Below are 53,792 nucleotides of genomic sequence, written 5' to 3'. Positions count from 1 at the left end.
GCCACGCGGTGATCAAGGTCTTCGCCGGATTCGCCGCCATCGCGGCCGTGTCGCCCATCTCCGTGCTCGCGATCACCGCGATGTACGGGCTCGAGATCCTCGTGGCCTTCATCCAGGCCTACGTGTTCACGATCCTGACCTGCGTCTATCTCAAGGACGCGCTGCATCCGCACCATTGAGGGCGGTGGGTTTCCGACCCACCAAACCCACCGACCAACCCGAAAAATCAACTTCCAATCGTAAGGAGACATCACAATGGAAGGCGATCTCGCACATATCGGCGCAGGCCTGGCAGCAATCGGTTCCGGCGCAGCCGCAATCGGTGTGGGCAACGTGGCCGGCAACTTCCTGGCCGGCGCCCTGCGCAACCCCTCGGCCGCGGCCTCGCAGACCGCAACCCTCTTCATCGGCATCGCATTCGCGGAAGCGCTGGGCATCTTCGCCTTCCTCGTCTCGCTGCTGCTGATGTTCGCCGTCTAAGTTCGGACGACCCGATCCTTACGCGCGGGCGGTGCGCATGACGCACCGCCCGATGTAACGACATCGTTCCGACGGAGGACACCATGGCGACCGAAACGACCGCCGCCGAAACCGTCAGCGCCTGCGTCGATGCCGGCGGCTCTGCCGTGGGCATGCCGCAGCTCTGCGGTGACTGGATCGGCAACCAGGTCTTCTGGCTCATCATCACCCTCGTGGTGATCTACTTCGTGCTCTCGCGCATCGCGCTGCCGCGGATCGCCTCGGTTCTGGCGGAACGGCAGGGCACGATCACGAATGACATCGCCGCCGCCGAAGAGCTGAAGCGCAAGGCCGAAGAGGCCGAGGCCGCTTACCAGAAATCGCTGGCCGATGCCCGGGCCGAGGCCCAGACCATCGCCCAGAAGGCACGCGACGACATCAAGGCCGAGCTCGACGACGCAATGGCCAAGGCCGACGCCGAGATCGCCGCCAAGACGGCGGAATCCGAGCAGGCGATTTCCGAGATCCGCGCCTCGGCGCTGGAGCACGTGGAGGTCGTGGCCAAGGACACCGCCGCCGCCATCGTGCAGGCCCTGGGCGCTCAGCCCGACGAGGCGCGCATCGCCGCGGCCGTCGACAACCGGATGAAAGGGTAAGGCCATGCGCACGCTGTCACTCGCGGCCCTTGCCGCCACCCTGACCGCCAGCCCGGCACTGGCCGCCTCCGGCCCGTTCTTCTCGCTGGCCAATACCGATTTCGTGGTGCTGCTGGGCTTCCTGCTCTTCATCGCCGTGCTGATCTATTTCAACGTGCCCTCGCTTCTGGCGGGCATGCTGGACAAGCGCGCCGAGGGCATCCGCGATGAGCTGGACGAGGCGCGCAAGCTGCGCGAGGAGGCCCAGAGCCTGCTGGCCAGCTACGAGCGCAAGCAGCGCGAGGTGCAGGACCAGGCGGACCGCATCATCTCGCATGCCCGGCAAGAGGCCGAACTGGCCGCCGAGCAGGCCAAGGAAGACATGAAATCCTCGATCCAGCGTCGCCTGCAAGCCGCTGAATCGCAGATCGCCTCGGCCGAGGCCGCCGCGGTGCGCGAGGTCAAGGACAAGGCCGCGGCCGTGGCCATTGCCGCCGCCCGCGACGTCGTGGCCGACCAGATGGGCCCCGAAGACAAGGGCCGCATGATCGACAACGCGATCTCCGAGGTCGGTGCCCGGCTGCACTGAGCCGGCATCGCAGTTCAGGATGACAGGGGCCCGGCCATGTGCCGGGCCTTCTGCCGTCCGGCCTGCGGCATCGCTGCCACGATTGGGGACGCGGAGGCTTCAGCCTCTTTCCCTGCGCAGCGCCACAAGATACTGTCTGCGATGACCAACCCACCACACAGATGTGGGGCGACCGAGGGGCAGAACCGTGGCACATATCATCGTCGTCGGGAACGAGAAGGGCGGGGCGGGCAAGTCCACCGTCTCCATGCATGTGGCCACCGCGCTCTCGCGCATGGGCCATCGCACCGGCACGCTGGATCTCGACCTGCGCCAGAAAAGCCTCGGCCGCTATATCGAGAACCGCCGCAAGTATCTCGACAAGACCGGGATCGACCTGCCCTCGCCGCTCTACCAGGACCTGCCCGAGATCGAGGCCGACACGCTGGCCCCCGGCGAGAACGCCTATGACCACCGGCTCAGCCAGGCCGTGGCCGAGCTCGAGACCAGCGCCGATTTCATAGTGATCGACTGCCCGGGCTCGCATACGCGGCTCGCCCAGGTAGCGCATTCGCTGGCCGACACGCTGGTCACGCCGCTCAATGACAGTTTCGTCGATTTTGACCTCTTGGCGCGGATCGACAATGACGGCGAGAAGATCCTCGGCCCCTCGGTCTATTCCGAGATGGTCTGGTCCGCCCGCCAGCTCCGCGCGCAGGCCGGCCTGCCGCCCATCGACTGGATCGTGCTGCGCAACCGGCTTGGCGCGCAGCAGATGGTCAACAAGATGAAAATGGAAAAGGCGATCGAGCGGCTGGCAAAGCGCATCGGGTTCCGAGTCGCCCCCGGCTTCTCCGAACGGGTTGTCTTCCGCGAGCTTTTCCCCCGCGGTCTGACCCTGCTCGACCTGCGCGACATGGGCGTGAAACAGCTCAACATCTCCAACGTGGCCGCACGGCAGGAGCTGCGCGACCTGTTCAAGGCGCTCAAGCTGCCGGATGTCGAGATCAAGTTCTGAGACCGGGGTCATTCATCTTTCCTGAAATACTCCGGGGGTTCGGGGGCTGGCCCCCGATGAGGCCCACCAGACGCGACAGGGCCGGATCCGAAGACCCGGCCCTTTCACGATGACAGGCTGTGTTGCGCCTCACTCCGCCGGCACGACCACGGGCGTACGCGCCGTGAAATGCTGCCGGTTCAGGCGCAGGACCAGCGCGATGGCCACGAGCTGGAAGGCGATGGCGACGCCGGTGACAGCCCAGTACCCGATACCGAACTTCTCCACGACCTCGGCCGCGACCAACCCCTTGTTGGTGAAGAAATGCAGCATCACGGCGAAGGCCACGAAGGGGCAGACCAGCGCGTAGGAGCCCGGCGAGGTCTTGGGGCCCAGGACGAAATCCGCGAAATAGCCCTGCGCGCGCAGCACCACGGCCCCGAGGCCAAGGAAGGCCAGCTGGATCGCCACGAGACGGCTGAGGAAGACCAGCGTCTCGCCATCATTGCCATGCGCGGCAAAGGTCGTGTGCAGCCCGTGATCCTGGCGAAGGAACATGATGCCCAGCACGGTCACGATCGGCACGATGATCATCAGCGTCGGCCCGGCCTCGCGCGCCGTGCCATGCTGCAGCATCGATCCCAGTGCGGTCACGGCGGCGAAACCCGTGTAGAGGATGGCCACGGTGCCGAGGATTGTCGAGAGGACGAGACTGGCGGCCACGGTGGTCAGGTTGGTCGCCATCGCGGCCGGCGCGGCAAAGCCCACCGCGATCATCGACACGGCAAAGGCCGGGGTCAGCTGCGCAAAGGAATTGTGCGCGGTCACGTCGAACACGCCCCCCTTGGACAGCACGCGGCCCAGGAAGGCCCCGATCTGGCGGAAAGCCAGTACGGCGATCAGGCCGAAGGCCACCATGGCCAGCCGGAACAGGTATTCCACGATGCTCCAGAGCTGCGGGACAAAGACCAGCCCCACGATGAACAGCGCGTTGACGCTCATCGCCATGGCCAGCGGCATGGCCAGCAGGGTGGATTCCGCGTTGGACCGGCGCAACTCGGCATAGGCTTCGGACTTGCGGAAGGCCGCGAAGGCCGAAAGGTTCCAGATCAGCGCGCGGATGTTGAGCGTGGCGAAATAGGCGATGCCCAGCACCGCCACTCCGATCGCGGCCTGCATCGCGGGCCCGCCGGTCAGAAAGGCGGCCGAGATATCCTCGAAGATCGGCACCGGGCGGCCGGGATGCGGCACCCAGAACATCAGGAACATGAAGAAGGTCACGGCAATGCCGCCGGCCCCCAGCGAGGCAAGGAAGTAGAGCGGCGAATAGGTATCCGCGGGTCTGTGTTGGGTCTGTGCCATGCGACTCTCCCGAAAAGAATTCCAAAACTGGAATGTAATATGCATGCGGAAAAATGAATGTAAAGGAGGGCCGCGCGACCTACCCTGCGTTAAGCCTTTCGCAACCATTGTGTCGCAGGGTGTGGACATGCGTTTCTCTCCGCAGGTCCTGGTCCTCGGCCTCGCCGCCTGTTCGGCGGCGGGGCCGGGGTTTCAAGGCGCCGATCCCGTCATCCGCGAGGTCGAGGGCAGCCGCTTCACCCTCCGCTTCCGCGGCGGCATTGCCGAGGCGATCCGCACCAACCCCGAATGGATGCCCCGCTTTCCCGACATCGCGCGCAAGGCCGCTCTGGCCGCGCAGGCGGAAACCGCCTGCCGCGCCGCCTGGGTCGAGGGGGACCCGGCGATGATGTGGATCGGCCTGTCCTGCAACGGTGCGCGGGCCCCGAAGATGCCGCGCCGCAAACGCACGCTCTATTGCGATCTGGAGGATCTGCAGGCGCGCGGCGACCTGGCCCGCGGCGCGCTGACCTGTTCCAAGCGCTAGGCAGGTCTATGCGCGCCCGCAATATCTTGTGGAGAACTGGCACACCTTTGCCAAATGCGCCCCGAGCGCCGTTGACACTGCCCCCGCACCAAAGCCACTCTGCGGGTCAGGCCGAAAAAGGCAGGACAGGTGCGTTTTACCAAGCTCAGACTCACGGGCTTCAAGAGCTTCGTGGACCCGACCGATCTGGTGATCTCGGACGGGCTGACCGGCGTGGTCGGCCCGAATGGCTGTGGCAAGTCCAACCTGCTGGAAGCGCTGCGCTGGGTCATGGGCGAGACGCGCGCCAAGGCGATGCGCGGCGGCGGGATGGAGGACGTGATCTTTGCCGGCGCCGCGACCCGCCCGGCCCGCAACTATGCCGAGGTCAGTCTGACCATCGACAATGGCGACCGCCTGGCGCCGGCGGGGTTCAACGACAGCGACCAGCTGGACATCGTGCGGCGGATCACCCGCGATGTGGGCTCGGCCTACAAGGTCAATGCCAAGGACACCCGTGCCCGCGACGTCCAGATGCTGTTCGCCGATGCCGCCACCGGCGCGCATTCCCCCGCGCTTGTCCGGCAGGGCCAGATCTCGGAGCTGATCAACGCCAAGCCGAAGAACCGCCGCAAGGTGCTGGAGGATGCTGCCGGGATCGGCGGGCTCTACCAGCGCCGCCACGAGGCCGAGCTGAAGCTGAAGAACACCGAGGCCAACCTGCTGCGCGTCGATGACGTGATCGAGCAGCTGGCCGCGCAGCTGGCGCAGCTGGCCCGGCAGGCCAAGCAGGCCGCGCGCTACCGTGCCATCGGCGAGAACCTGCGCCAGGCCGAGGGGATGCTGCTCTATCGCCGCTGGCGCGAGGCCGATGACACCCGCGCCCGCGCCGAGGAGGAGTTGCGCGCCGCGCTCACCGCCGCCGCCCGGGCCGAGATCGCGCCGCGCGCCGCCGCCGCCGCCCGGGGCGGTGCCGAGGAGGCGCTGCCGCCCCTGCGCGAGGAAGACGCCATCGCCGCGGCCGTGCTGCAGCGGCTGCAAGTCGAGCGTGACGCGCTCACCGACCAGGAGAAGCGCGCCGCCGAAACCATCGCCACGCTGCGCAAGCGCATCGTCCAGCTCAGCCAGGACATGGAGCGCGAGACCGGGCTCAACCGCGACGCGGGCGAGACGATCGAGCGTCTGGAATGGGAGGCGCGCGAGCTGGAGAAGGCCGCCGAGGGCCATGACGACCGGCTGGCCGAGGCCAAGGATGCCGCGACCGAGGCGGCCAGCGTGCTGCAGGACCGCGAGGCCGATCTGGCCCAGCAGACCGAGGACGTGGCCCGGCTGGCCGCGCGCCACCAGTCCGCGCAGCGCTTTCTCGACGAATCCCGCAAATCCGCCGCGCGCCACGAGGCCGAGGCCACCCGCGCCCGCGACACCGTGGCCAGCGCCGAAGAGTCCCTGCGCGCCGGCCATGCCGCCGCCGAGGAGGCGCAGGAGCGCCGCGAGGCCGCGCAGGAGATGGTCGAACGGGCCGAGGCCGTGCTGGCCGATGCCGAGGAGGCCCGGCACGAGACCCAGTCGCGCGAGGCAGAGGCCCGTGGCGAACGCTCCGAGGCCGAGGGCGAGATGAACGCGCTGCGCGCCGAGGTCACCGCGCTGGCCCGGCTGCTGGAGCGCGACACTGCCGAGGGCGGGCAGATTCTCGACCGGCTGCAGGTCGAGCAGGGCTTCGAAAAGGCGCTGGGGGCGGCGCTGGCCGATGACCTGCGTGCGCCCGAGGTGGCCGCGGACGGGCCCACCGGCTGGGCCGTGCTGCCGGCCTATGACGTCGATCAGCCTTTGCCCGAGGGCGTGACCGCGCTGACGCATCATGTCTCGGTGCCCGACGTGCTGGCGCGGCGGATGTCGCAGATCGGGTTGGTCGAGGCCGAGGACGGCCAGCGCCTGCAGCCGCTCTTGCGGCCCGGCCAGCGGCTGGTCAGCCCCGAAGGTGACCTGTGGCGCTGGGACGGCTACCGCGCCTGGGCCGAGGACCAGCCAAGTGCCGCCGCGCTGCGGCTGGAACAGCTCAACCGGCTGGAAGGGCTCAAGCAGGAAATGGCGGAAGCCTCGGCGCGGCTCGACGGGATGTCCGCCGCGCACGAGGCGTTGGTCGCCCGGCTGGCCGAGCTGACGCAGGCCGACAAGCAGGCCCGCGAGGCGCGGCGCGAGGCCGACCAGGCCCTGACCCAGGCCAGCCGCGCCGAATCGCGCGCCGAGACCGAGCGCGACATGGCCGAGGGCAAGCTCGAGACCGCGCGCATGGCCGTGAAGCGCCACGAGGACGAGGCCGGCACTGCCCGCGGCCAGCTGCTCGAGGCCGAGCGCGCGATGGCCGCGCTGGACGATCTCGACGCGGCGCGCGCCAAGGCCGAGGACATCAAGATGACGGTCGAGGCCGCACGCATGACAATGATGGCGCGGCGTTCCGCCTATGAGGAGCTGCGCCGCGAGGGCGAGGCCCGAACCTCCAGGGCGCAGCGCGTCGCCAAGGACCTCTCGGGCTGGCGTCACCGGCTTGAGACGGCCGAGCAGCGCGCGAGCGAGCTGGCCGAGCGCCGCGCCGCCACCGAGGACGAGCTGCAGGACGCCGTCGCGGTGCCCGAGGAGCTGGCCGAGCGCCGGGCCGAGCTCTCAGAGAGCATCGAAGAGGCCGAAGAGCGCAAGTCGGCCGCCGCCGATGCGCTGGCGCAGGCCGAGGCGACCCTGCGCGAGGCCGTGACGACCGAGCGCGAGACCGAGCGCCGCGCCGGCGAGGCGCGCGAGGCCCGCGCCCGCAGCGAGGCCCGCACCGAGGCGGCGCGCGAAACGGTGCAGGCCGCCGCCGACCGCATTGCCGAAGAGCTCGAGACCACGCCGCAGGCCCTGTTGGACCGGCTCGATACCGATCCCGACCAGATGCCCGCGGCCGATGCGGTCGAGGCCGAGGTCGGCCGGCTCAAGCGCCAGCGCGACGCCTTGGGCGCGGTGAACCTGCGCGCCGAGGAAGACGCCCGCGCCGTGCAGGAAGAGCATGACGAGCTGGTCTCGGAGAAATCCGATCTCGAGGACGCGGTGCGCACGCTGCGCGGCGGCATCGCCAGCCTGAACCGCGAGGGGCGCGAACGGCTGCTGACCGCCTTCGAGCAGGTAAACAGCAATTTCTCGATGCTCTTCACCCATCTCTTCGGCGGCGGCGAGGCGAACCTCGTGATGGTCGAGAGCGACGACCCGCTGGAGGCCGGGCTCGAGATCATGTGCCAGCCGCCGGGCAAGAAGCTGTCGACCCTGTCGCTGCTCTCGGGGGGCGAGCAGACGCTGACCGCGCTGGCGCTGATCTTCGCGGTCTTTCTGGCCAACCCCTCGCCGATCTGCGTGCTCGACGAGGTGGACGCCCCGCTGGACGATGCCAATGTCACGCGCTTCTGCGACATGCTGGACGAGATGTGCCGGCGGACCGACACGCGCTTCCTGATCATCACCCACCATGCCGTGACCATGGCGCGCATGGACCGGCTGTTCGGGGTGACGATGCAGGAACAGGGCGTCAGCCAGCTGGTCTCGGTCGATCTCAAGCGGGCCGAGAAGATGGTCGCCTGAGCCCATGGCGCCCGCGTCGCGCAAACGTGACCCCCGGGAGACGCGCGCCGGGATAGGCTCATCTCATGTGGATTGCCTGCCTCCTCGCCCTGCTGATCGCCGGGCCCGCTTTCGCCCAGGGCTTTGACCTGCGCGCCGGCGATGCGCCCCTGACCGGCGAGGCGCTGCGCGAGCGGCTGACCGGGCGGACCGTGACCTTCTATGATGACGGGCAGTCCGAATATTACCCCGATGGCCGCTATACCTACACCTATGCCGGGCAGGGCGGCACGGCCTACGGCTATTGGCGCATCGACGCAGAGGGCGCGGTCTGCATCGATTTCGTGAACGGCTTTGCGCGCTGTGACCTCTACGTCCGCAATGCCGGGCGGCTGGTGCTGCTGGACGCGGCGGGCGAGCGGTTCCCGGCACGGCCCGAATAGCGGTTTCCCCCGGACGCGTCGCGGAGTAGATCCGCGCCATGCGCCTGTTCCTGCTGACCGCCCTGACCATGGCCGCTTTCGCGGCCAATTCGCTTCTGAACCGCGCCGCGCTCAGCGGCGGCGGCATCGACGCCGTCAGCTTCGGCACGCTGCGGCTCTGGTCCGGGGCTGTGGTGCTGCTGGCGCTGGTCTGGTGGCGTCGCGGCGGTATCACGCTGGGCGGGCCGGGGCGCGTCGCCGGGGTGGCGGGGCTCTTGCTCTACATCTACGGGTTTTCGCTAGCCTATACCGCGCTTGATGCCGGCCTGGGGGCGCTGCTGCTGTTCGGCATGGTGCAGGTGACCATGTTCGCGGGCAGCCTTGCCGGGGGCGAGCGGCCGCCCGCACGGCGCTGGCTGGGCGCGGCGCTGGCCATGGGCGGGCTGGCCTGGCTGTTCTGGCCGGGCGCAGCCGCGCCGACCCCGTTGATCCAGGGCGCGCTGATGGCGCTGGCCGGGCTGGGCTGGGGCATCTACTCGCTGGTCGGGCGCCGCGCGACCGATGCGCTGGCCGCCACGGGGGCCAATTTTGCCTTGGCCGCCCCGCTGGGTATCGCGCTGGCCTGGCTGGTGCCGGCCACCGGGCCGGCCATGCTGTCGGGCCCGGGCGTGGCACTTGCGGTCATCTCGGGCGCGGTGACCTCGGGGCTGGGCTATGCGCTGTGGTACGCGCTGCTGCCCTCGCTGGGCGGCACCGTGGCGGCCGTGGCCCAGCTGACCGTGCCGATCCTGGCCATGGCCGGCGGCATGGCGTTCCTGGGCGAGCCGTTGACGGCGCGGTTCGTGGGCGCCGCGGTGCTGGTCCTGGGCGGTGTGGGCCTGTCCCTGCTGCCGCAGAGGCGCTGAGGCGGGGGTATACCCGACCCAGAAATCCCTTGCCATGCGGTCCGCTCTGCGCCAGCCTGAAGGCATCCAAGGCGTATTGCACAGATTTCAGACACCCGATTTCACGCAGGGGAGAGGTCCGATGTTCCGAAAGGCGACCTTCGCGATGGCCGCGGGGCTTGTGCTTGCGGGGCCTGCCTTGCGCCCTGCGCATGCCGACACGCAGCCCTATATCGGCGACATCATCATGGTCGGGTTCAACTTCTGCCCGCGCGACTGGGCGCCGTTGACCGGGCAGCTGCTGCCGATCGCGCAGCATCGCGCGCTCTACGCGCTGCTGGGCACGGCCTATGGCGGCGACGGGCAAACGAGCTTTGCCTTGCCGGACATGCGCGGCCGCGCGCCGGCTCATATGGGCGCGGGCGTGGGCACCAGCCCGCGCGCGCAGGGCGAGAAATTCGGCTATCTCGACATGCAGCCGGACGAGACGCACCTGCCGTCTCATATCCACGACGCCCAAAGCCGCGCGGAGTCCGCGCTGGTGGCCAGTGCCGCGCCGGTGGACAGCGCCAGCCCCGCCGAGGCCCGGTTCGGCCTCTGGCCCGAACCCACCGCGCCCGAGGCCGCGGATTTCGAGCCCATGCCCGCCCCGGACGGCGCCGCGCGCGAGCTTGCCCCGATCCGCACCCCCGAGGCGGATGGCCCCGAGGGCGAGGTGGTCGCCGTGCCCGGCTCCGGCCCGGGCGAAGAGGCCGACCCCCTTTTGCATGAACGGCTGGAACCTGCTGCCGACGCTCAGCCGCGCGAGGGTGCCAGCGACGCGCTGTCCCCCGTCACCACGCAGGCCGATCCTGCCGACGACACGGTCACCGCGCAGGCCGATCCCGCCAAGGCCCCCGAGACCGCGGCGCCCGAGGCGGATGACGATACGGTCACGGCGCAGGCCGACCCGGTGCCCGGGCCGTACTTCCCCGACGAGGCGCCCGATGCGGCCGACCCCACGCCGGACGCGGATGTCGCCGCCCCGGCAGAGACCGCGCCTGCCAGCGCCGCCTACGTGTCTGGCGAGGCGCCGCGCGCGGCCGCGCTGGCCGATGGCAGCGTGGTCACCTCGGCCTCGACCATCCTTGCGACGGCCGGCGCCTCGCAGCCTTTCGCGGTCAGCCAGCCCTCGGTCGGGATGATCTACTGCATCGCGCTCTACGGGGCCTTCCCGCCGCGCGACTAGGGCCGGCGCGTGCCGGAACCCGATTTCGAAACTCTGGGAGACAGAGATGTTTGAGACACAGACCCCGATCCTTCGCGCCGCAGCCGCGCTGGTGCTGGTGACCGCGCCGCTGCAGGCCAGCGCCGGGCCGCAGGCCTTCCTGGGCGAGATCATCCCGACCGCGGGCAGCTATTGCCCGCGCGGCACGGCCGAGGCCAATGGCCAGCTGCTCTCCATCGCCGACCATTCGACGCTCTATTCATTGCTGGGCACGACCTATGGCGGTGACGGGCAGACGACCTTTGCGCTGCCCGACCTGCGTGGCCGCGTCGCGGTGGGTGAGGGCACGGGGCCGGGGCTGAGCACGGTGCGGCAGGGGCAGGCCTATGGTGCGGAGACCCACGCGCTGAGCTATAACGAGATGCCCGAGCACACGCATGGCGCCAACAGCACCGCGACCTCGAAGCTGATGGCCAGCAGCGAGACCGCCGATCTGCGCGATCCCAACGGCGCGGTGCTGGCGCAATTCCCCGAGGCGCAGGGCTATTCCAAGGGCGGGCGGCTGGACACGGCCATGGCGCAGGGCACGGTCGAGACGCGGGTCGAGACAGAGGTGACCGCGGCGGGCGCCGGCGCGCCCTTCCCGCTGGCCCAGCCGACGCTGGTGCTGCGCTACTGCGTGGCGATTACCGGGGTCTACCCCTCGCGCAACTAGGCCTCAGCGCAGGATCGGCTCCAGCGGGTCATAGCCCAGCCCCTCGGACCAGGCGATGGCAGGCAGGCTGTCGGGCTTCAGCCGGATCCCGGCCAGCTCGGCGCGGGAAAAGAACTGGCGGCGGTGCACGATGCCCTCGGGGTCGCGCCAGTCCGGGCTCAGCCGGCCGGACAGGATCTCGCAGCGAAAGAACAGCTCGACCTGGTGGAAGCTGCCGGCGGGATCGTGGAACTCGTTGATCAGGCAGGGCGCGCCGACGGCGATCTGCAGCCCGGTTTCCTCGTGCACTTCGCGGGCGAGGTTGTCGGGCAGGCTGGCGCCCCGCTCCACCCCGCCGCCCGGGGCGCACCACAGGGTCGACTGGTTGCCGGGCCAGGCATTGACCAAGAGCAGGCGGTCGTCCTGCAGGATCACGGCGCGGGCGGCGAGGCGGGGCGCGGGCATGGCGTGCCTTTCGGTCTTCTCAGCGGGCAGGTGTCAGGCTATCCCGGCGCAGCGGAAAAGGGGAGCCGGCAGATGCCGTTGCGGATGACTTTGCAGGGCGCGCGGGTGATGCGGCCCGGCGGATGGGAGGACGGCCCGCTGGCCATGGCCGAGGGGGTGCTGTGCGATGCGCCCACTGGCCGCCATGTCGACCTGCAGGGGTTCGACATCCTGCCGGGCATCGTCGACGCGCATGGCGACGGGTTCGAGCGGCACGTGGCGCCCCGTCGCGGCGCCCTGCGCGAGCCCGAGGCCGGCGTGCTGGCCTGCGCGCACGAGATGGCCGCGGCCGGTATCACCACTGCCGTTCTGGCGCAGTTCTGGTCCTGGGAAGGCGGGCTGCGCGGGCCCGATTTCGCCGAGGACGTGTTCGACGCGGTTGCGCGGGTGGCGCCCACGGTGCCGATGGACCTGCGCATGCAGCTGCGGCTGGAGACGCATCTGCTCGACACGTTCGACAGGGTGGCCGAAGTGGTGGCGCGCTGCGGCATCGACTACGTCGTCTTCAACGACCACCTGCCGCATGACCGGCTGGCCGAGGGGCGGCGCCCGCCGCGGCTGACCGGTCAGGCGCTGAAATCCGGCCGCAACCCCGAGGCGCATTTCCGGATGCTGCTGGAGTTGCACGCACGCGGGCCCGAGGTGCCGGGCGCGCTGGACGAAATTTGCGCGCGATTGCAGGGGCTTGGCGTGACGCTGGGCAGCCATGACGACCGCGATGCGGAGAGCCGTGCGGCGTGGCGGGCGCGCGGGGCGCGGCTGGCGGAGTTCCCCGAGACCCGCGCCGCGGCCGAGGCGGCGCGACAGGGTGGGGACGGGATCGTGCTGGGCGCGCCCAACGTAGTGCGCGGGGCGAGCCACAAGGGCAATGCCTCGGCGCTGGAGCTGATCGAGGCGGGGCTTTGCGATGCGCTGGCCTCGGATTACCATTACCCCTCGCCCGCGCGGGCGGCGCGGCGCTGCGTCGAGCTGGGCGTGCTGGACGAGGTCGTGGCGTGGCGGCTGGTCTCGGAAGGACCGGCACGGCTGCTGGGCCTGTCCGATCGCGGGCGGCTGGCGCCGGGGTTGCGCGCCGACCTGGTGATCCGCGAGCGTGCCACCGGGCGCCTGGCCGCGACGCTCTGCGGTGGCGCGGTGGCCTTCATGAGCGGGGCGGTGGCGGCGCGTTTTCTGGGGTGAGGTCCGGGCCGCTCTCTGCCGGCGCGCCCCACGGGGCGCACAGGTCGGTTCGCGTTCAGGCCACGCAGGCCTTGGGGGATGCCCCCCAAACCCCCAGTGTTCAGGGCCGGGCCACGCGGTTGACATGGCCCATCTTGCGGCCGGGCTTGGTGTCGCGCTTGCCATAGAGATGCAGCGCGCAGGCCGGGTCGCGGGCCAGTTCGGCCGTGCGGTCGATCTCGTCCCCGATCAGGTTCTCCATCGTGACATCGGCAAAGCGCGTGCCGTCGCCCAGCGGCCAGCCGGCAATCGCGCGGATGTGCTGTTCGAACTGGTCCACGGTGCAGCCATTCTGGGTCCAGTGGCCGGAATTGTGCACGCGCGGCGCGATCTCGTTCACGATCAGCCCTTGCGGCGTCACGAAGAGCTCGACTCCCAGAACGCCGACATAATCGAGCGCGTTCAGGATGTTGGCGGCGATCAGCACGGCGTCGGTCACGCCGCGCTTGGGCAGGGTCGCGGGCACCTTGGTGGTGCGCAGGATGCCGTCGCGATGCGTGTTCTCGCCCGGATCGAAAGCGGCGACCTGGCCGTCGGCCCCGCGCGCGGCGATCACCGAGATCTCGGCGGTGAAGGGCACGAAGCCTTCGAGGATGGCGGGCGCGCCCTGCAGTTCTTCGAGCGCGGCGGCCGCCTGGTCGGGCCGGTCGATGCGCACCTGCCCCTTGCCGTCATAGCCGAAGCGCCGTGTCTTGAGGATGGCCGGCGTGCCCATGTCCTGCAGCGCCGCTGTCAGCGAGGGCAGGTCGGTGATTTCGGCGAAGGGGGCGGTCTTCAGCCCGAGCCCGGTCAGCCAGGTCTTTTCCGTCAGCCGGTCCTGGCTGACGCGCAGCGCCTCGCGCCCGGGGCGGATGGGGCAGAGCGCCTCGATCCGGTCGAGCGCGGCGGTGGGGATGTTCTCGAACTCGTAGGTGACGATATCGACCTGGCGGGCAAAGGCCTCGAGCGCGGGGCCGTCGTCATAGCCGGCGGTGGTCGTGGCGGCGGCAACATCGCCCGCGGGGGGCTGGGCGCCTGGCTCGAAGATGTGGCAGCGCAGGCCGAGCCGGCTGGCCGCGACGGCGAGCATGCGGCCGAGTTGGCCGCCGCCGAGGATGCCGATGGTCGATCCGGGGGGAAGCGGGGCGGTCATGGGGCGGCTCCTCGTGGCTGGTGTTTGTCCGTTTCGTACGTTTTGGACGGTGCTTCCGCCAGAGTGTCCGGAATGTCCAGCCCCAGACCCCTCCTCACCCGTCGCGCGCGGGCGTCTCGGGGATCGAGGCCGAGAGCGCGGCGCGCCAGGCGTCGAGCCGGTCGGCCAGCGCGGCGTCCTGTAGTGCCAGGATGCCGGCCGCCATCAGCCCGGCATTGCGCGCACCGGCGGCGCCGATCGCCATGGTGGCCACGGGAAAGCCGCGCGGCATCTGGAGGATGGAATAGAGGCTGTCCACCCCATTCAGGGCGCGGGTCTGGACCGGCACGCCGATCACCGGCACCCGCGTCTTCGAGGCCATCATGCCGGGCAGATGGGCCGCCCCGCCGGCGCCGGCGATGATCACCTGCAGCCCGCGCTCGACCGCGGTCTTGCCGTACTCCCAGAGCCGGTCGGGTGTGCGGTGGGCCGAGACGATGCGGACCTCGTGCTCGACCTGCAGCTCGTCGAGGATCTCGGCCGCCTCCTGCATGGTGGGCCAGTCCGACTGGCTGCCCATGATGATGCCGACCCTGATCCCGCTCATGCCACCCTCCGGCGCTGTTGAGCCTGCAGGCTAACCCGGTGCGGGGCCGGGGCACAAGTGCGGCTCAGGCGATGATGTCGGGCAGCAGCCGGTCCTCGATCAGGGCGATCTTGTCCTTCAACGCCAGCTTCTTCTTCTTGAGCCGCTGCAGCGTGATCTGGTCGGCCGTGCCGGTGCCCTGCATGGCGCGGATCGCCTCGTCGAGGTCGCGATGTTCGCGTCGGAACACCTCGAGCTCCACGCGCAGCACCTCGTCCGTCTTCATCGAAATATCCGTCGGCGCATTCATGGCAAGCCACCCCTGTGAGTTGGAGAGACCTGAAATATAGCGAAACTCGGGGCTTGCGCAAAGGGACTTGCGCCAATGCATGGCAAATCCCATATCTTTCGGGCGCGGCCGCCATAACGGGACCGTGCCTCTGACGGTCGCTTATGAACAGGACGTGTCGATGACAAAACTGACCTTGGCTTCCTATCCCCACATGCTGGGATTCGAACAGCTGGAGCAGCTGCTGGAGCGCACCGCGAAATCCAGCGAAGGCTATCCGCCCTTCAATATCGAGCAGACCTCGGAATGTTCCTACCGGATCACGCTGGCCGTGGCCGGGTTCCGCGAAGAGGATCTGTCGATCACCGTCGAGGATCGCCAGCTGGTGATCCGCGGACGCCAGAAGGATGACGGCGCCGAACGGGTGTTCCTGCATCGCGGCATTGCCGCGCGGCAATTTCAACGTAGCTTTGTCCTGGCGGACGGGGTCGAGGTTGGCGAGGCCGTGATGGAGAACGGCCTGCTGCATGTCGACCTCAAGATGAGCCGCCCGGAGACGGTGGTGCAGACGATCCAGATCAGGAAAGGGTGAGCACGATGTATACCAAGCACAGCTTCGACAAGGTGGATGACGGGCGTCTGGTCTACGTGCGCCCGGTCAAGGCCGAGGATCTTCCCGACGACGTGCGCGAGCAGGTCGGCGGCATGGACACGCTCTACGCGGTGCACCGCGCCGATGGCGAGCGCCTGGCGCTGGTCAAGAACCGCTCGCTGGCCTTCATGCTGGCGCGGCAGAACGACCTGGCGCCGGTGACCGTGCACTGAGCAGCGGAGGGCGACGCACCGGCGTCGTCCCGGTCCGATGCGCGGGGCAGGTGGTGCCTCGCGCGGGGGCGCCGATGGGTCGGCTCAGTTCGAGAGCGGCGGCCAGATCCCGTAGCGCGCATGCAGTTCGGCCGCACAGCGCTCATTCGCCTGCGCGCGAGAGAGCCCGTCAATCTCGGCATCCTGCAGATCGTGGTCCAATGTGCGCGGCTCGCAGAGCGCACGCGCGTCGCGGGAGAGCGTAATCGGGATGCGCGCCCGGGCGAGATGGCCCGAGATCCAGATGTCATCGACGGCCTGCGCGGCAGGCGGCAAATCGAAGAGCGCGGCATCGAACAGGTGCGCGCTGACACGCACCCCCGAGAATCCTTGCGCCACGTCGACCTGTGGCGCGTCGACGCCCTGCCGGCGCAAGCGGCGCACGGACCAGCCCGAGGCGGCGGTAACACGGTCCTCCGGCCCTGCCAGCGCGTCCAGCCAGCCGGCACCATAGATCACGTCATCGTCGCAATAGGTGATCTCGGCTTGTGGATAGGCCCGCAGGGCGGGCAGCAGCTTGGTCGCGGGGCCGAAATCGGTGTCGGACCACAGCAGCGTCACGCCGCCGGGCAGCGGCGGGGGCTTCATCGGCCCGGGAAAGCGCCGGTAGTGCCGGGGCAAGGCCAGCACGACGCGGTCGGCGCCTTGCGCCAGAAGGCTTTCCAGCGTCGGTCCGATGGCGGAAAACCGCGGCGGAATCGAGGTGAGGGAAATCACGCGCATGCCGCCCCCTGTGGCACGGGGGCGGCCGCGTCAAGCCGGCTTACACGACCTTGGTCGTGACCGAGATATTGCCCTTGGTGGCATGGCTGTAGGGGCAGATCTCGTGGCCCGCATCGGCGGTCTTCTGCACCTCGGCCGTATCGACACCGGGGAAATGCACTTCCAGCTCGACCGTCAGGCCGAACCCCTTGTCCGAGCGCGGGCCGATCCCGACCTTGGCGGTCACGGTGGCATCGTCCGGCACCTTGGCGAGGCTGTCATCCTGCGAGGTCGCGAATTTCATCGCACCCAGGTAGCAGGCCGCATAGCCCGAGGCGAAGAGCTGTTCGGGATTGTGCCCGGTGCCCGAGCCCCCCAGCGCCTTGGGCGGGGTCAGGTCGAGGTCGATGGCGCCGTCCTCGGTCTTGACGTGGCCCTCGCGGCCGCCGGTCGCGGTGGCGGCGATGGTGTATTTCACGTCGATGCTCATGACAGTGTCCTCCTTTATATCGTGGACGATATGATCGTGTATATGGTGGCGCCCGAGGTTGCGACAAGATCGGGCGCGACCTATTTCACGGCCATGTCGCAAACGCCTGCCTCTCCCGACACGTTCCTCTGTTTCAGCCTCGCCTCGGCGGCGCGGGCGATGAACCGGGTCTACGCGCCGCTGCTGGAGCCGCTGGGCCTGACCTATCCGCAATACATGGTGCTGGTGGCGCTCTGGGCGCGCGATGCCCAGCCTGTGGGCGCCATCGGGGCGCAGCTGGCGCTGGAGACGAACACGCTGACGCCGCTGCTCAAGCGCATGTCCGAGGCCGGGCTGGTCACCCGCACGCGCAGTGCGGCGGATGAACGGCAGGTGATCGTCACCCTGACCGGGCGCGGCCGTGCCCTGCAGGAGGCTGCTGCCCACATCCCCGACGCGATCCTCGCGGCAACGGGCCTGCCCGCCGATGAGGCCGCCGCCCTGACCCGGCAGGTCAACGCGCTGCGCGACCGGTTGGCGGCCGTCGACACGGACGCGTAACGCGGACGTGACCGGTCGTGGCCCTGCGTGACCGGCTCGGCTGCTACCGTGAGAGGGCGGCGCGCAAGGTGCCGCGTTTTCACAGGGAGGACGATCATGACAAGAGCGACAAGTACACTGGCCGCATTGGCCATGGGCGCGGCCGTCATGGCCAGTGCCCAGGAGGCGCCGTTTGGCGCCGAGGACGATATCGACTATGCCGCACAGCTCTGGGAGGCCATGGCCGATGCCGGTCTGGTTGGTGACGGCGCCGTGCTGGCCGCGCCCTACGAGGGGGTGGAGCCGCACGGGCTGATGCTGGAGACCTTCTACACCACGACCGAGATCGACGGTCACGAGGGCGCGCTGGTGGTCAAGCGCAACTATGGTCCTGCCGGTGTCACTGCGGACGAGGTGCTGGCCGACCCGGCCGGTCACCTTGCGGCGGTCACCGTGATGTTCCAGCGTGAAGAAGGGTATGACGCGGAAACCCGCGACTGGTTCTACGCCAAGTACCTGCCCGACGGGACGCTCGACCGAAACCCCAAGGACATGGCATTGGCCGGTCTCGTGGGCAAGAATGCGGATGCGGGCTGCATCGCCTGCCATGCGGGCGCGGCGCCGGATTACCTGTTCACGACGGATGCCATGTTGCCCGGCATGCGCTAGGCCGCGGCAATCTGGCGGACGATTCGGCGCTTCGCCGCGCTATACTGGGCGCAGCCTTGACCGAGGATGCCGCCATGACCGACCGCCCGGAACGCTACGCCCCCGCCCAGATTGCCCTGCACTGGGGCATCCTCGTGCTGTTCGCGCTCAACGTGCTGATCGGGGACGGCATGGAAGAGGCGCTGCGGCTGCGCCTCGACGGGGCCCTGCCGGCGGGGCTGTCGGCGCGGGTGCATCCGCCGGTGGGCGTGGTGGTGCTGCTGCTGACGCTGATCCGGATCGGGCTGCGTTGGCAGAACGGGGCGCCGGCGCTGCCCGAAACCGTGCCTCCGCTGATGGCCCGGGCCTCGCACTGGATGCACATGGCGCTCTACGCCCTGCTGATCGCGATCCCGTTGACCGGCATGATGGCCTGGGGCGGCGGCCTCCGCGCTGCCGGCGAGGTGCACGAGGCCCTGATCACCGCGACCCTGATCCTTGTCGCCGGCCACGCCGCGGCGGCGCTGGTGCATCACTTCGTCTTGAAGGACGGCCTGCTGCGCCGGATGAGCCCGCGGGGGTGAGGCCCGAAGCGCCTCATCATTTCATCGGATAGCGCTTGCCATTGACCGAGGTGCCGCTCTTGTAGATCAGCGCCGGCTTTGCATCCTGCGGGCGTTTGTCGAAATAGAAGACGATCTTCTTTCCGGTGCGCGTGTCGAGTATTTCGACATTGCCATTGGAAAAGACCCGAAAGGTGCCTTTTTCCGAGCTGGAGCGATGCTTGAATTCGAAGGTGCCATCGCTCCGGAAAATGCCGACGCTGCCTGCCTCGAAGGCAATCGGGCCTTGTGACAGCAGCGTGGCCACCTGTTGACCCCCGAGTTTTTCGGCATGGGCGGCTGTCGCGCCGATGAGCAGGGTGACGGTCAAAAGAAATTTCCGCATTTGAACACTCCATTCGATCTGAATGGCTCGGAGATTTAACCGCAGCCGCGAAACGCGCAACGGAAAAAGGCCGGGGACGATCCCCCGGCCTTTCCTTTGGTCCTATGCTGCTCAGTTGCCGCTCAGTGGCCGGCGATCAGGCCCATGGATTCGAGCTTGAGTATCACCTGGTGGGCGCAGTTGTCGACATCGACATTCTCGGTGTCGACGCGCAGCTCGGGGCTTTCGGGCTCTTCATAGGGGTCCGAGATGCCCGTGAACTCCTTGATCTTGCCTTCGCGGGCCAGCTTGTAGAGCCCCTTGCGGTCGCGGCGCTCGCATTCCTCGAGCGAGGTCGAGACATGCACCTCGGCAAAGGCGCCGTATTGCTCGATCATCTCGCGCACGGCGCGGCGGGTCGCGGTATAGGGCGCGATGGGCGCGCAGATCGCGATGCCGCCGTTCTTGGTGATCTCGGAGGCCACGTAGCCGATGCGCTTGATGTTCAGGTCGCGGTGCTCTTTCGAGAAGCCCAGCTCCGACGACAGGTGCTTGCGGACCACGTCGCCGTCGAGCAGCGTCACCGGGCGGCCGCCCATCTCCATCAGCTTGACCATGAGCGCGTTGGCGATGGTCGACTTGCCCGAGCCGGACAGGCCGGTGAAGAACACGGTGAAGCCCTGCTTGGCGCGCGGCGGCTTGGTCTTGCGCAGCTCGTTGACCACCTCGGGGAAGGAGAACCAGTCGGGGATTTCCAGCCCCTCGGACAGGCGGCGGCGCAGCTCGGTGCCCGAGATGTTCAGGATGGTGACGTTCTCGCGGTCGGCGATCTCGTCGGCGGGCTCGTACTGGGCGCGCTCCTGCACGTAGACCATGTGCTTGAAATCGACCATCTCGACGCCGATCTCGGACTGGTACTCGCGGAACATGTCCTGCGCGTCATAGGGGCCGTAGAAATCCTCGCCCTGGCTGTTCTTGCCGGGGCCGGCATGGTCGCGGCCGACGATGAAGTGGGTGCAGCCATGGTTGGCGCGGATCAGCCCGTGCCAGACGGCCTCGCGCGGGCCGGCCATGCGCATCGCCAGCGGCAGCAGCGACATGGTGGTGGTCGATTGCGGGTACTTGTCCAGCACCGCCTCGTAGCAGCGCACGCGGGTGAAATGGTCGACATCGCCCGGCTTGGTCATGCCCACGACGGGGTGGATCAGCAGGTTGGCCTGGGCCTCTTTCGCGGCGCGGAAGGTCAGTTCCTGGTGCGCGCGGTGCAGCGGGTTGCGGGTCTGGAAGGCGACGACCTTGCGCCAGCCCAGCTTGCGGAAATAGGCGCGCAGCTCGTTCGGCGTGTCGCGGCGGCTGCGGAAGTCATAGTGCACGGGTTGCTGGATGCCGGTGACCGGTCCGCCCAGATAGACCTCGCCCGCGGTGTTGTGCAGGTAATAGACCGCCGGGTGCGCCTGGTCGTCGGCGCCAAAGACCTTCTCGGCTTCGCGCGACTTGTTCGGCACCCATTTGTCGGTGACCGTCATGGTGGCGAGGATCACGCCCTCGGCATCGCGCAGCGCGATGTCCTGGCCCAGCTCGATCTTGTCGGCGAAGGCCTGGCTGACATCCAGCGTGATCGGCATCGGCCAGAGCGACCCGTCCGACAGACGCATGTCGGAAACGACGCTGTCATAGTCCTTTTCGCTCAGGAAGCCCTTGAGCGGGTTGAAGCCGCCATTCATCAGCAGCTCCAGGTCGCAGACCTGGCGCGGGGTCAGGTCATGGCTGGTCAGCTCGCCGGCCTCGACCTTCAGTTTCTGCGCGCTGTCATACGAGACATAGAGCTCGGGAATGGGCGCCAGGTTGTTCTGCATGAATTTACTCCTGTACTTCAAAGGGACAAGACCGCTGCCCACGCCGGTCAGCTCGGCATGCAGCGCGTCGTATTCTGCGAGTTTGCGGGCCAGGAACCGGTCGATGAGCCGGTTCTTCGTGACGGCGCCGCGGGCGGTCAGCGCATAGCCGTAGCGCTGCCGCCGGTCGGGGCCGTCCCGTTCGGTGACCTTGACGAAGCCGTGATCCGCGGCGGTGCGCAGATAGGCGTTGAGCCGTCCCAGCGAGATCCCGAGCGCCTTCGCCGTGACCCTCTGGGACACGTCGGGCGTCTCGTCGAGCTGACGCAGCAGGCGGAACAGCTGGTCTTCGTCGATCTGCGGAGGGAGGGAGGGGGCGGGGGTCATCATGCGGCGGCGTCAAAGTGTGTTCAGTGCTGAACGCATCGCACGGGACGTCGCGGAAGGAAAGTCGGAGTTTGCGAAGGGCGGGGATTTCCGCCACTGTGACCGGCCTGCCACGGTTTTGAGCCCCGCCCGCCGCGAATGGTGGCGGACAGGATGCCGGTCGTGATCCGGGGCGGGTTCTTGGCGCAAGGATCTTGCGCCGGGCCATGGTGCCCGCCGCGAGGCTCGGCGGCGCCCCGGCCCGGATGGCGCGACTCAGTCGCGCCGGTGCAGCCGGATCGGCAAGCCGCCGCGCGGTTTCGGGATCGGCAGGCGCTGCCACTGGACCGGGCGCTTGGTCGCGAGGCGCACCCGGTGGCGCGAGAGCAGGGCGCGGACATAGGATTTCACCTGCATCACCGAGAAATGCAGCCCGAGGCATTTATGCGCGCCGCCGCCGAAGGGCGCATAGGCGAAGCGGTGGGACAGGTGCTCGGCCCGGTCGGGGGCGAAGCGGTTGGGATCGAAGCGCAGTGGGTCGGGGAAATGGGCCGGGTCCAGCATCACCGTGCCGGGCATGGCAGTGACATGGGTGCCGGCGGGGATCCAGGTGCCCTGCCAGTCGAAGCCGCGCAGCGCGAGCCGTGGGATGAAGGGCACCGGGGCCATCAGGCGCATGGTCTCGTTGAAGACCCGCTCGGTCAGCGGCATGGCGCCCAGCATGTCCGGCGTCAGCGGCCCGTTACCGGTGGCGCGCACCTCGCGGGCCAGCGCCTCCTGCCAGTCGGGATGCAGGGCCAGGTACCATGTCAGCGCGCTCAGCGCCGAGGCGGTGGTGTCATGCGCGGCCATCATGAGGAAGTTGAAATGGTCGACGATCTCGTCATCGCTCCAGCCGCGCCCGTCCTCGTCGCGGGCGCGGCACATGCGGCTGAAGAAATCCGCGCCATCCCCGGCGCGGCGGTCGTCGATCATTTCGCGGAACCGGGCGGTCAGCCGGGCGCGGGCCGTCACGCCGCGCCGGTAGCGGGTGAAGGGCAGGGGCTTGCGGATCACGGTCAGCCCGGCGGCGATCTCGTCGGATAACGCGCGGTTCAACTTGGGCGCTTCGGGGCTGTCCACGGGCAGGCCCATGAAGACATGCGCGCCGAGGCGCAGCGTCAGGTCCTTGAGCGCGGGGTAGAGGCGCAGCGGCCGGTCCAGGGGCCAGCGCGCCACCTGCGCGGCCATGGCCGGCGCGGTTATCGCCAGGTAGCTGTCCAGCGCCGGCTTGCGGAAGGCCGCCGTCATGATCCGGCGATGCGTGCGGTGATCGTCGAAATCGCGCAGGAACAGCCCGCCGGGAAAGAGATCGGCCACCGTGTCCCAGCCGCCCGCGCCGGAAAAGATCCGGTCGGGGTCGGTCAGGATGTATTCCGTTCCCGCCGCCGAGGCGAGGCAGACGCGCCAGCGCCCGAACATCGAAATGCGGTAGATCTCGCCATAGGCGTCGATGCAACCCATGTGCAGCCCATAGGCGTCGCGGATCAGGTCCAGCGTGTTGCCGATCAGCGGCGTCTGGGCGGGGGCGGGGATGTGGGACAGGTCCTTGGGCATGGCAGACTCCGGGCGGGAAAGACCGGCGCACTATGCCGCCGGCCTGCCTGCCGTTGCCGCCGGCCCGGTCGTGGCGCGCGGCCCGTTAACGGGGGCGCGCCACGGGGCGTCAATGCGTGGCGTCGACCGGGGCGCCGTAACCCAGCGGCTCGGTCACGTCCTTGCCGGAATCCTCGCCCTGCTCGGCCAGCCAGCGCTCGGCTTCGAGCGCGGCCATGCAGCCCATCCCGGCCGAGGTCACCGCCTGCCGGTACTTGTGGTCGGTCAGGTCGCCCGCGGCAAAGACCCCGGGGATCGAGGTCGCGGTGGAATCGGGCTGGGTGACCACGTAGCCGCCCATATGCGTCTCGAGCTTGTCCTTGACCAGCTCGTTGGCCGGCGCATGGCCGATCGCCACGAAGACCCCGGCACAGGGGATCTCGGTGATCTCGCCGGTCTCGACATGACGCACGCGCACGCCGGTCACGCCCTTGGGATTGTCCTCGCCGACCACCTCTTCCAGCTGGTGGAACCACAGCGTCTCGATCTTGTCGTGCTTGAACAGCCGGTTCTGCAGGATCTTCTCGGCGCGCAGCTCGTCGCGGCGGTGGATCAGCGTCACCTTCGAGGCGAAGTTGGTCAGGAACAGCGCCTCTTCCACGGCCGTGTTGCCGCCGCCGATCACCACGATCTCCTTGCCGCGGTAGAAGAAGCCGTCACAGGTGGCGCAGGCCGAGACGCCGAACCCCTTGAACGCCTCTTCCGAGGGCAGGCCCAGCCACTTGGCGCGCGCGCCGGTGGCCAGGATGACGGCGTCGGCGGTGTAGACGGTGCCCGAGTCGCCATGTGCCGTGAAGGGCCGGTTGTCCAGGTCCAGCCTGTTGATGATGTCGCCCACGATCTCGGTGCCGACGGCGCGTGCATGGGCCTCCATGCGCACCATCAGGTCGGGGCCCTGCACCTCGGTATCGCCGGGCCAGTTCTCGACCTCGGTCGTGGTGGTCAGCTGGCCGCCGGGCTCCAGCCCCTGCACGAGGATCGGCTCCAGCATGGCGCGGCTGGCATAGACCGCGGCGGTATAGCCGGCCGGGCCGGAGCCGATGATCAGGACCTTGGTGTGACGGGTATCGGACATGGGGTCAGCTCCTTTTGCGCCGGATCGAAGGCTGATATAGACCTTGGGCAGCAGCGGCGAAAGGGGGCCACGGGTCGCGGCCCGTGCCCGCGCGCCCGGCCGGAAAATTCCGAAACGGCAAAAGAATCTTGCGCAATTGGGAAACATTATTGCGCATCCCCGCGGTGGTGTTATAACAATCGCGAAATTCGCGGAGGGAAAGATGCCGTCGCACCGGCTTGATCCGATCGATCGCAAGATATTGAGCGAGCTGCAGGCCGACGGCCGCATGACCAATGTGGAACTGGCGCGCCGGGTCGGCATCTCGGCCCCGCCCTGTCTGCGGCGCGTGCGCGTGCTGGAGGAACAGGGCTTCATCCGCGGCTATCATGCCGAGGTGGACGCGCGCGAGCTGGGCTTCGAGGTGCAGGTCTTCGTCATGGTCGGGCTGCAGAGCCAGGCCGAGGCGGACCTGCGCGCCTTCGAGGAGCTGTGCAAGGGCTGGTCGCTGGTGCGCGAGTGCCACATGCTGAACGGCGAGGTCGATTTCCTGCTGAAATGCGTCTCGCCCGACCTGTCCACCTTCCAGAGCTTCCTGACCGCGCAGCTGGTCAGCGCCGCGAACGTGGCCAGCGTGAAGACCTCGCTGGTGATCCGCGACGCCAAGGACGAGCCCGGCGTGCCATTCGACATCCTCGAAGAGCGGCTGAACCGCAGCGCCTGAGCGCTGCGACCGGCACGGTCAGGTGTCGAGCAGGCTGTCGATCGCTTCGCGCGTGGTGCGGGTCAGCGAGACCTGGCCGAAATCGTCCAGCCCGCCCAGGTTGGGAAAGAGCGACAGGAACAGCGCGCGCATGTTCTGCCCCAGCATCTGGCTGGCGGTCTTGCCGGGGTGATAGGTCTCGAACTCGACCCCGCCGATCGACAGCACCGTGTGCCGGGGCACCATCAGGTGATAAAGCTGCACCGTGCCGGCTGGCGTCACCTCGACGAACCGGTCGCCATCGGCATAGTCGGCCACCGGCGCCAGCACCCGGTCCTGCCCGATCAGCGTCTTGAGCCGGTCATGGCGCACCACCCGCCGCGCGGCCGGGCCCAGCAGGATGTCCATCGGCGGCCGGCCCGGCCCGCAGGCATCGGCGGTGACGCGGGTCAGTTTCGACAGGCTGGTGGTCTGCGGATCCTGCCCGGGCAGGTAGGTGGTGGAGCCGATCCAGGTGATCGGCTCGGTGCCGCTGGCGGTCTGGATGTAGTCGCCGGGCAGCAGGTCCTCGACCGCGACGGCGCCGCGCACGGTCTGGATCAGCGTGCCGCGGGCAAAGGCAGTGGCGCATTCCTCGAAGAGCGGCGTGGCCGGGGCGACATGTTGCTTGAACGAGACGGTGAGATCCGGAAGCAGAGCGGCGACCTCGTATTTGCGCATGAGAGAGGGTGCGCGGCGAGGTCGCCCGTCCGACGGCAAGACGCGCCGCGTGGGCTGCGGGAGAGAGAGCGCGTGCTGCGTTTCTGCAAGGTCGCGATGGAGACTCGACATGTGATCACCCCTTGGGTTGGTCACATCCGTGCTGGCCCCCACCAACAACGACAGAAGGACTGTTACTCTTACCGGATGGCGCGGGCGCTTCGGCCCGTGCGCTGATCTCGGTTTAGACCCAATGCGGGAGGCGCGTCAAAATTGGCGCCGGTCTGGCCATGTGTGGCGGATCAATACTGTCGGGAAAGGCGGGATTGTCGAAAAAGTGGCGACGTCTTCGCCACAATTCGGCGCGGGACCGCGCCGAATCGGATCTCGGGGGCGGGCGTCGGCCCGGATCAGGCGCGCTTGAGCTGCGGGGCCGGGGCGCGACGCCGCGCGATCATGGTGCTGCGCGGCGTGCCGCGTTCCCAGGGCATGCGGGTGTCGCAGGTGCGGGCGGTCTCGATGATCGACTTGATGAAGCGGCGCTGCGGTTTCATGGCGATGGCTCCTTGCCTGTGTTGTCGCTGTTCTGGAAACAACGATGGCGGCCAATTCGGGCAAGCCTGTGGCAAGATCGGGATAATACCGGGGAGGCGGCGGCATTGTTTCCGCAGGCCGCGCGGGCCGCGCCGGTCAGATCCGGATGGTCGAGATCAGCCGGCCGTAATCGGCCTCTTTCGCATGGGTCGCGCGGCGGTAGGAATAGAAGCGCGCGGCGTCGGAATAGGTGCAATGCCGCGTCCATTCCGCCTCGACCCCGGCCTGCCGCAGCCGGTGCAGCCCGTAGGCCGGCAGATCAAAAAGCAGACGGTCGCCCTCGCCGCCGATGAAGAACCGCGCGTTGACCGGGTCCTCCATCAGGAAATCCTCGAAGAACTCGGGCCCGACCTCGTAGGCGGCCTGGCTGATCGTGGGGCCGATCACCGCGCGGATCCGCTCGGTCCGTGCGCCGAGGGCGACCATCGCCTCGATCGTGGCCTCGAGCACGCCGTCGCGCGCGCCACGCCAGCCGGCATGGGCGGCCCCGATCACCCCGGCCTCGGCATCGGCAAAAAGGACGGGCTGGCAATCGGCGGTCAGCACCGCCAGCGCCAGCCCCGGGGTCGCGGTGGCCAGCGCGTCGACCCGCGGGCGCGGATCGTGCAGCGGGCCCGTCACGGTGACGACCTCGGCCGAATGCACCTGGTTGACGGTCACCAGCTCGCGCGGGGTGACCTGCATCGCCTCGGCCACGCGGCCGCGGTTGATGGCGACGATCTCGGACTGGTCGGAGGAGCCCGCGCCGCAGTTCAGCCCGGCAAAGATGCCCGAGGATGCGCCGCCGCGCCGGGTGAAGAACCCGTGCCGGAACGGCGTCAGCGAGGGCGCGGTGATGATCTCGAGCGTCATGGCTCCAATCCGGGTGGCGGCGACCCTCTCTCCGGGTAGAGGGCGAGTGTCTTGAACAGTGACCCCATTTCGGACGGGTGCGTCAACCGGCGATGTGCGGCGATATGGGCGTCGAGCGCGGCGCCCGTCAGGCCGCGGGCCAGCGCCTGGGCGCGGGCGGTGATGCCCAGCCGTTCGAGGAACACGCCCTGCGGGGTGATCCGGCTGTGCCGGGCGGGCGCGGCGGCCCCGGCCAGCGCCTCGAAATCCACATGCGCGGTCAGGTCGGCCTGCCCGGGCGCGGCGAAAGGGTCGGCGGGCGCATGGCCCGAGAGGGCCTGCAACGTGTCGCCAAGGCTGCGCCAGTCGCCGTAATCGGTGATCAGCGCGGCGCCGCCATGCGCGGCGATGCGCCGGCCGATCTCGGCCATGATGGCGGCGGCGGGGGCGCAGGTCTCGACGATGTCGCCCTCTTCGGTATCCTCCAGCCGGTGGGCCAGCGCCGCCTGCGCGGCCGGATCGGCCAGCCCCAGCACCAGCCGGCCCTCTTCCAGCCCGACCACCCGTTCGCGCCAGGCCGCGCCGCTGCGTTGGAACTGGCGGATCGGCAGGGCGTCGAAGAACTCGTTGGCGACCAGCAGCAGCGGTGCCTCGGGCAGGGTGGCGACGCTGTCATGCCATGTCGGATCAAGGCCGCCCAGCCGCTCGGCCTGCGCGGCGCGCAGGGTGGGCGAGGTCTCGACCAGATGCAGTTCCAGCGCGTCGTGGAAGCCGGGCACGCCGCGCGTGGCGCGCAGCGCGTCGGCCATCAGCGTGCCGCGCCCCGGGCCCAGCTCGGCCAGGGTGACCGGCGCGGGGGCGCCCTGATCCAGCCAGGCCTGCGCCAGCGCGAGCCCCGTCAGTTCGCCATACATCTGGCTGATCTCGGGCGCGGTGGTGAAATCGCCCGCGGCGCCCAGCGGATCGCGGGTGCTGTAATAGCCATGGTCGGGATGCATCAGGCAGGCTGCCATGTAGTCCGACAGCGGCATGGGCCCGGAGGCGGCGATCTGGCGGGTAAGAATCGAGGCGAGCGGCGTCATCGCCCGTGTGGTGCCGCCTGCGGGTGCGGATGGCAAGGGTTCAGGCCCGGCCGGGGTCGCGGTGGCGCTGCCGCGCCCAGGCCACCACCAGCAGCCCGCCCGCGATCATCGGCAGGGTCAGCAGCTGGCCCATGGTCAGCCCGATCCCGTCCACGTGCAGCGCAAGGCCCAGCGGGTTGTCCGGCCCCACGAACTGGGCGTCGGGCTGGCGGAAGAACTCGACGATGAAGCGCCCGATCCCGTAGCCGGCAAAGAAGATGCCCGCGATCAGCCCCGGCGATTTGAGTGCGCCGCGCCGCACCAGCCAGAGGATCACGAGGCCGAGGATCAGCCCTTCGAGCGCGGCCTCGTAGAGCTGCGAGGGGTGGCGCGCGCAGAGCATGCCGGCGGGCTGGCCGCAGGCCTGCGCCAGCTGGCCGGGAAAGATCACCGCCCAGGGCAGGTCCGACGGGCGACCCCAGAGCTCGGCATTGACGAAATTGGCCAGCCTTCCCAGCAGCAGCCCCGGCGGGGTGGCCAGCGCCAGCATGTCGGCGCAGGAGGCCGGCGGAATCCGCTGGGTGCGGCAGAACAGCCAGACGGCGGCCACCACGCCCAGCAGCCCGCCATGAAAGGCCATGCCGCCCTGCCAGATCATCGGGATCTCCCAGGGGTGGGACAGGTAGTAGCCGGGCATGTAGAACAGCACGAAGCCCAGCCGCCCGCCAAGGATGATGCCGAGGATCACCCAGGTCAGCAGGTCCTCGACCTGCTTGGCGCTCATGGGCGCGCTGTCGCCGGGCCACAGACCGGGGCGCCGGATCGCCGCCAGCGCCAGGCGCCAGCCGATCAGGATGCCGGCGATATAGGCCAGCGCGTACCAGCGCAGCGCGAACTCGATCCCGAACAGGCTGATCGAGAAGACCTCGGAGGAGAGGGGCGGAAAGGGGATGGCGGCCAACATGCGTCCTGTTGCCTCTGGCGGGTCGGGGAAGTCAACCTTGTGGGGCGGGTGTCATCGCACCATATAGTGAGGAAACGCAACGGCGGAGTGACCCATGCAGACGCGCAACAAGGTATTCGACGACATCTCGCAGCTGATGACCAACGCCATGGGCGTGGCGCAGGGCGCACGGGAAGAGGCCGAGACGGCCATGAAGGGCATGGTCGATCGCTGGCTGGCCGATCGCGACTTCGTCACCCGCGAGGAGTTCGACGCGGTGCGCGCCATGGCGCAGAAGGCCCGCGAGGAGAACGAGGCGCTGAAGGCAAGGATCGCGGCGCTGGAAGAGAAGTGAGGTCTGGCGGGACGGCGCTCGTTCTGGCGAACATCGCCCCGCCCACCATCCCCGGCCCGCGCGCCCGTGACCCCCGTGGCGCCCCGGGCCCGGCCGACATGAAAACCCCCGGATGGCCTGCGCCTCCGGGGGTTTTTGGTTCCTGAGGGTCCGAAAGGTCTTAGTGGGCGACCGCGGTCTTGCGCGGCACGCAATCGAGATGGCCGTCCACATAGGTCAGCCGCTTGGTCACGTCCTTGCAGCGGATATGGCCGTAATGCCCCTTGGAATAGGGCGTGTAGGGCGTGTAGCACAGGTGCTTGTCGCAGGCCGTGTCATGCACGCTGTAGCCCCAGCGTTGATAGTGCTTCTTCTTGTGATGGTCCGCCGCGCCTGCAACCGTCGAGGCGGCCAGGGCAAAGGCGCCGATGGCGGCAATATTCAGAAGTTTCATAATCGTCCTCCGGTGTGAAATGTGTCGCAAGCTTAGCAGATTCGATTTTGCGCGATGCCCCGTTTTTCCCTTGAAACGCGCTTACTTGTCCCGTTCCCGGAAACCGTGAGCGGCTTGCGGAAGGGCACGGCCAAGGCACGGGCCGTTTGACAAGCCCCGTGCCCCCGGGCCTAAGGTCGCGCCAGCATGTGGGAGGATGGACGTGTTTCTTGGCCTGGACCTTGGGACCTCGGGGCTGCGCGCGCTGCTGGTCGATGAAGACGGCGCGCCGGTGGCGAGCGTGTCGGAGAGCTGCGCCGTCGCGCATCCCGCCCCGGGCTGGAGCGAGCAGGATCCGGCAGAGTGGGTCGCGGCGCTTGATCGCGCCATGGCGGCCCTGTGTGCCGAGCGCGGCGCGGCCATGGCGCGGGTCCGCGCGATCGGTGTCTCGGGGCACATGCATGGCGCCGTCTGCCTTGATGCCGCGGGCGGTGTGCTGCGACCCTGCATCCTGTGGAACGACACGCGCAGTTTCGCCGAGGCGGCCGAGCTGGACGCGACCGAAGGCGTGCGCGGGCTGTCGGGCAATATCGTCTTTCCCGGTTTCACCGCGCCCAAGCTGCTCTGGATGCAGCGCCACGAGCCCGAGGCCTTCGACCGGGTGGCCAAGGTGCTGCTGCCGGCGGGCTACATGAATTTCCACCTGACGGGGGCGTATTTCGCCGACATGTCCGACAGCGCGGGCACCGCCTGGCTGGACGTGGGCGCGCGGGGCTGGTCGGACCGGCTGCTGACGGCAGGTGCGATGCGCCCCGACCAGATGCCGGCGCTGGTCGAGGGCTGCGAGGCCGGTGGCACGCTGCGCCCGGAGCTGGCCGAGCGCTGGGGCATGACGCGCGACGTGATCGTGGTCGGCGGCGCCGGGGACAACGCGGCCGCGGCCTGCGGCGTCGGCGCGCTGCGCGAGGGGGCGGGATTCGTCTCGCTGGGCACGTCGGGCGTGCTGCTGACCGGGCGCGATGGCTATGCGCCGCGGCCCGACAGCGCGGTGCACACCTTCTGCCACGCGGTGCCGGGGCAATGGTACCAGATGGGGGTGATCCTGGCCGCGACGGACAGCCTGAACTGGCTGTCGCGGATCACCGGGGTCACGCCGGCCGCGCTGTCGCAGGAACTGGGAGAAACCATCGACGGGCCCGGGCGGCTGCGCTTCCTGCCCTATCTCTCGGGCGAGCGGACGCCGCACAATGACAGTCACGTGCGCGGAGCCTTCTTGAACCTCGACGTGGGCACCGACCGGGCCGCCATGACGCAGGCGGTGATGGAGGGCGTGGCATTTGCCATGCGTGACTGTGCCGAGGCGATCGGCAGCACCGGTGTTGCGCTGAACAGCCTGCTGGCCATCGGCGGCGGCGCGGCCTCGCGCTACTGGGTCGAGACCATCGCCACCGAGCTGGGCCTGCCGCTGGACCTGCCCGAGGCAGGTGATTTCGGCGCGGCGCTGGGCGCGGCGCGGCTGGCCATGGTGGGCGCCGGGGTGGGATCCCCGGACGAGATCATGACCCGGCCGGGCGTGGCCCAGACGATCGAGCCGCGCGCCGAGCTGGCGGGCGCCTATGACGAGGCATGGCGCGCCTATCGCGCCACCTATCCGGCCGTGAGGGAGGTGACATGAGCACGGGATTTTTCGACGGAATCGACCGGGTCCGCTACGAGGGGCCGGACAGCGACAGCCCGCTGGCCTATCGGCATTACGACCCGGACGAGATCGTCATGGGCAAGCGGATGGAGGACCACCTGCGCTTTGCCGTGGCTTGGTGGCATTCCTTTGCCTGGGAAGGGGGCGACCCGTTCGGCGGCCCCACCTTCGAGCGGCCCTGGCACCCGCAGGACGACATGGGCCGTGCCAGGATGAAGGCGGACGTGGCCTTCGAGATGTTCGAGATCCTCGGCCAGCCCTTCTATTGCTGGCACGATGTCGATCTGCGCCCCGAACAGGGCAATTTCGCCGACAACCTCTCGACGCTGGAGGAGATTACCGACTACCTCGGCGAGAAGATGCAGGGCACCGGCACAAGGCTGCTCTGGGGCACCGCCAACATGTTCTCGCATCGGCGCTGGATGTCGGGCGCGGCGACCAACCCGGACCCGGATGTCTTTGCCTTCGCCGCCGCCACGGTGAAGGGCTGCATGGACGCCACGCACAAATTGGGCGGGCAGAACTACGTGCTCTGGGGCGGGCGCGAGGGCTACGAGACGCTGCTCAACACCGACATGGGCGCCGAGATGGACCACATGGGCCGGTTCCTGTCCATGGTGGTCGAGTACAAGCACAAGATCGGCTTTGACGGCACGATCCTGGTCGAGCCCAAGCCGCAGGAGCCCTCCAAGCACCAGTATGATTTCGACGTGGCCACCTGCATCGGCTTCCTGCGCAAATACGGGCTGGAGGGCGAGGTGAAGCTGAACATCGAGCAGGGCCACGCGATCCTGGCCGGGCACAGCTTCGAGCACGAGCTGGCGCTGGCGGCGGCCGAGGGGATGCTGGGCTCGATCGACATGAACCGCAATGACTACCAGTCGGGATGGGATACCGACCAGTTTCCCAACAACGTGCCCGAGGTGGCGCTGGCCTATTACCACGTGCTGAAGGCGGGCGGCTTCACCACGGGCGGCACGAATTTCGACGCCAAGCTGCGGCGCCAGTCGCTGGACGCGGAGGACCTGATCGCCGCGCATGTGGGCGCGATGGATGTCTGCGCCCGCGGGCTGAAGGCCGCCGCGGCCATGCTGGAGGATGGCGGGCTGGAGGCGGCGCTGGCCGAGCGCTATGCCGGCTGGCAGCGGCCAGAGGCGCAGGCCATGCTGGACAGCGACCTGGCCGCGATCCAGGCGCGCGTGCTGGACGAGGGCATCAACCCCGCGCCACGCTCGGGCCGGCAGGAACGGCTGGAGAACTACGTGAACCGCTTCGTCTGAGGCGGACTTGCGCGGGGCCTAGCGGTCCCGCGCGGGGATCAGCTGTTGCGCGATCCCGGCCAGCAGCAGGTAGACCGAGCTGGCCACAAGCCCCCAGATCGCCCAGCTTTGCGGGTGGAACTCGACCCAGGCCGCCCAGCCGGCAAAGCAGGTCCAGGCCAGCGCCACCGGCAGCGACACCGCGCGCCAGCGCATCGTGCGCACCGGGTGGATGAATTTCAGCGGCAGGAACATCGCCACGGCCAGCACCGCGACCAGCGCAAGGATCACCCAGAAATCCGGCTTGACCGCGAACAGGACCACCACGGCCATGTTCCAGCAGCCCGGGAAGCCGTGGAAGGAATTGTCCGAGGTCTTCATCCGGCAATCGGCGAAATACATCGCGCTGGCAAAGGTGATCAGGATGATCGCCAGCCAGCCGGTCCAGCCGGGCAGAAGGCCGGACTGGAACAGCGCGAAGGCCGGGATGAACACGTAGGTCAGGTAGTCGATGATCAGGTCCAGCAGCACCCCGTCGAAGCGCGGCGCGTTGGTCTTGACGTCGTATTTGCGCGCCAGCGGCCCGTCGATCCCGTCCACGGCAAAGGCCACGACCAGCCAGAGGAACATGATCGGCCAGTTCTCCTGCACCGCGGCCAGCATGGCCAGCATGGCGAAAACGGCGCCGGTGGCGGTCAGCAGGTGGACGCAGAGGGCACGGGACTGAAGTGTCATCGACCCGTCATGGACGATTTTGCCGCGCGGTGCAATTGGCGGCGCGCCCTCTCAGCCCGGCGGCTCGCGCATCAGCGACGCCAGCGCATCAAGCTCGCTGCCAAAGCCCTGGGCCACATGCCCGGCGGCCGCGTGGCGCGCCGCGTCGGGCTTGTTCTGGTTGAGCTTGAAGGTGCTCTGCACCTCGCTCACCTGCATCCGGAAGGGCAGGATCATGCGCAGGAACCGCGCGCGCGTCTCGGTGCTCATCTTGTCCATCGTCCAGGCGGGCTTGGGCGCCAGCCGCGCCTCGAACGCCGCCGATTGCCGGGCCAGCATGTCGGGCAGGGTTTCGACGGGCAGCGGGATCAGCATGCCGGTCAGGTGCACCGCGACGTAGTTCCATGTGGGCACCTGGTCCTCCAGCCCGTACCAGTCGGGCGAGACATAGCCATCCGGCCCGGTCACGGCGAGCGTCGCGGCCACGCCGTCGCGCGCGGTGCGGCAGATCGGGTTCGACCGCACCAGGTGCAGGTCCACGCTGTCGCCCGCCTCGGACAGAAGGAAGGGCACATGCGCCAGCAGCGGCGCACCCTCGGTCGACACGGTCAGCAGGCCGAAGCCGCGCGCCCGGGCAAAGGCCAGCGCGCGGGTGCGCTCGGCCTGCCGGAACTGCGGGTTGGGATGCATCAGGCGACCAGCTGCGTGCCGCGCGTGCCGCGGATCACCGCCGGCACGATCTGGCCCACGGGCTGCGGGGCGTCAAAGCTGACCTCGGCGAATTGCGCGGTGCGGCCCATGTCGGGCGCCTCGATCAGCACCTCATGCGCGCGGCCCTGCTGCGCGGCCAGGTGCCGGTCCACCGCCGCCTCACCGGCCGCGCGCAGCCGTGCCGCACGCTCGCGGATCACCGCGCCGTTCACTTTGTCGGGGATCCGGGCCGCCGGGGTGCCGGGGCGCGCCGAGTAGGGGAAGACATGCAGCCAGGTCAGGTCGCACTCCTCGACCAGCTTCAGCGAATTGGCGAAATGCGCCTCGGTCTCGGTCGGGAAGCCGGCGATGATGTCGGCGCCGAAGGTCATGTCGGGGCGCAGGCGGCGCGCCTCCTCGCAGAAGCGGATGGCATCGTCGCGCAAGTGGCGGCGTTTCATCCGCTTGAGGATCAGGTCATCGCCATGCTGCAGCGACAGGTGCAGATGCGGCATCAGCCGGGGCTCGGTCGCGATCGCCTCCATCAGCGCGTCATCCGCCTCGATCGAATCGATGGAGGAGATGCGCAGCCGCGCGATGCCGGTCAGCTTGAGGATCCGCATCACCAGATCGCCCAGCCGCGGTCCGCCCGGCAGGTCCGCCCCCCACGAGGTCAGGTCGACCCCGGTCAGCACCACCTCGTTGAACCCCTCCTGCTCGAGCCGGCGGATCTGGTCCACGACCACCCCCGCCGGAACCGAGCGGGAATTGCCCCGGCCATAGGGGATGATGCAGAAGGTGCAGCGATGATCGCAACCGTTCTGGACCTGCACATAGGCGCGCGCCCGCGTGCCGAACCCGTCGATCAGGTGGCCCGCGGTCTCGGTCACGGACATGATGTCGTTGACCTGCACGCGCTCGGTCTCGCCGATGAAATCCGAGGCCAGCCCGGCCCAGGTCTCGGGGCTCATCTTCTCGGTATTGCCGATCACCGCGTCGACCTCGCCCATGGCGGCAAAGCTGTCGGGGTCGATCTGCGCGGCGCAGCCGGTGACGATGACGCGCGCGTCGGGGTTCTCGCGGCGCAGGCGGCGGATCTCCTGCCGGGCCTTGCGCACCGCCTCCTGCGTGACGGCGCAGGTGTTCACGACGACGGCATCCTTGACGCCGGCCTCGTCGGCCAGCCGCTTCATGGCCTCGGTCTCGTAGGCGTTGAGCCGGCAGCCCAGCGTGGTGAAGCGCGGGGCGGTCACAGCGACGCCAGCCAGTCGGGCGTCAGCGTGCCCGAGAAGACATGCGCGGTCGCGCCGGTCATCCAGACGCCATCCTCGCGCCAGTCGATCTGCAGCGTGCCCCCGTCCAGGTCGATCGTCACGCGCCGCCCGGTCAGCCCGCGCCGCGCTGCGGCCACAGCCGTCGCGCAGGAGGACGAGCCCGAGGCCAGCGTGATGCCGACACCGCGTTCCCAGACCCGCATGCGCAGCCGGTCGGGGCCGGTGACGCTGGCCACCTGCACGTTGGTGCGTTGGGGATAAAGCGGATGGGTCTCGTAGCGCGGACCGAACTGCGCCAGCGGGATCGCTTCGGCATCCTCGACGAAGAAGGTGCAATGCGGGTTGCCCATGCCGGTGGCGGTCGGACTGCCCTCGATCGGCAGCTCCAGCGTGTCCATCTCCTCGGCCAGCGGGATCTCCTGCCAGTCCAGCTGCGGCGGGCCCATGTTGACCGAGGTCAGCCCGTCGCCCGCATCCACCGCCTGCAAGGTGCCGTGATCGGTGGTCAGGGTCAGGCTGTCGCACCCGATCTCGTCCATCAGGAAGCGCGCGATGCAGCGCGTCGCGTTGCCGCAGGCCGCCGAGGTCGAACCGTCGGAATTGAAAAACGTCAGATGCGCATCCGCCGCGCCGGTTCCGATGACGGCCAGCTGGTCGAATCCCACACCGCGATGCCGGTCCGCCAGCGCCCTGGCCAAGGTTGGCGTGACCTCGACCGGCCGCGCACGCGCATCCAGCACGACGAAGTCGTTGCCCAGCCCGTGCATCTTCATGAAGGGCAAACCGGTGTGCGGCATCTGTTCCATTGCGCCGATATACGTGTCCTCGCCTGCGCTTTCCAGAGCCCGCGACACGGCTTTGCTGCCGATGCGAAATTTTGGGTTGACCACCCCCCGCGCAATCCATAGAAGGCGCGACACAGTGGGCCGTTAGCTCAGTTGGTAGAGCAACTGACTTTTAATCAGTGGGTCGCAGGTTCGAATCCTGCACGGCTCACCACTACCTCAATGGCTTAGCCGGAGGCGGCTGAGCCCTTTGAGGTTCTAGGACGCGTATAGGACGCAGTTTTTGCGCAGTTGTTTCGGCTTGCGTCGCGCCAAACCTTTCACGTTCCCACGTGAGCTGAGCTACACTGCGGAAACGTGTCGCTGAGCCGCGACAAGATACTTTCGTGATTTCATGCCGCCACGTACAACCTGCGCATTGTGTGCAACGTAAGCTTCTGCAGCACTCCAGCGACCAACAGTTTTGTTTGGCTTTGAAAAATGGTTCAATATAAGCAGGTCGAATTTGTCTAACTAATTCTACCCTAAAGCCTGGGATGGCACCGAGTGGCAATAATTTGTACTGCGTCGGGTCTCACTCAATAACGGCTTCGGAAATGTTCAAATTGTGCCACATGTAGTGGATGGAGATCCTCGGTTGGAGTTCTTCACGACAGATGGGTGCCTCTATCAGCGCTATGCACCAATAGAGTTAGTTGATATTGGAAAAACTGCAAGCGGAGTAAAAGGAAATTTGCTTCCAACAGTGAGAAGCTTCGGAAATAAGAGGGAGAGATATTGGGAATGGTCGGCCCTCTCAAATTTGATCTACCGATACTATAGCGCCTCGCTTTGTGAAGGCAAAGTTTGCTGCGGCACATTCAAGAAAGGCTTCGGATGATTCTATTTGTCATTTGGAATGCTGTAATGCCTCGGTTGTCGGGTTAGCAGGCCGCTGAAAAACTCCTGCCTCGACGACTGCCGCGGAACATGATTCACCGTCACCACTACGATGGCGACGGAGTGTGGGATGCGTGGATCAGATCAGGTGACGGGCTCGCTGTTCAGCTACATCGATCTCGAGGAGCGCATTCCAGCGCGATACCCGCTTCGCAAGATCAGGGCCGTCGTCAACGACGCACTGCGCTCCCTAGATGCAGAGTTCGACCGGCTTTACGCGGGAGAGGGCCGCTCCTCGATCGCGCCGGAACGATTGATCCGGGCCAGCCTGCTGCAAATCCTCTACTCGATCCGGTCCGAGCAGCAGCTCATGGAGCAGATGGACTACAACTTGCTGTTCCGCTGGTTCGTGGGCCTTGGGATCGATGACGCTGTCTGGGTCCCGACCGTGTCCACGAAGAACCGCGGCCGGCTGCTGACCACGGACATGTCGCGCAAGATCATGGCCGCCATTCTCGCGCATCGCGAGGTGGCACCGCTGCTGTCGGACGACCATTTCTCGATCGACGGCACCCTTGTGAAGGCCTGGGCGTCGATGAAGAGTTTCCAGCCGAAGGAAAGAGCGACGTTGGGCGGGGACGAGGGTTCCGGCGATGCGCCAGATGGCAGCGCGCCGCCCACATCTTCATCTGACCAATCCACGACCGAGCCTGACCCCATGATCCGCCCCACACGCCGCAGCCGCAACGCCGAAGTCGACTTCCGTGGCGAACGCCGGTCGAACGCGACCCATGCTTCGATGACCGATCTGGAGGCCCGGCTGTTCAAGAAGTCGCCCGGCGCTGGCGCGGTGCTATGCTTCATGGGGCATAGCCTGATGGAGAACCGTTCCGGCCTGATCGTGCAGGCCGACCTCACGCAAGCTGACGGGCACGCCGAGCACCGTGCCGCCATCGACATGCTCCACCGCCACTCGCCCGGATCGACGCGGCGTCTGACCCTGGCAGCGGACCGCGGCTATGACAGCGCCGACTTCGTCGCCGAGCTGCGTCAGATGGTTGTGACGCCGCATGTCGCCCAAAAGTCCCGACACTCCGCTATCGACGGCAGAACCACCCGGCACCCCGGCTACGCTAAGTCACAGCGGCGACGGAAGAAGATCGAGGAACCTTTCGGCTGGGCGAAGACCGTCGGCGGTATGGCGCAAACCATGTATCGCGGCATTGAGCGCGTGCGCGCCCGCTTCACGCTGACTATGGCAGCTTGCAACATGGCGAGGCTGCCAAAACTGCAGGCGGCCTGACCGCGGAAGCCGCAGTCAGGTTTGCCTGCGCATGCTCCAGCCCCACCCAGCGTCCGCATTGACGGAAACCATCCCTCACGCGGGCCTTTTTCAGCGGCCTGCTAACACTATGTCCAACAAAGCCCCCCAAAGAAATCTTCGGGGGGCCTACACGCCGGAGGTCGATTTGGCGAACCTTCCTGCGGTGCGTTACGCTTGCCACGTGTTAGTCAGATGCGGATGGCCATGCGCAGGACGCTTCCGACCGGTTCTCTGACATGGATCGCAGAAAAAGCGTCACCGACGCGATATCGCCTGCGACACTGGCTCGCCCCGATGACCCTATGCCCCCCAAGGTGCAAAGTGATCCAGCACACCTCTGAACGGCACAAAGAGATCCTGCGCCCTCACCGATCGGCGCGCGCCAAAATCACCTCTTTCTAATCATCGAAATGGGAGCGCAGCCGTTCATGGGTCTGGCACCCCTCAGGCTGGGGCTTTTGACTGTACCGGCCCCCAAGATTGCAGGTCAGATTTATGACTCTTTGAAGGTCTTTGTACTGATAGGTGTCTTCACCAGCAAACTGGCGAATAAACTCAATATAATCGAGGAAGGCTCTGCCCTGATGATCGGGTGTATTCATTATCTCAGCGAGGTCATCAGCCCTGCCTGCATCGATGTATTTGTCAGCAATCTGTTTGATAAATGAGCTTGAAGTAGGAATGTAGTGAGAAATCAAAGGCAAAAGGCGAATACTATCCCGATATGGATAACTTTCCTTGAAGTCGTTATTTCTGCACTCGACGTTGCGAAGGGCCGCATGGATAACGTCCAGTTCTTTATCTCCACAGTCAGTAAAGAAGTTCATGATATCATCATCAAAACTCTCAACAATATCCATACTGTCGCAAAGGCTATGAATATTAACAATTGGTCGGCAATGCGCGTTGATATACTCCGTGACCCGCGTGATGGAGTCAGACCCCGTCAAAGGCGGCCCGCAATTGATGCAGTCATTATCAGACCATGCAGATCTCGGTGTGGCCATGGCAATGACCATGCAGCCGATCATCACCGATACTCTAAGCGCTTTGTTCATCATCAAACTTTTCATTCCTATGAGGCATCGGGCCGCGCAGTTGGTGGAATACGCTCACCGACGCTTTCCGGGGGCAGCGTATCGCGTCATGCGGCGCGGTCAATGGTCCGAACTTGGAGCGGTGGGGCGAGGGATTTCCACTCGCCACTCTCAAGAATGCAAACGCGGTGCGCCACGGCGCTGTCACCCCGGGCTTTGGGCGAATATAGTGCTCCGAGCCGCAAGCCATTATGCACCTACGAATGCAAAGGGCTGTCCCCCGGCCCGGACCCCCTCAGGCCACCTGCACCGCGCGGCGGTAGGCGGACGGCGGGACCACGCCGTTGGAGATGAAGAAGCGCGAGAAGCTGGCCTGGCTGGAAAAGCCGAGGTCGAAGCCGATATCGGCCACCGCCTCCTGCGAGGTGGCCAGCATGTCGATGGCGCGTTCCATGCGCAGCGCGTTGAGGTAGAGATTGGGTGTCAGGCCGATCTGCGCGCGGAAGAGCTTGTAGAAATGCGGCCGCGACAGGCCGACCTCGCAGGCCACCTTGTCCAGCCCGATCGCCTCGCCCACGCGCTGCTGCATCACGCGCAGCGCCTTGCGGATGCGGAAATCACGCCGCGGCAGCTCGGGGCCGGTGAACTCGGTGCCCCGCGGCGTCCATTGCCAGGACTGGTCATAGGCCCCTTGGGTCAGCGCGCAGAGCCGGTCCTCGATCAGCAGGTCCTCGCGGTCGGTGTCCAGCATGGCCTGCGCGGTGCCGAAGACCAGCCGCGACAGGTGCTCGGTCACCTCGATGCCGACGCGCCCGAAACAGAGCGAGGCCGAGGCCCGGCGCGCCGCCTCGAGAAACCAGCCCGGCCGCATGTAGAGCACCAGCGCCAGGGTCGACTGTTCGCAATGGATCGGCGTGTAGTAATGCGCCTGCCACGGGCTGACCGCCACGGCCTGCCCCGCCGACAGCGGGTAGGAGCGGTCATTGACCACGACGGCGCCGGGCGGCCCCTGCACGTGAAAGATCAGGTGCCCCTCGCGATGCCCGTGCGGCACCATGCGGCGGTCCATGTCGTAAAGGCACACGCGACCGAAATGCCCGTGAAACACGGCCAATGACTCACTCATAATGTCCTCCCAAGAACGTCGTTCTTCTTGTTCTTTCTTGGCGCGCGCAGCGTCTTCGTCCGCGTCGGCGCCGCGATGTTAGCGCGAATCTGTCGCACCACAAAATGGTATGCGCGGGGGCGGCGCGCTAAAGCGCGGCGCGCATGATCCTTTCGTAATCCCGCGCGGTGGCCAGGCGCGGGTTGGTCCGGTTGGCCGGATCGGCCGCGGCGCGCCGTGCCGCCGCCGGCAGCAGGTCCGCCCCGATCCCGATATCCGACAGCCGCGTGGGCAGGCCGATGCGGCGGGCCAGCGCGGCCAGCTCCTCGGCCAGGTCGCTGCGCGCGGGCAGGCCCAGCGCGGTGCGGATAACCGCGAACCGGTCGGACACGGCCGGGGCGTTGAAGCTCAGCATGCCGCCCAGAAGCGCGCCGTGCAGGGCGCCGTGGCGTGCGCCCGACAGCGTCTCCAGCCCATGCGCCGCGGCCTCGATCCCGCCGAACCCCTTCTCGGCGGCCAGCCCGCCATTCAGCGCCACGGCCAGAAGCTCGCGCCGCGCGGTGATGTCGGCGCCGTCACGCACCGCGTCCTCGAGATGCAGCGCGCAGCGCCGCAGCCCCTCCAGCGCGATGCCGTCGGCGGGTGGGTTGAACGCGGTGCCGAGGAAGCTTTCAAGGCAGTGGATCAGCGCATCCATCCCGGCCGTCGCCGTGCTGTCGGGATCGGCGCCCAAGGTCAGCGTCGCGTCGCAGAGCACCGCGGCCGGCAGCACCGCACGGCAGCCCGGCGCAGGGACCACGTGGCTGGAGAGCGGGCCCAGCCCGATGGTCTGGGTCTGGGTGGGAATGGTGATCGCGGGGCGCTGCGCATCGGCCAGCAGCCGCGCGAGATCCAGCGCCCGCATCCCGCCAAAGCCGATGATCCCGTCGCAGCCCGTCTCGGCGCAGAGCGCGCGCGCCCGCGACAGGTCGGCCGTACCATCGCCCGAGGCCGCGACGCGCAGCAGCGCGGGCTCTTCTGGCGTGACCGCCAGCGCGTCCTGCAGCCGGTCCAGCCCGTCGCTTTCACCATTGCCGATATCGGTCAGGATCAGTGGGTGGCGCAGCCCCAGCCGCGACAGCTCTTCGGGCAGTGCATCCTCGAGCACGCGGTCGGCGAAATGCACCCGGGTGAGATAGGCGATCAATGACACGTGTCGCACCGTGGCGGTCAGGGCGGCTCGGGCAGCCGCGCGGGCCGTCCGGGACACGGGGAGGGGCGGATGGGGCGGGGCCGGCGCACCGGCCCCGCCAGACGGAACGGCTCGGGCGCGGGTTCAGCCGCCCTCGGCCAGGGCCGCGCAATCCGGCGTGTCGCGCGAGGGCAGGCCCATGGCGCGGAACTCCTCGGCGGTCATGCCCAGCGTCTGGTTGACATTGTCGGTGCGGGCCTTGAACTCGTTCTTCAGGCCGCCTTCACCATCCTCGACCACCTCGTTGATGAAGACCGAGCCGGTCGCCTGCCGGTTCTCGTTCAGCGTCACCGGGCCCAGCGGGGTTTCCAGCGTCATGCTGGACAGCGCCTCCTTGAAGGCCGCCTGCCCGTCCGACAGGTCGCCCTCGACCTGGTCCAGCGCCTCGATGGCGGCCAGCGCGGCCACGTAGTAGCCCACGCCGAACAGCGACGGCGAGGGGAAGCGCTCATCCTCGGGGAAGGCATCCTGATAGGCGGCAACGTAATTCTGCCAGGCCTCGTCGGGGTTGTCCTCGGCCAGCGGGCCCGAGGTGGGCGTGCCGATCAGCGCCTCTTTCGCGCGGCCGCGCGAGGTCAGCACCGTCTGGTCGGCCATGATCGTGCCGCCGATCAGGTTGGTCTCGGCCCCGGCCTGGCTGTACTGGTTGAGGAAGTTGATCGCATCCGTGCCGCCGACGCCAAGGTAGATCGCGTCCACGTCATCGGGCAGCGAGGCAATCACCCCGCCGAAATCGGACGAGCCCAGCGGCACCCAGAAGCGATCGACGATCTCGCCGCCCGAGCGGCAGAAATCGACAGCGAAGCCCAGGAAGTTGGTGTAGCCGAAGGAATAGTCCGCGGCGACCGTGGCGACCTTGGTCCAGCCCTTCTCCTCGACCACGTAGGTGCCCAGCCCCGCGCCCCATTGCGCGCCGTCCAGGTTGAAGCGGAAGAAGTTCTCGGCAGGGTCGACCCATGTCGTCTCGAGCGCGCCCGAGATGCCGTTGATCACCGTGTGGTCGGGGATCGTCTTGGCATAGTCGCGCATGGCGATGCCTTCCGAGCCCGAGAGCGGGCCGAGGATGATGTCCACCCCGTCCTGCTCGATCAGCTTGCGCGCCTGCCGGACGGTGGTGTCGGGCGTGGTGTCGGTGGGGGCGACCACGGTCTCGATGGTCCTGCCGCCGGCCATGCCGCCGGCCTGCTCGATGGCCAGTTCCACGTTGCGCACGCCATCCGCGCCGCCTTCGGCAAACGCGCCCTCCAGCGCCACCAGGATACCGAACTTGACCGTGTCGTCCTGGGCCATGGCGGCCGCAGGAAGCCAGATCGCCAGGGCCGATGCCGAGGCTACCAGTGCCTTTTTCATGACTTTCCTCCCGTTTCAGAGACAGGCCGTCCTGTTGTCCTATTGCCGCCCAACGCCTGCCAGCCGGGCCGTCGGCAATCCTGAAACGGTACGGCACGGCGCCCGGGGGGCAGACTCCCGGGGGTTGGCCGAAATATCCCGCAGTCTGTTTTTGTCTGCGACGCCGCGTCGCAGCATGACCCGCGCGGGCCCGCGATCCCCGTGGTCCGGGTCGGTCAGGCCGGCGGTCCGGCGCAGGGGTGATCGGGGATCGGCTGCATCGCCAGCAGCGCCTGAAGCCCGCAATTGCCGCGCACCAGATCGTCCAGCGTGACCATGTCCAGCTCGTGGTAGAAGGCTTCGAGCGCGCGCTGGATATAGCTGCGCAACCGGCAGGCGCCGACCAGCGGACAGCCGTTGTTTTCCGCGTCGAAGCATTCGGCGAAGGGGATCTCGCGCTCGAACAGGCGGAACACCGCCCCGATCGAGACCTGCTCCACCGGGTGCGCCAGCCGGATGCCCCCGGCCCGCCCGCGCAGCGTCGTCACGTAGCCCTCGGCCTGCAGCCGCTGGACCACGTGCGCGGCGTGGTTTGTGGAACAGTTGCACATCTCGGCGATCTCGGCCGTGCGCAGCAGGCGGTCGGGATTGCTGGCGCAGGTCATCAGGATGCGCGCCGCCAGGTTGGTTCGTGTGGTCAGCCTCATCTGCGCGGTCTCTCCCTTTTCTCATTTCTGCACCAGAGATGCGGCTTTGACATTGAGGCAGATCAAGTCGCCGGTCCGGCACTGCGTCTAAAGCTGCACCCAGGATGTGAATTAGACAGGCCCCGACGTGCCCCGGACAGACCCCTCGAATTTCGCCAAAGACATGCGGCGCGGCACCGTGCTAAGCGTGGCGGCCGCGCTGGTCTGGCTGGCCGCGGCGGCGGTGATCGCATGGTCGCTGGGCACGCTGCTGACCGATCCGTCCCGCCTGCAGCCGCTGGTCATGGCCGGGGGCTTTGCCGCGCTGGCGCTGCTGCGCAGCCTGCTCGAGGCCGCCGCCCAGCGCGCGCTGGCCCGGGCGGCCGATGCGCGGATCGCGGCCCTGCGGGACGGGATCACCCGCGCCGAGGCGGCGGCCGCGACGCCTTCGGCCCATGGCGGTGCAGGCGCGCTGGCCGCGCTGGCGGCCGAGAAGCTGGAGGCCGTGCGCCCCTACCTGCTGCGTTACCGCCCCGCCCGGATGCGCGCCAGTGTCCTGCCGCTGGTGATCCTGGCCATCGCAGCCTGGCACAGCTGGGCCGTGGCCGTGGTGCTGCTGCTGGCCGGCCCGCTGATCCCGGTCTTCATGGCGCTGGTCGGCTGGGCCGCCAAATCCGCCTCCGAAGAGCAAATGGCCGAGATCGGCCAGCTGAGCGACCTGCTGGTCGACCGGCTGGCCGCCTTGTCGGACCTGCGCCTTGTCGGGGCCGGCCCGCAGACCGTCGACAGCTTTGCCCGCGCCTCCGAGGACCTGCGCCACCGCACCATGGCGGTGCTGCGCATCGCCTTCCTCTCCTCCACCGTGCTCGAGCTGTTCTCGGCGCTGGGGGTGGCGATGGTGGCGATCTGGGTCGGTTTCTCGCTTCTGGGCGAGCTGGGCTGGGGCGCGTGGGGCGCCGAGCTGTCGCCGGCCGTGGGCATCTACCTGCTGCTCTTGGCGCCCGAGTTCTTCCAGCCGCTGCGCGACCTTGCCGCGGCCTGGCACGACCGGGCCGCCGCCGAGGCGGTGCTGGACGAGATCGACGCCTGGCGCGCCGAGGACCGCCCGCAGCGCATGGGGCACGGCACGCAGGCCGCACCGCTGGCGCCGCTGCCGGTGGTGCAATTGCAAGGCGTGAGCCGCGGCGCGATCCGCTTTCCCGACCTGCGCGTCGCACCGGGTGAGACGGTGGCGTTGACCGGGCCCAGCGGTTGCGGCAAGACCACCTTGCTGCGCCTGCTGGCCGGGCTCGAGCGGCCCGATACCGGGCGGATCCTGCTGGACGGCCGGGTGCTGGAGGACGACACGGCGGACGCGTGGCGTGCGACGCTGGGCTGGATGCCGCAGGCGCCGCATTTCGGCAATCGCAGCCTGCGCCACAATATCGGCTTCGGCGCACCGCTCGATCCCGCGCTGATCGAGACGGCACGCCTGTCCGAGGTGCTCGCCAGCCTGCCCCGGGGCGACCTGACCCGGCTGGGCGAACGCGGTGCCGGCCTGTCGGGCGGCGAGGCGCGGCGCGTGACGCTCGCCCGCGCCTTGCATGGCCGGCCGGGGCTGATCCTTGCCGACGAACCCACCGCCGATCTGGACGCCGCCACGGCCCATGCGATCACCGACGGGCTGATGCGCTATGTCCGCGATGGCGGGACGCTGATCCTTGCCACGCATGATCCGGCGCTGGCCGCGCGCATGGACCGGCAGGTGGCGCTGGGGACCGCGGAGGCCGCCGCATGACCGCCCTGCTGCGCCTTGTCCTGATCCTTGCCCGGGCCGAGCAGCGGGCCCTGTGGCGCGGGCTTGCCCTGTCGGTCACCGTGCTGGCCATGGGCGTGGCCCTGCTGGGCCTGTCAGGCTGGTTCATCACGGCCGCCGCCGCGGCGGGCATGGCGGGCCTGGGCATCCTGTTCAACGTCTTCGCGCCCTCGGCCATGGTGCGCCTGCTGGCGCTGGGGCGCACCGCGGCGCGTTATGGCGAGCGGGTTCTGACCCATGACGCCACGCTGCGCGCCCTGTCGGGCCTGCGCATTCGCTTGCTGCAGGGCCTGCTGCACAGCCCCTATCGCCAGCTGGAGCGGATGCGGGCCAATGCCTTTCTCAACCGCGTGACGGCCGATACCGACGCGCTGGACGGAGCGCTGCTGCGGCTGATCCTGCCCGCGCTGGCCGGCTGGACGGTGATCCTGTGCAGCGGAGCGCTGCTCTGGCCGCTGGTGCACCCGTGGATCGCGCTGGCGGTAGCTGGTGGCTACCTGATCCTGCCCACGGCGACCTTCGCCCTTGGCCAGCGCGTCGCCCGGCATCCGGCGCGCCGGGCCGAGGCGGCGCTGCAGGCGGCGCGGTCGCGGCTGATCGACCTGGTGGCCGGGCGCGACGACCTTGCCATGCACGGGCAACTGCGGCAGAGCGCCGCTCAGGTGGAGACCGCCTTTGCCCGCCATGCCGCCGCCCGGGCGCGGCTGGACGGGATCGAACGGGTGACCGGCGCGCTGCTGGACATGACCGGCGCGGGACTGACCGTGCTGGCCCTGGGGCTGGGCATCGCGCTGGTCCAGCAGGGCGCGATCACCGCGCCGCAGGCCGCGATCGGCGTCTTCGTCGCGCTGGCCTTGGGGGAAACCGTCGCCCCGGTGCGCCGCGCCCTGTCCGAGATCGGCCGCATGACGCAAGCCGCGCGCCGCATCCTGCCCGCCCTCGACACGCCTGCAGAGGCAAGCGGCGGGCAGCCGCCGGAGGGCACGCTGGTCTTCGACGCGGTCACCTTTGCCCGGCCCGAGGCCGACCGGCCGGTCTTTGCCCCGCTCTCGCTGCGCGTCGCGCCGGGCGAGACCGTGGTGCTGGAAGGGCCGAGCGGCAGCGGCAAGAGCACCGCGCTGCTGCTGGCCGCCGGGGCCCTGACCCCGTCCACGGGCACGGTGCGGATCGGCGGGCAGGACCCTGCCGCCCTGCCGCTGACGGCCCGGACGGGCAGCATCGCGGTGGTGCCGCAGCGCCATGCGCTGATCGCCGGAACCGTGGCCGAGAACCTGCGCCTCGCCGCGCCGGAAGCGTCCGAGGACAGGCTCTGGCAAGTGCTGGAGACCGTGCAACTGGCCGACACACTACGCGCGCGGGACGGGCTGGAGACCCGGCTGGGCTTTCGCGGCACCGGTCTGTCGGGCGGCGAGGCGCGGCGGCTGGTGCTGGCCCGCGCGCTGCTGCGGCAGCCGCGCCTGCTGCTGCTGGACGAACCGACCGAGGGGCTGGACGCAGAGACGGCACGCGCCGTCATGTCGGGCCTGCGCGCCGCCTGCCCCGGGGCCGCGATCCTGCTGGCCGCGCACCGCACCGAGGAACGCGCCTGCGCCGACCGGCATGTGCGCGTCACGCGGCCGGAAAATCTGCATGACCGATGGGGAATTTGACTCAGGTCAAATACACATCTCCAATATGGAATATAACCGGCGATAACCCGCATCCCCGATGCGGATAATCACCGAAAGGATTCCACTCATGGAGATCGGACTGGTCGAGCTGTCGCGCCTGCAGTTTGCGATGACGGCCATGTATCACTTTCTCTTCGTGCCGCTGACGCTGGGTCTGTCGATCCTCGTGGCGATCATGGAGACCGTCTATGTCATGACGAACCGCCCGATCTGGCGGCAGATGACGAAATTCTGGGGCACGCTCTTCGGCATCAACTTCGTGCTGGGCGTGGCCACGGGCATCACCATGGAATTCCAGTTCGGCATGAACTGGAGCTATTACAGCCACTATGTCGGCGACATCTTCGGCGCGCCTCTGGCGATCGAAGGGCTGATGGCCTTCTTCCTCGAAGCGACCTTCGTGGGGCTGTTCTTCTTCGGCTGGGACAAGCTGAGCAAGGTGCAGCACATGGTCGTGGCGTGGCTGGTGGCCATCGGGTCGAACTTCTCGGCGCTGTGGATCCTGATCGCCAATGGCTGGATGCAGAACCCGGTCGGTGCCGAGTTCAACCCCGAGACCATGCGCATGGAGATGACGTCCTTCTTCGACGTGGTCTTCAACGAGGTCGCGCAGGCCAAGTTCGTGCACACCGTCAGCGCCGGCTACGTCACCGCCGCGGTCTTCGTGTTGGGTGTCTCGGCGCTTTACCTGATCCAGGACCGGCACAAGGACCTTGCACGGCGATCGATCGCGGTCGCATCGTCCTTTGGCCTGGCCGCCGCACTGTCGGTGGTCGTGCTGGGCGATGAATCCGGCTACTCGGCCAGCCACACGCAGAAGATGAAGCTCGCCGCGATCGAGGCGATGTGGGAGACCGAGGAGGCGCCCGCCTCGTTCACGCTGGTCGGCCTGCCCGACAAGGAAGCGCGCGAGACGCATTACGCGGTGCACATCCCCTGGGCGATGGGGCTGATCGGCACGCGCAGCCTGACCGAGGAGATCCCCGGCATCAACCAGCTGGAGGCCGAAAGCGCCGACAAGATCCGCAACGGCGTGATCGCCTATGACGCGCTGATGACCATCCGGGCCGAGCGTGACGCCACCCCGCAAGCGGTGCGCGACAGGTTCGAGGCACATTCCGACGACCTTGGCTATGCCTTCCTGCTCAAGCGCTATGTCGAGGACCCGCGCGAGGCGACCGAGGAGCAGATCGCCATGGCGGCCGAGGACACGATCCCCGGTGTCGCGCCCCTTTTCTGGGCCTTCCGCATCATGGTGGCGCTCGGCTTCAGCTTCATCGCGGTGATGGCCTATTTCTTCTACCGCGCGTCCTTCCGGAACATGCAGTTCCCGCGCTGGTCCCTCTACGCCGCGGTGGCGATCATCCCGACGCCCTGGATCGCGGCCGAGCTGGGCTGGTTCGTGGCCGAGTTCGGACGCCAGCCCTGGACCGTGGATGGGGTGCTGCCCACGGCGCTGTCGGTCAGCCATCTCGGGATTGCCGACCTGCTGATCACGCTCGCCGGCTTCGTGCTCTTCTACACGGTGCTCTTCGTCATCGAGGTGAGCCTGATGGTCAAATACATCCGCAAGGGCCCGTTCCAGGACGTCGCCGAGACCGAGGCCTGGCAGGCCCGTCACGAGGCCCGGCTGCGCCGGATGCCCGACGCGCCCGCCGCAACCGCAACCCCCGCGGAGTAACAGACATGATCCTCTACGAACTGATCGATTTCGACACGTTGCGCGTGATCTGGTGGGCGCTTCTGGGCGTGCTGCTGATCGGCTTTGCCCTGACCGACGGGTTCGACATGGGCGTGGGCGCGCTGCTGCCCTTCGTCGCGAAAACGGATGTGGAGCGCCGCATCGTGATCAACACGGTGGGCCCCGTCTGGGAAGGCAACCAGGTCTGGTTCATCCTCGGCGGCGGCGCGATCTTCGCCGCCTGGCCACCGCTCTACGCGGTGTCCTTCTCGGGCTTCTACCTGGCGATGTTCGTCGTGCTGGCCGCCTTCATCGTGCGCCCCGTCGCGTTCAAGTACCGCTCCAAGCGCGAGGACGCGGCATGGCGCGCCCGATGGGACTGGGCATTGTTTGCCGGCGGCGCGGTGCCGGCGCTGATCTTCGGCGTGGCGGTGGGCAACGTGCTGCTGGGCGTGCCCTTCCACCTGACCGAGGACCTGATGCCGATGTATGACGGCAGTTTCTACGGCAAGTTCCTTGGCCTGCTGCGCCCCTTCGCGCTGCTGGCAGGGGTGGTGTCGCTGTCCATGCTGCTGATGCATGGCGCCGCCTGGCTGTCGCTCAAGGCCGAAGGCGTGGTCGCCGAACGTGCCCGCCGCATCGGCACCATCGCCGGGCTGGTCGCGGCGGGCGGCTATGCGCTGGCCGGGCTGTGGCTGGCCGTCGGGATCGACGGGTTCGCGCTGGTGAACGAGGTGGTGCCGGGTGGCCCGTCCAACCCGCTCTATTCCGAGGTGACGCGCGGGGGCAGCTGGCTGGCCGCCTATACCGCCCGGCCCTGGATCGTGGTGGCCCCGGTGATGGGCTTTGCCGGCATCGCGCTGGCGGTGATGGGGCTGCGCGCAGGCCGCGAGGTCAGCACGCTGCTCTGGTCCAAGATGGGGATCACCGGGGTCATCGCCTCGGTCGGACTGACCATGTTCCCCTTCATCCTCCCCTCGACGGTGGATCCGCGCAGTTCGCTGACCGTCTGGGACGCGTCGAGCTCGCACCAGACGCTGTTCATCATGCTGGTCTGCGCGCTGATCTTCATGCCGCTGATCCTCGCCTACACCGCGTGGGTCTACAAGGTGCTCTGGGGCAAGGTCACCGAGGCCGACGTCACCGGATCCGGCCACAGCTACTGAAAGGATTGATATCATGTGGTATTTCGCCTGGCTTCTGGGCCTTCCGCTGGCCGCGCTCTTCGCCGTTCTGAACGCCATGTGGCTGGAGCTGCGCACCGATGCCTGCCTTGCCGAGGAGGGCGACTGCCCGATCGGCGAGCACACGCACTGAGACAGGCGGGGGGACGTCCCTTCCTTCCCGCCCTGCCGGTTCCCGCGGCCGCATCCCGCCGCGGGGACCGGACCAAGCCCCCCTCCATCCGAGACCTGCCATGACCGCCCTGCCCGAGACCGCCGACCTGCCCCACAACCGGCTGGAACATTTCCCCGTGCCCTTCTTTGCCGCCGTCATGGGCCTGTCCGGCCTGACGCTGGCCCTGCACGCCGCCGGCGCCGAGACCGCCAGCATTGGCGCGCTGGCCCTGACGCTGCTGGTCTTTGCGGCGCTGGCCGGGCTCTACACGCTCAAGGCGCTGCGCTATCCGCAGGCCGTCGCGGCCGAGTGGCGCCATCCGGTCAAGCTGGCCTTCTTCCCGGCGATCTCGATCTCGCTCCTGCTGATCGCCACCGCGCTGCGCCCCGTCTCGGAAGAGCTGGCGCGCGGGGTCTGGCTGACCGGGGCCGCGGCGCAGGGCGCCCTGACCCTGGCCGTGCTGTCCAACTGGATCGGGCACCGCCCCTTCCAGACCATGCATATCTCGCCGGCCTGGTTCATTCCGGCGGTGGGCAATGTCGTCGCCCCGGTGGCGGGCGTCGCCCTGGGCTTTCCCGAGACCTCCTGGGTCTTCTTCTCGGCCGGGCTGATCTTCTGGCTGGTGCTGCTGGTGCTGGTCATGAACCGGCTCGTCTTTCACGACCCGCTGCCCGGCCGCATGGTGCCGACGCTCGCCATCCTGATCGCGCCGCCCGCCGTGGCCTTCCTGGCCTGGCTGCAACTGAACGGCGGCGTGCTCGATGCCTTCGCCCGCATCCTTTTCGGCGCCGCGCTGGTCTTTCTGGGCCTCGCCGCGACGCAGGCGGCCAAGCTGCGCGGCCTGCCCTTCGCCCTGTCCTGGTGGGCGCTGAGCTTTCCCGTCGCCGCCCTGACCATCGCCACGCTGCGCTTCGGCGCGCTGGCCCCCAGTCCCGGCCACGTGCTGGCCGGGCGGATCGGACTGGCCGTGCTCTGCGCCATCGTGGCGCTGCTGCTGGTCCGCACCCTCCGCGCCATCGCGCGCGGCGAGATCTGCCAACCCGAGTAACCCTTTGAAAGGACTACGACCATGAAGACAATCGCCCGTGCCGCCATGCTGGCCCTCGCCCTCGGCACGCCCGCCGTGGCGCAGGAGGCGCCCGAGACGCTGGTGACCATCCTGACCGCACCCGAGCCCCAGACCCAGCTGATGGCGATGGTGCTGGCGTTCCAGGCCGCCAACCGGGGCGTCGCTCCGCATATCCTCCTCTGCGGGCCGGCCGGTGACCTCGCGCTCAAGGACGCGCCCGAAAGCGCCACCGCCCCGCAGCCGCCGCGCGACATGAGCCCGCAGGCCCTGATGACCCGCATCGCCGCCATGCCCGGCGCCAAGGTCGAGGTCTGCGCGATCTACCTGCCCGGCAAGGGCGCCGATGCCTCTGTCCTGCTGGACGGGGTGGGCGTGGCCAATCCCGGCGAGATGGCCGCCGCCATGGTGTCGCCGACGGCCCGGATCGCCTCGTACTGAACCATGGCCGGCCCGCCCGCGACAGGCTCGCGGGCGGGCGCATTCTTTGATGATTTTGACATATATCAAACCACACATTTCACTTCTGATATATGTATGCAACGGAATACGACATGCCTCAGGAGGACATCATGACCAAGCTGAACGCGACCCGGCGGCAGTTTTTCGGACTGGCCGCGGGCGGTGCCGCCGCTGCCGCGCTGGCCGCCCCCGGGGACGCGCGCGCGCAGGTGTCGACCAATGCCCGGATCGTCATCATCGGCGCCGGGGCGGGCGGCACCTCGCTGGCCAACCGGCTGGTGCGCCGGCTGGAGGAGGCACAGATCACCCTGCTGGACCCGCGCGTCCAGCATCTCTACCAGCCGGGACTGTCGCTGGTGGCCGCGGGGTTGAAACCGGCGGAATACGTGGTCAGCCAGACCACCGACTGGCTGCCCGACGGCGTCACCCTGATCGCCGAGAAGGCCGCCGCCATCGACCCCGAGGCCCGGACCGTCGCGACCGAGAGCGGCCAGTCCCTGCCCTATGACTTCCTCGTCGTTGCCCCCGGCCTCGTGCTGGATCACGACGCGATCGAGGGTTTCTCGCTGGACATGGTCGGCAAGAACGGCATCGGCGCGCTCTATGCCGGGCCGGACTATGCCGCGCGCACCTGGCAGGCAGCCGCACGCTTCACCGAAGAAGGCGGCGTGGGTCTCTTCACCCGCCCCGAGACCGAGATGAAATGCGCGGGCGCCCCGCTCAAGCATACCTTCCTGATCGACGACATCAGCAAACGCGCAGGCAATGGCGGCAAGATCGACATGCATTACGCCGCGCCGCAGGGATCGCTCTTCGGGGTGCCGATCGTGGCCGAGAAGGTGCGGATGCTTTTTGACCAGCGCGGCATCGCCAGCCATTACCGGCACACCCTGACATCCATCGACGCGGGCGCCAAGCGCGCGACGTTCCGGACGCCAGACGGCACGACCGAAATGGACTACGACTACCTGCATGTGATCCCGCCGCAGCGCGCGCCCGAGGTGATCCGCCAGTCCGGCCTCAGCTGGGCCGACAAGTGGACGGACCAGGGCTGGGTCGAATGCGACAAGGCCAGCCTGCGCCACCTGCGCTACCCCGAGGTCTGGGCACTGGGCGACGTGGCCGGCGTGCCCAAGGGCAAGACCGCGGCCAGCGTGAAATGGCAGGTGCCGGTGGTCGAGGACGGCCTCGTCTCGGCCATCGAGGGGACCGAGCCGACCGAGACCTACAATGGCTACACCTCGTGCCCGATGATCACCCGGGTCGGGCGCGCGATGCTGGTGGAGTTCGACTATGACAACAACCTCGTGCCGTCCTTCCCGGGCATGATCGCCCCGCTCGAGGAATTGTGGATCAGCTGGCTGATGAAGGAAGTGGCGCTGAAGGCCACCTACAATGCCATGCTGCGCGGCCGCGCCTGAGGAGGAAGAAATGAAAGACCTGACAATCGGAACCCTGATCGCGGTGTTCGAGGAAATCTTCGGCCGGAGCCTGTTCTGGGCCATGGTCGTTGTCGCGGCGCTTGTGACGCTTGGCTATCTCTACGTCCTGATCCGTGACCGCGCGGTCAGTTGGCGCAAGTTCCTGCTGGCCCAGCTGTCCATGCCGGTTGGTGCGGTGCTGGCCATCTGGTTCGTGCTGGCGATGACCGACTCCCAGCTCGCCAATCTTGGCGGGCCGATCGACATGATCGTCCTGCTGGCCGTGGCCGCCGGCGGCGCCATCGGCGCGGCAATCCTCGTCTACACCGTGCAATCCCTTCTGGCCCCGCCATCGGGCGACACTCACGCCGGATAGACCGGCCGACCGCGCGGGGTGTCTCAGAGAACCACCACGGCGCCGACGTACACTTACCGTGCGGCGCCTCCGGAAGGCGCCGCCCTCTGCATTCCGCGCTGTCGAAAGGAAAGCCGGCGATCGTGTTCGTCCATCAAGCTAGGCTCAGGACTCATGGCCAGTAGATGACCGTAGCGGCGAGGGCGATTGCTGACGGGAAGACTGGTGGGCGTCGGTCGTAGCGCGTGGCGACGCGTCGCCAGTCCTTGAGCCTGCCGAACATGATTTCGATCCTGTCGCGTCGTTTGTCGCGGCGCTTGTCATGCTT

58 protein-coding genes and 1 tRNA gene (1 of these 59 running past the window's edge) are annotated in these 53,792 nt (G+C 68.3%); 32 read left to right on the top strand and 27 right to left on the bottom strand.

Annotated elements, in window-relative coordinates; genetic code table 11:
• From AVJ23_RS17545 to AVJ23_RS17525, 5 genes are all read left to right on the top strand, one after another.
• Nucleotides 1-179: the end of a F0F1 ATP synthase subunit A gene (locus AVJ23_RS17545; protein WP_058863519.1), read on the top strand. The gene continues 586 nt to the left of window position 1, outside the view; the window shows 179 of its 765 coding nt (coding positions 587-765); the start codon falls outside the window, past its left edge; its stop codon occupies nt 177-179.
• Between the two features lie 76 nt (nt 180-255).
• Nucleotides 256-480: a F0F1 ATP synthase subunit C gene (locus tag AVJ23_RS17540; protein ID WP_005981269.1), complete on the top strand. Its 225-nt coding sequence runs from the start codon at nt 256-258 to the stop codon at nt 478-480.
• Nucleotides 481-563: 83 nt separating this feature from the next.
• The gene (locus AVJ23_RS17535) at nt 564-1,115 is read left to right on the top strand and encodes a F0F1 ATP synthase subunit B' (protein WP_058863518.1); all 552 of its coding nucleotides are present in this window, start codon (nt 564-566) and stop codon (nt 1,113-1,115) included.
• Between the two features lie 4 nt (nt 1,116-1,119).
• On the top strand, nt 1,120-1,683 hold the full coding sequence (locus AVJ23_RS17530) for a F0F1 ATP synthase subunit B (RefSeq protein ID WP_058863517.1): 564 nt from the start codon (nt 1,120-1,122) through the stop codon (nt 1,681-1,683).
• 187 nt (nt 1,684-1,870) lie between these two features.
• Complete coding sequence (locus AVJ23_RS17525) at nt 1,871-2,680, top strand: division plane positioning ATPase MipZ (RefSeq protein ID WP_058863516.1); 810 nt, start codon at nt 1,871-1,873, stop codon at nt 2,678-2,680.
• A 129-nt stretch (nt 2,681-2,809) separates the two neighbouring features.
• On the opposite strand, the gene AVJ23_RS17520 is transcribed toward AVJ23_RS17525, so the two are convergent.
• Nucleotides 2,810-4,021 (bottom strand): TsoY family (seleno)protein, encoded by a 1,212-nt coding sequence (locus tag AVJ23_RS17520; protein ID WP_058863515.1) that lies wholly within the window; start codon nt 4,019-4,021, stop codon nt 2,810-2,812.
• Nucleotides 4,022-4,148: 127 nt separating this feature from the next.
• Between AVJ23_RS17520 and AVJ23_RS17515 the strand changes: the two genes are divergently transcribed.
• From AVJ23_RS17515 to AVJ23_RS17490, 6 genes are all read left to right on the top strand, one after another.
• Complete coding sequence (locus AVJ23_RS17515) at nt 4,149-4,547, top strand: hypothetical protein (protein WP_058863514.1); 399 nt, start codon at nt 4,149-4,151, stop codon at nt 4,545-4,547.
• A gap of 129 nt (nt 4,548-4,676) precedes the next feature.
• Nucleotides 4,677-8,132 carry a chromosome segregation protein SMC gene (gene smc, locus AVJ23_RS17510; protein ID WP_058863513.1) on the top strand — a complete coding sequence of 1,152 codons (3,456 nt, stop codon included), beginning with the start codon at nt 4,677-4,679 and terminating at the stop codon, nt 8,130-8,132.
• Nucleotides 8,133-8,197: 65 nt separating this feature from the next.
• Complete coding sequence (locus tag AVJ23_RS17505; RefSeq protein ID WP_058863512.1) at nt 8,198-8,554, top strand: hypothetical protein; 357 nt, start codon at nt 8,198-8,200, stop codon at nt 8,552-8,554.
• 38 nt (nt 8,555-8,592) lie between these two features.
• A complete protein-coding gene (locus tag AVJ23_RS17500) occupies nt 8,593-9,438 on the top strand; it encodes a DMT family transporter (protein ID WP_058863511.1) in 846 nt (281 codons plus the stop codon).
• Nucleotides 9,439-9,559: 121 nt separating this feature from the next.
• Nucleotides 9,560-10,645, top strand: a complete 1,086-nt coding sequence (locus AVJ23_RS17495; RefSeq protein ID WP_058863510.1) for a tail fiber protein — start codon at nt 9,560-9,562, stop codon at nt 10,643-10,645.
• 46 nt (nt 10,646-10,691) lie between these two features.
• Nucleotides 10,692-11,339: a phage tail protein gene (locus AVJ23_RS17490; protein ID WP_058863509.1), complete on the top strand. Its 648-nt coding sequence runs from the start codon at nt 10,692-10,694 to the stop codon at nt 11,337-11,339.
• Between the two features lie 3 nt (nt 11,340-11,342).
• Here the strand turns inward: AVJ23_RS17490 and AVJ23_RS17485 are convergent, their stop codons facing one another.
• A complete protein-coding gene (locus AVJ23_RS17485; RefSeq protein WP_058863508.1) occupies nt 11,343-11,783 on the bottom strand; it encodes an NUDIX domain-containing protein in 441 nt (146 codons plus the stop codon).
• Between the two features lie 72 nt (nt 11,784-11,855).
• On the opposite strand from AVJ23_RS17485, the gene AVJ23_RS17480 reads away from it, so the two are divergent.
• Nucleotides 11,856-13,001 carry an alpha-D-ribose 1-methylphosphonate 5-triphosphate diphosphatase gene (locus AVJ23_RS17480; protein WP_058863507.1) on the top strand — a complete coding sequence of 382 codons (1,146 nt, stop codon included), beginning with the start codon at nt 11,856-11,858 and terminating at the stop codon, nt 12,999-13,001.
• Between the two features lie 100 nt (nt 13,002-13,101).
• Here the strand turns inward: AVJ23_RS17480 and AVJ23_RS17475 are convergent, their stop codons facing one another.
• The 3 genes from AVJ23_RS17475 to AVJ23_RS17465 form a co-directional block, all read right to left on the bottom strand.
• Complete coding sequence (locus tag AVJ23_RS17475; RefSeq protein ID WP_058863506.1) at nt 13,102-14,172, bottom strand: 5-(carboxyamino)imidazole ribonucleotide synthase; 1,071 nt, start codon at nt 14,170-14,172, stop codon at nt 13,102-13,104.
• Nucleotides 14,173-14,266: 94 nt separating this feature from the next.
• Nucleotides 14,267-14,758 (bottom strand): 5-(carboxyamino)imidazole ribonucleotide mutase, encoded by a 492-nt coding sequence (purE, locus tag AVJ23_RS17470; RefSeq protein ID WP_058863505.1) that lies wholly within the window; start codon nt 14,756-14,758, stop codon nt 14,267-14,269.
• Nucleotides 14,759-14,822: 64 nt separating this feature from the next.
• Nucleotides 14,823-15,047: a YdcH family protein gene (locus AVJ23_RS17465; RefSeq protein WP_058863504.1), complete on the bottom strand. Its 225-nt coding sequence runs from the start codon at nt 15,045-15,047 to the stop codon at nt 14,823-14,825.
• 160 nt (nt 15,048-15,207) lie between these two features.
• On the opposite strand from AVJ23_RS17465, the gene AVJ23_RS17460 reads away from it, so the two are divergent.
• Both AVJ23_RS17460 and AVJ23_RS17455 read left to right on the top strand, forming a co-directional pair.
• Nucleotides 15,208-15,618 carry an Hsp20 family protein gene (locus AVJ23_RS17460; RefSeq protein WP_058863503.1) on the top strand — a complete coding sequence of 137 codons (411 nt, stop codon included), beginning with the start codon at nt 15,208-15,210 and terminating at the stop codon, nt 15,616-15,618.
• A 5-nt stretch (nt 15,619-15,623) separates the two neighbouring features.
• Nucleotides 15,624-15,851, top strand: a complete 228-nt coding sequence (locus tag AVJ23_RS17455; protein ID WP_058863502.1) for a DUF1150 family protein — start codon at nt 15,624-15,626, stop codon at nt 15,849-15,851.
• A gap of 84 nt (nt 15,852-15,935) precedes the next feature.
• Here AVJ23_RS17455 and AVJ23_RS17450 read toward each other — a convergent pair whose 3' ends face one another.
• Entirely contained in the window at nt 15,936-16,613 is a 678-nt protein-coding gene (locus AVJ23_RS17450) for a hypothetical protein (RefSeq protein WP_058863501.1), read from the bottom strand.
• A gap of 40 nt (nt 16,614-16,653) precedes the next feature.
• Nucleotides 16,654-17,082, bottom strand: a complete 429-nt coding sequence (locus tag AVJ23_RS17445; protein ID WP_058863500.1) for an organic hydroperoxide resistance protein — start codon at nt 17,080-17,082, stop codon at nt 16,654-16,656.
• Nucleotides 17,083-17,175: 93 nt separating this feature from the next.
• On the opposite strand from AVJ23_RS17445, the gene AVJ23_RS17440 reads away from it, so the two are divergent.
• The 3 genes from AVJ23_RS17440 to AVJ23_RS17430 all read left to right on the top strand — a co-directional run bounded on the left by AVJ23_RS17440 (nt 17,176) and on the right by AVJ23_RS17430 (nt 18,833).
• Nucleotides 17,176-17,622 (top strand): MarR family winged helix-turn-helix transcriptional regulator, encoded by a 447-nt coding sequence (locus AVJ23_RS17440; RefSeq protein ID WP_058863581.1) that lies wholly within the window; start codon nt 17,176-17,178, stop codon nt 17,620-17,622.
• 96 nt (nt 17,623-17,718) lie between these two features.
• Nucleotides 17,719-18,270, top strand: coding sequence for a cytochrome P460 family protein (locus AVJ23_RS17435; protein ID WP_058863499.1), 552 nt, complete (start codon nt 17,719-17,721; stop codon nt 18,268-18,270).
• Nucleotides 18,271-18,344: 74 nt separating this feature from the next.
• Nucleotides 18,345-18,833, top strand: coding sequence for a cytochrome b (locus tag AVJ23_RS17430; RefSeq protein WP_058863498.1), 489 nt, complete (start codon nt 18,345-18,347; stop codon nt 18,831-18,833).
• Between the two features lie 16 nt (nt 18,834-18,849).
• Here the strand turns inward: AVJ23_RS17430 and AVJ23_RS17425 are convergent, their stop codons facing one another.
• The 4 genes from AVJ23_RS17425 to trxB form a co-directional block, all read right to left on the bottom strand.
• Nucleotides 18,850-19,197: a hypothetical protein gene (locus tag AVJ23_RS17425; protein WP_058863497.1), complete on the bottom strand. Its 348-nt coding sequence runs from the start codon at nt 19,195-19,197 to the stop codon at nt 18,850-18,852.
• A gap of 122 nt (nt 19,198-19,319) precedes the next feature.
• Nucleotides 19,320-21,398 carry a bifunctional sulfate adenylyltransferase/adenylylsulfate kinase gene (locus AVJ23_RS17420; RefSeq protein ID WP_058863580.1) on the bottom strand — a complete coding sequence of 693 codons (2,079 nt, stop codon included), beginning with the start codon at nt 21,396-21,398 and terminating at the stop codon, nt 19,320-19,322.
• A 255-nt stretch (nt 21,399-21,653) separates the two neighbouring features.
• On the bottom strand, nt 21,654-22,973 hold the full coding sequence (locus AVJ23_RS17415; RefSeq protein WP_058863496.1) for a cytochrome P450: 1,320 nt from the start codon (nt 22,971-22,973) through the stop codon (nt 21,654-21,656).
• A gap of 109 nt (nt 22,974-23,082) precedes the next feature.
• Nucleotides 23,083-24,087 (bottom strand): thioredoxin-disulfide reductase, encoded by a 1,005-nt coding sequence (gene trxB, locus AVJ23_RS17410; protein ID WP_058863495.1) that lies wholly within the window; start codon nt 24,085-24,087, stop codon nt 23,083-23,085.
• 202 nt (nt 24,088-24,289) lie between these two features.
• Here trxB and AVJ23_RS17405 point away from each other — a divergent pair, with 202 nt between their 5' ends.
• Nucleotides 24,290-24,790 (top strand): Lrp/AsnC family transcriptional regulator, encoded by a 501-nt coding sequence (locus AVJ23_RS17405; RefSeq protein ID WP_058863494.1) that lies wholly within the window; start codon nt 24,290-24,292, stop codon nt 24,788-24,790.
• A gap of 18 nt (nt 24,791-24,808) precedes the next feature.
• Here AVJ23_RS17405 and AVJ23_RS17400 read toward each other — a convergent pair whose 3' ends face one another.
• The 5 genes from AVJ23_RS17400 to lgt form a co-directional block, all read right to left on the bottom strand.
• The gene (locus AVJ23_RS17400) at nt 24,809-25,489 is read right to left on the bottom strand and encodes a Hint domain-containing protein (RefSeq protein WP_058863493.1); all 681 of its coding nucleotides are present in this window, start codon (nt 25,487-25,489) and stop codon (nt 24,809-24,811) included.
• Between the two features lie 389 nt (nt 25,490-25,878).
• Nucleotides 25,879-26,022, bottom strand: a complete 144-nt coding sequence (locus AVJ23_RS23105; protein ID WP_169795952.1) for a hypothetical protein — start codon at nt 26,020-26,022, stop codon at nt 25,879-25,881.
• Between the two features lie 136 nt (nt 26,023-26,158).
• Entirely contained in the window at nt 26,159-26,914 is a 756-nt protein-coding gene (pgeF, locus tag AVJ23_RS17395) for a peptidoglycan editing factor PgeF (RefSeq protein ID WP_058863492.1), read from the bottom strand.
• Nucleotides 26,911-27,975 (bottom strand): class I SAM-dependent methyltransferase, encoded by a 1,065-nt coding sequence (locus tag AVJ23_RS17390; protein ID WP_058863491.1) that lies wholly within the window; start codon nt 27,973-27,975, stop codon nt 26,911-26,913. Before AVJ23_RS17390 ends, pgeF begins: the two co-directional genes overlap by 4 nt.
• Before the next feature lie 40 nt (nt 27,976-28,015).
• On the bottom strand, nt 28,016-28,918 hold the full coding sequence (gene lgt, locus AVJ23_RS17385; protein WP_058863490.1) for a prolipoprotein diacylglyceryl transferase: 903 nt from the start codon (nt 28,916-28,918) through the stop codon (nt 28,016-28,018).
• A 94-nt stretch (nt 28,919-29,012) separates the two neighbouring features.
• Between lgt and AVJ23_RS17380 the strand changes: the two genes are divergently transcribed.
• Entirely contained in the window at nt 29,013-29,252 is a 240-nt protein-coding gene (locus AVJ23_RS17380) for an accessory factor UbiK family protein (RefSeq protein ID WP_058863489.1), read from the top strand.
• 160 nt (nt 29,253-29,412) lie between these two features.
• Here the strand turns inward: AVJ23_RS17380 and AVJ23_RS17375 are convergent, their stop codons facing one another.
• Nucleotides 29,413-29,685 carry a hypothetical protein gene (locus AVJ23_RS17375; RefSeq protein WP_058863488.1) on the bottom strand — a complete coding sequence of 91 codons (273 nt, stop codon included), beginning with the start codon at nt 29,683-29,685 and terminating at the stop codon, nt 29,413-29,415.
• A 202-nt stretch (nt 29,686-29,887) separates the two neighbouring features.
• Between AVJ23_RS17375 and xylB the strand changes: the two genes are divergently transcribed.
• Both xylB and xylA read left to right on the top strand, forming a co-directional pair.
• Entirely contained in the window at nt 29,888-31,339 is a 1,452-nt protein-coding gene (gene xylB / locus AVJ23_RS17370; protein ID WP_058863579.1) for a xylulokinase, read from the top strand.
• Entirely contained in the window at nt 31,336-32,643 is a 1,308-nt protein-coding gene (gene xylA / locus AVJ23_RS17365; protein WP_058863487.1) for a xylose isomerase, read from the top strand. Before xylB ends, xylA begins: the two co-directional genes overlap by 4 nt.
• 18 nt (nt 32,644-32,661) lie before the next feature.
• Here xylA and AVJ23_RS17360 read toward each other — a convergent pair whose 3' ends face one another.
• Genes AVJ23_RS17360 through dapF form a run of 4 tightly spaced genes read right to left on the bottom strand, consistent with a single transcriptional unit; the run spans nt 32,662 to nt 36,106 of the window.
• Nucleotides 32,662-33,357: a CDP-alcohol phosphatidyltransferase family protein gene (locus tag AVJ23_RS17360; protein ID WP_058863486.1), complete on the bottom strand. Its 696-nt coding sequence runs from the start codon at nt 33,355-33,357 to the stop codon at nt 32,662-32,664.
• A gap of 51 nt (nt 33,358-33,408) precedes the next feature.
• Nucleotides 33,409-34,026 carry an FMN-binding negative transcriptional regulator gene (locus AVJ23_RS17355; protein ID WP_058863485.1) on the bottom strand — a complete coding sequence of 206 codons (618 nt, stop codon included), beginning with the start codon at nt 34,024-34,026 and terminating at the stop codon, nt 33,409-33,411.
• On the bottom strand, nt 34,026-35,279 hold the full coding sequence (gene mtaB, locus AVJ23_RS17350) for a tRNA (N(6)-L-threonylcarbamoyladenosine(37)-C(2))-methylthiotransferase MtaB (protein WP_058863484.1): 1,254 nt from the start codon (nt 35,277-35,279) through the stop codon (nt 34,026-34,028). The genes AVJ23_RS17355 and mtaB overlap by 1 nt, the downstream gene beginning before the upstream one ends.
• Nucleotides 35,276-36,106: a diaminopimelate epimerase gene (dapF, locus tag AVJ23_RS17345; RefSeq protein WP_205626880.1), complete on the bottom strand. Its 831-nt coding sequence runs from the start codon at nt 36,104-36,106 to the stop codon at nt 35,276-35,278. Before dapF ends, mtaB begins: the two co-directional genes overlap by 4 nt.
• 117 nt (nt 36,107-36,223) lie before the next feature.
• Here dapF and AVJ23_RS17340 point away from each other — a divergent pair.
• Nucleotides 36,224-36,299, top strand: a tRNA-Lys gene (locus AVJ23_RS17340).
• Between the two features lie 795 nt (nt 36,300-37,094).
• Nucleotides 37,095-38,267, top strand: coding sequence for an IS5 family transposase (locus tag AVJ23_RS17335; protein WP_058863577.1), 1,173 nt, complete (start codon nt 37,095-37,097; stop codon nt 38,265-38,267).
• Between the two features lie 419 nt (nt 38,268-38,686).
• On the opposite strand, the gene AVJ23_RS22885 is transcribed toward AVJ23_RS17335, so the two are convergent.
• The 5 genes from AVJ23_RS22885 to AVJ23_RS17310 all read right to left on the bottom strand — a co-directional run bounded on the left by AVJ23_RS22885 (nt 38,687) and on the right by AVJ23_RS17310 (nt 43,697).
• Nucleotides 38,687-39,346, bottom strand: a complete 660-nt coding sequence (locus AVJ23_RS22885; RefSeq protein ID WP_157772702.1) for a hypothetical protein — start codon at nt 39,344-39,346, stop codon at nt 38,687-38,689.
• A gap of 274 nt (nt 39,347-39,620) precedes the next feature.
• On the bottom strand, nt 39,621-40,451 hold the full coding sequence (locus tag AVJ23_RS17325; protein ID WP_084794708.1) for an AraC family transcriptional regulator: 831 nt from the start codon (nt 40,449-40,451) through the stop codon (nt 39,621-39,623).
• A gap of 127 nt (nt 40,452-40,578) precedes the next feature.
• Nucleotides 40,579-41,622: an iron-containing alcohol dehydrogenase gene (locus AVJ23_RS17320; protein WP_157772701.1), complete on the bottom strand. Its 1,044-nt coding sequence runs from the start codon at nt 41,620-41,622 to the stop codon at nt 40,579-40,581.
• A gap of 123 nt (nt 41,623-41,745) precedes the next feature.
• The gene (locus AVJ23_RS17315) at nt 41,746-43,011 is read right to left on the bottom strand and encodes an ABC transporter substrate-binding protein (protein ID WP_058863480.1); all 1,266 of its coding nucleotides are present in this window, start codon (nt 43,009-43,011) and stop codon (nt 41,746-41,748) included.
• 215 nt (nt 43,012-43,226) lie between these two features.
• Nucleotides 43,227-43,697 (bottom strand): RrF2 family transcriptional regulator, encoded by a 471-nt coding sequence (locus AVJ23_RS17310; RefSeq protein WP_058863479.1) that lies wholly within the window; start codon nt 43,695-43,697, stop codon nt 43,227-43,229.
• Between the two features lie 127 nt (nt 43,698-43,824).
• Between AVJ23_RS17310 and cydD the strand changes: the two genes are divergently transcribed.
• The 9 genes from cydD to AVJ23_RS17265 all read left to right on the top strand — a co-directional run bounded on the left by cydD (nt 43,825) and on the right by AVJ23_RS17265 (nt 53,485).
• Entirely contained in the window at nt 43,825-45,453 is a 1,629-nt protein-coding gene (cydD, locus tag AVJ23_RS17305; protein ID WP_240484705.1) for a thiol reductant ABC exporter subunit CydD, read from the top strand.
• Nucleotides 45,450-47,120 (top strand): amino acid ABC transporter ATP-binding/permease protein, encoded by a 1,671-nt coding sequence (locus AVJ23_RS17300; protein ID WP_058863477.1) that lies wholly within the window; start codon nt 45,450-45,452, stop codon nt 47,118-47,120. The genes cydD and AVJ23_RS17300 overlap by 4 nt, the downstream gene beginning before the upstream one ends.
• An 88-nt stretch (nt 47,121-47,208) precedes the next feature.
• On the top strand, nt 47,209-48,822 hold the full coding sequence (locus AVJ23_RS17295; RefSeq protein ID WP_058863476.1) for a cytochrome ubiquinol oxidase subunit I: 1,614 nt from the start codon (nt 47,209-47,211) through the stop codon (nt 48,820-48,822).
• A gap of 5 nt (nt 48,823-48,827) precedes the next feature.
• Complete coding sequence (gene cydB / locus AVJ23_RS17290) at nt 48,828-49,988, top strand: cytochrome d ubiquinol oxidase subunit II (protein ID WP_058863475.1); 1,161 nt, start codon at nt 48,828-48,830, stop codon at nt 49,986-49,988.
• A 13-nt stretch (nt 49,989-50,001) separates the two neighbouring features.
• Nucleotides 50,002-50,139, top strand: a complete 138-nt coding sequence (gene cydX / locus AVJ23_RS17285) for a cytochrome bd-I oxidase subunit CydX (protein WP_058863474.1) — start codon at nt 50,002-50,004, stop codon at nt 50,137-50,139.
• Nucleotides 50,140-50,239: 100 nt separating this feature from the next.
• On the top strand, nt 50,240-51,208 hold the full coding sequence (locus AVJ23_RS17280; RefSeq protein ID WP_058863473.1) for an SLAC1 anion channel family protein: 969 nt from the start codon (nt 50,240-50,242) through the stop codon (nt 51,206-51,208).
• 21 nt (nt 51,209-51,229) lie between these two features.
• Complete coding sequence (locus AVJ23_RS17275; RefSeq protein ID WP_058863472.1) at nt 51,230-51,667, top strand: DsrE family protein; 438 nt, start codon at nt 51,230-51,232, stop codon at nt 51,665-51,667.
• A gap of 131 nt (nt 51,668-51,798) precedes the next feature.
• Nucleotides 51,799-53,109, top strand: a complete 1,311-nt coding sequence (locus AVJ23_RS17270) for an NAD(P)/FAD-dependent oxidoreductase (protein ID WP_058863576.1) — start codon at nt 51,799-51,801, stop codon at nt 53,107-53,109.
• Between the two features lie 10 nt (nt 53,110-53,119).
• Nucleotides 53,120-53,485, top strand: coding sequence for a DUF5368 domain-containing protein (locus AVJ23_RS17265; RefSeq protein WP_058863575.1), 366 nt, complete (start codon nt 53,120-53,122; stop codon nt 53,483-53,485).
• 151 nt (nt 53,486-53,636) lie between these two features.
• On the opposite strand, the gene AVJ23_RS17260 is transcribed toward AVJ23_RS17265, so the two are convergent.
• The coding region (locus AVJ23_RS17260) for a transposase (RefSeq protein ID WP_157772700.1) at nt 53,637-53,792 on the bottom strand (156 nt) is incomplete at its 5' end.

It is taken from the genome of Pseudoponticoccus marisrubri (assembly GCF_001482405.1).
Classification (GTDB): Bacteria; Pseudomonadota; Alphaproteobacteria; order Rhodobacterales; family Rhodobacteraceae; genus Pseudoponticoccus; species Pseudoponticoccus marisrubri.
Note: the sequence above shows the minus strand (reverse complement) of the source record. Positions and strands in the feature narration are given on the sequence as shown.

Excerpts from the sequence above, each read along its gene's own strand:
- AVJ23_RS17310 (WP_058863479.1), bottom strand. The coding sequence starts at position 43,697 with ATGAGGCTGACCACACGAACCAACCTGGCGGCGCGCATCCTGATGACC.
- AVJ23_RS17325 (WP_084794708.1), bottom strand. The coding sequence starts at position 40,451 with ATGAGTGAGTCATTGGCCGTGTTTCACGGGCATTTCGGTCGCGTGTGC.
- AVJ23_RS17335 (WP_058863577.1), top strand. The coding sequence starts at position 37,095 with ATGCGTGGATCAGATCAGGTGACGGGCTCGCTGTTCAGCTACATCGAT.
- AVJ23_RS17415 (WP_058863496.1), bottom strand. The coding sequence starts at position 22,973 with ATGCCCAAGGACCTGTCCCACATCCCCGCCCCCGCCCAGACGCCGCTG.
- AVJ23_RS17390 (WP_058863491.1), bottom strand. The coding sequence starts at position 27,975 with ATGACGCCGCTCGCCTCGATTCTTACCCGCCAGATCGCCGCCTCCGGG.
- AVJ23_RS17455 (WP_058863502.1), top strand. The coding sequence starts at position 15,624 with ATGTATACCAAGCACAGCTTCGACAAGGTGGATGACGGGCGTCTGGTC.
- AVJ23_RS17425 (WP_058863497.1), bottom strand. The coding sequence starts at position 19,197 with ATGCGGAAATTTCTTTTGACCGTCACCCTGCTCATCGGCGCGACAGCC.
- dapF (WP_205626880.1), bottom strand. The coding sequence starts at position 36,106 with ATGGAACAGATGCCGCACACCGGTTTGCCCTTCATGAAGATGCACGGG.
- AVJ23_RS17460 (WP_058863503.1), top strand. The coding sequence starts at position 15,208 with ATGACAAAACTGACCTTGGCTTCCTATCCCCACATGCTGGGATTCGAA.
- AVJ23_RS17420 (WP_058863580.1), bottom strand. The coding sequence starts at position 21,398 with ATGACCCCCGCCCCCTCCCTCCCTCCGCAGATCGACGAAGACCAGCTG.
- AVJ23_RS17475 (WP_058863506.1), bottom strand. The coding sequence starts at position 14,172 with ATGACCGCCCCGCTTCCCCCCGGATCGACCATCGGCATCCTCGGCGGC.
- lgt (WP_058863490.1), bottom strand. The coding sequence starts at position 28,918 with ATGTTGGCCGCCATCCCCTTTCCGCCCCTCTCCTCCGAGGTCTTCTCG.
- AVJ23_RS17515 (WP_058863514.1), top strand. The coding sequence starts at position 4,149 with ATGCGTTTCTCTCCGCAGGTCCTGGTCCTCGGCCTCGCCGCCTGTTCG.
- AVJ23_RS17440 (WP_058863581.1), top strand. The coding sequence starts at position 17,176 with ATGTCGCAAACGCCTGCCTCTCCCGACACGTTCCTCTGTTTCAGCCTC.
- AVJ23_RS17355 (WP_058863485.1), bottom strand. The coding sequence starts at position 34,026 with ATGCATCCCAACCCGCAGTTCCGGCAGGCCGAGCGCACCCGCGCGCTG.
- AVJ23_RS17480 (WP_058863507.1), top strand. The coding sequence starts at position 11,856 with ATGCCGTTGCGGATGACTTTGCAGGGCGCGCGGGTGATGCGGCCCGGC.
- cydB (WP_058863475.1), top strand. The coding sequence starts at position 48,828 with ATGATCCTCTACGAACTGATCGATTTCGACACGTTGCGCGTGATCTGG.
- trxB (WP_058863495.1), bottom strand. The coding sequence starts at position 24,087 with ATGTCCGATACCCGTCACACCAAGGTCCTGATCATCGGCTCCGGCCCG.
- AVJ23_RS17435 (WP_058863499.1), top strand. The coding sequence starts at position 17,719 with ATGACAAGAGCGACAAGTACACTGGCCGCATTGGCCATGGGCGCGGCC.
- AVJ23_RS17270 (WP_058863576.1), top strand. The coding sequence starts at position 51,799 with ATGACCAAGCTGAACGCGACCCGGCGGCAGTTTTTCGGACTGGCCGCG.
- AVJ23_RS17280 (WP_058863473.1), top strand. The coding sequence starts at position 50,240 with ATGACCGCCCTGCCCGAGACCGCCGACCTGCCCCACAACCGGCTGGAA.
- AVJ23_RS17375 (WP_058863488.1), bottom strand. The coding sequence starts at position 29,685 with ATGAAACTTCTGAATATTGCCGCCATCGGCGCCTTTGCCCTGGCCGCC.
- AVJ23_RS17490 (WP_058863509.1), top strand. The coding sequence starts at position 10,692 with ATGTTTGAGACACAGACCCCGATCCTTCGCGCCGCAGCCGCGCTGGTG.
- AVJ23_RS17315 (WP_058863480.1), bottom strand. The coding sequence starts at position 43,011 with ATGAAAAAGGCACTGGTAGCCTCGGCATCGGCCCTGGCGATCTGGCTT.
- AVJ23_RS17465 (WP_058863504.1), bottom strand. The coding sequence starts at position 15,047 with ATGAATGCGCCGACGGATATTTCGATGAAGACGGACGAGGTGCTGCGC.
- AVJ23_RS17530 (WP_058863517.1), top strand. The coding sequence starts at position 1,120 with ATGCGCACGCTGTCACTCGCGGCCCTTGCCGCCACCCTGACCGCCAGC.
- AVJ23_RS17400 (WP_058863493.1), bottom strand. The coding sequence starts at position 25,489 with ATGCGCAAATACGAGGTCGCCGCTCTGCTTCCGGATCTCACCGTCTCG.
- xylA (WP_058863487.1), top strand. The coding sequence starts at position 31,336 with ATGAGCACGGGATTTTTCGACGGAATCGACCGGGTCCGCTACGAGGGG.
- AVJ23_RS17380 (WP_058863489.1), top strand. The coding sequence starts at position 29,013 with ATGCAGACGCGCAACAAGGTATTCGACGACATCTCGCAGCTGATGACC.
- AVJ23_RS17495 (WP_058863510.1), top strand. The coding sequence starts at position 9,560 with ATGTTCCGAAAGGCGACCTTCGCGATGGCCGCGGGGCTTGTGCTTGCG.
- AVJ23_RS17500 (WP_058863511.1), top strand. The coding sequence starts at position 8,593 with ATGCGCCTGTTCCTGCTGACCGCCCTGACCATGGCCGCTTTCGCGGCC.
- AVJ23_RS17300 (WP_058863477.1), top strand. The coding sequence starts at position 45,450 with ATGACCGCCCTGCTGCGCCTTGTCCTGATCCTTGCCCGGGCCGAGCAG.
- AVJ23_RS17535 (WP_058863518.1), top strand. The coding sequence starts at position 564 with ATGGCGACCGAAACGACCGCCGCCGAAACCGTCAGCGCCTGCGTCGAT.
- AVJ23_RS17505 (WP_058863512.1), top strand. The coding sequence starts at position 8,198 with ATGTGGATTGCCTGCCTCCTCGCCCTGCTGATCGCCGGGCCCGCTTTC.
- AVJ23_RS17265 (WP_058863575.1), top strand. The coding sequence starts at position 53,120 with ATGAAAGACCTGACAATCGGAACCCTGATCGCGGTGTTCGAGGAAATC.
- AVJ23_RS17360 (WP_058863486.1), bottom strand. The coding sequence starts at position 33,357 with ATGACACTTCAGTCCCGTGCCCTCTGCGTCCACCTGCTGACCGCCACC.
- cydX (WP_058863474.1), top strand. The coding sequence starts at position 50,002 with ATGTGGTATTTCGCCTGGCTTCTGGGCCTTCCGCTGGCCGCGCTCTTC.
- AVJ23_RS17450 (WP_058863501.1), bottom strand. The coding sequence starts at position 16,613 with ATGCGCGTGATTTCCCTCACCTCGATTCCGCCGCGGTTTTCCGCCATC.
- AVJ23_RS17430 (WP_058863498.1), top strand. The coding sequence starts at position 18,345 with ATGACCGACCGCCCGGAACGCTACGCCCCCGCCCAGATTGCCCTGCAC.
- AVJ23_RS23105 (WP_169795952.1), bottom strand. The coding sequence starts at position 26,022 with ATGAAACCGCAGCGCCGCTTCATCAAGTCGATCATCGAGACCGCCCGC.
- AVJ23_RS17295 (WP_058863476.1), top strand. The coding sequence starts at position 47,209 with ATGGAGATCGGACTGGTCGAGCTGTCGCGCCTGCAGTTTGCGATGACG.
- AVJ23_RS17540 (WP_005981269.1), top strand. The coding sequence starts at position 256 with ATGGAAGGCGATCTCGCACATATCGGCGCAGGCCTGGCAGCAATCGGT.
- AVJ23_RS17485 (WP_058863508.1), bottom strand. The coding sequence starts at position 11,783 with ATGCCCGCGCCCCGCCTCGCCGCCCGCGCCGTGATCCTGCAGGACGAC.
- AVJ23_RS17520 (WP_058863515.1), bottom strand. The coding sequence starts at position 4,021 with ATGGCACAGACCCAACACAGACCCGCGGATACCTATTCGCCGCTCTAC.
- AVJ23_RS17275 (WP_058863472.1), top strand. The coding sequence starts at position 51,230 with ATGAAGACAATCGCCCGTGCCGCCATGCTGGCCCTCGCCCTCGGCACG.
- AVJ23_RS17445 (WP_058863500.1), bottom strand. The coding sequence starts at position 17,082 with ATGAGCATCGACGTGAAATACACCATCGCCGCCACCGCGACCGGCGGC.
- purE (WP_058863505.1), bottom strand. The coding sequence starts at position 14,758 with ATGAGCGGGATCAGGGTCGGCATCATCATGGGCAGCCAGTCGGACTGG.
- AVJ23_RS17405 (WP_058863494.1), top strand. The coding sequence starts at position 24,290 with ATGCCGTCGCACCGGCTTGATCCGATCGATCGCAAGATATTGAGCGAG.
- pgeF (WP_058863492.1), bottom strand. The coding sequence starts at position 26,914 with ATGACGCTCGAGATCATCACCGCGCCCTCGCTGACGCCGTTCCGGCAC.
- AVJ23_RS22885 (WP_157772702.1), bottom strand. The coding sequence starts at position 39,346 with ATGAACAAAGCGCTTAGAGTATCGGTGATGATCGGCTGCATGGTCATT.